The 54978-nt window shown below is 58.4% G+C and carries 64 protein-coding genes, 3 tRNA genes and 3 pseudogenes (2 of these 70 running past the window's edge); 48 read left to right on the top strand and 22 right to left on the bottom strand.

The features are described from left to right. The 7 genes from NHAM_RS12935 to NHAM_RS12905 form a co-directional block, all read left to right on the top strand. Window positions 1-4520, top strand: partial view of a GH36-type glycosyl hydrolase domain-containing protein gene (locus tag NHAM_RS12935; protein ID WP_011510980.1) — the 3' portion only. It extends 4018 nt beyond the left edge of the window; the window shows 4520 of its 8538 coding nt (coding positions 4019-8538); the start codon falls outside the window, past its left edge; it ends in the stop codon at window positions 4518-4520. A gap of 262 nt (window positions 4521-4782) precedes the next feature. Further along, complete coding sequence (locus NHAM_RS12930; protein ID WP_011510979.1) at window positions 4783-4992, top strand: type II toxin-antitoxin system Phd/YefM family antitoxin; 210 nt, start codon at window positions 4783-4785, stop codon at window positions 4990-4992. Window positions 4993-5877: 885 nt separating this feature from the next. Beyond that, window positions 5878-7005, top strand: a complete 1128-nt coding sequence (locus NHAM_RS12925) for a tyrosine-type recombinase/integrase (RefSeq protein WP_011510978.1) — start codon at window positions 5878-5880, stop codon at window positions 7003-7005. Between the two features lie 190 nt (window positions 7006-7195). Beyond that, window positions 7196-7435 (top strand): helix-turn-helix transcriptional regulator, encoded by a 240-nt coding sequence (locus NHAM_RS12920; RefSeq protein WP_011510977.1) that lies wholly within the window; start codon window positions 7196-7198, stop codon window positions 7433-7435. After that, window positions 7432-9702 (top strand): DUF5906 domain-containing protein, encoded by a 2271-nt coding sequence (locus NHAM_RS24045; RefSeq protein ID WP_011510976.1) that lies wholly within the window; start codon window positions 7432-7434, stop codon window positions 9700-9702. The genes NHAM_RS12920 and NHAM_RS24045 overlap by 4 nt, the downstream gene beginning before the upstream one ends. A 739-nt stretch (window positions 9703-10441) precedes the next feature. Next, window positions 10442-10663, top strand: a complete 222-nt coding sequence (locus tag NHAM_RS27600) for a hypothetical protein (RefSeq protein ID WP_198136931.1) — start codon at window positions 10442-10444, stop codon at window positions 10661-10663. Further along, window positions 10617-10916 carry a hypothetical protein gene (locus tag NHAM_RS12905; RefSeq protein ID WP_157043625.1) on the top strand — a complete coding sequence of 100 codons (300 nt, stop codon included), beginning with the start codon at window positions 10617-10619 and terminating at the stop codon, window positions 10914-10916. The genes NHAM_RS27600 and NHAM_RS12905 overlap by 47 nt, the downstream gene beginning before the upstream one ends. 41 nt (window positions 10917-10957) lie before the next feature. Here NHAM_RS12905 and NHAM_RS12900 read toward each other — a convergent pair whose 3' ends face one another. After that, a complete protein-coding gene (locus NHAM_RS12900) occupies window positions 10958-11500 on the bottom strand; it encodes a hypothetical protein (RefSeq protein ID WP_157043624.1) in 543 nt (180 codons plus the stop codon). A gap of 203 nt (window positions 11501-11703) precedes the next feature. Between NHAM_RS12900 and NHAM_RS12895 the strand changes: the two genes are divergently transcribed. The 3 genes from NHAM_RS12895 to NHAM_RS12885 are packed head-to-tail and all read left to right on the top strand — an operon-like array spanning window position 11704 to window position 13027. Further along, complete coding sequence (locus tag NHAM_RS12895; protein WP_245269881.1) at window positions 11704-12453, top strand: hypothetical protein; 750 nt, start codon at window positions 11704-11706, stop codon at window positions 12451-12453. Window positions 12454-12455: 2 nt separating this feature from the next. Beyond that, window positions 12456-12689 carry a hypothetical protein gene (locus tag NHAM_RS12890; RefSeq protein ID WP_011510972.1) on the top strand — a complete coding sequence of 78 codons (234 nt, stop codon included), beginning with the start codon at window positions 12456-12458 and terminating at the stop codon, window positions 12687-12689. 2 nt (window positions 12690-12691) lie between these two features. Continuing rightward, complete coding sequence (locus tag NHAM_RS12885) at window positions 12692-13027, top strand: hypothetical protein (protein ID WP_011510971.1); 336 nt, start codon at window positions 12692-12694, stop codon at window positions 13025-13027. Between the two features lie 30 nt (window positions 13028-13057). On the opposite strand, the gene NHAM_RS12880 is transcribed toward NHAM_RS12885, so the two are convergent. Continuing rightward, window positions 13058-13318 carry a helix-turn-helix domain-containing protein gene (locus NHAM_RS12880; protein WP_011510970.1) on the bottom strand — a complete coding sequence of 87 codons (261 nt, stop codon included), beginning with the start codon at window positions 13316-13318 and terminating at the stop codon, window positions 13058-13060. A gap of 79 nt (window positions 13319-13397) precedes the next feature. On the opposite strand from NHAM_RS12880, the gene NHAM_RS12875 reads away from it, so the two are divergent. The 3 genes from NHAM_RS12875 to NHAM_RS26740 all read left to right on the top strand — a co-directional run bounded on the left by NHAM_RS12875 (window position 13398) and on the right by NHAM_RS26740 (window position 14935). Further along, window positions 13398-13721: a hypothetical protein gene (locus NHAM_RS12875; protein ID WP_011510969.1), complete on the top strand. Its 324-nt coding sequence runs from the start codon at window positions 13398-13400 to the stop codon at window positions 13719-13721. Window positions 13722-13806: 85 nt separating this feature from the next. Then, window positions 13807-14304, top strand: coding sequence for a DUF2786 domain-containing protein (locus NHAM_RS24040; RefSeq protein ID WP_011510968.1), 498 nt, complete (start codon window positions 13807-13809; stop codon window positions 14302-14304). Continuing rightward, a complete protein-coding gene (locus NHAM_RS26740) occupies window positions 14258-14935 on the top strand; it encodes an HNH endonuclease (RefSeq protein ID WP_157043623.1) in 678 nt (225 codons plus the stop codon). Before NHAM_RS24040 ends, NHAM_RS26740 begins: the two co-directional genes overlap by 47 nt. On the opposite strand, the gene NHAM_RS12860 is transcribed toward NHAM_RS26740, so the two are convergent. Beyond that, on the bottom strand, window positions 14932-15375 hold the full coding sequence (locus NHAM_RS12860) for a very short patch repair endonuclease (RefSeq protein WP_011510967.1): 444 nt from the start codon (window positions 15373-15375) through the stop codon (window positions 14932-14934). The genes NHAM_RS26740 and NHAM_RS12860 overlap by 4 nt on opposite strands. A 4-nt stretch (window positions 15376-15379) precedes the next feature. Then, window positions 15380-16021 (bottom strand): DNA cytosine methyltransferase, encoded by a 642-nt coding sequence (locus tag NHAM_RS12855; RefSeq protein ID WP_049769337.1) that lies wholly within the window; start codon window positions 16019-16021, stop codon window positions 15380-15382. A gap of 83 nt (window positions 16022-16104) precedes the next feature. Between NHAM_RS12855 and NHAM_RS12850 the strand changes: the two genes are divergently transcribed. Then, window positions 16105-17184 carry an IS630 family transposase gene (locus NHAM_RS12850; protein WP_081434946.1) on the top strand — a complete coding sequence of 360 codons (1080 nt, stop codon included), beginning with the start codon at window positions 16105-16107 and terminating at the stop codon, window positions 17182-17184. Here the strand turns inward: NHAM_RS12850 and NHAM_RS29285 are convergent. The 5 genes from NHAM_RS29285 to NHAM_RS12825 all read right to left on the bottom strand — a co-directional run bounded on the left by NHAM_RS29285 (window position 17167) and on the right by NHAM_RS12825 (window position 21142). After that, a complete protein-coding gene (locus NHAM_RS29285; protein WP_081435067.1) occupies window positions 17167-17643 on the bottom strand; it encodes a DNA cytosine methyltransferase in 477 nt (158 codons plus the stop codon). The two genes, NHAM_RS12850 and NHAM_RS29285, sit on opposite strands and share 18 nt — an antisense overlap. A 214-nt stretch (window positions 17644-17857) precedes the next feature. Continuing rightward, on the bottom strand, window positions 17858-18805 hold the full coding sequence (locus tag NHAM_RS12840) for an O-methyltransferase (RefSeq protein ID WP_041358107.1): 948 nt from the start codon (window positions 18803-18805) through the stop codon (window positions 17858-17860). Between the two features lie 403 nt (window positions 18806-19208). After that, the gene (locus tag NHAM_RS12835) at window positions 19209-20162 is read right to left on the bottom strand and encodes an ATP-binding protein (protein ID WP_011510964.1); all 954 of its coding nucleotides are present in this window, start codon (window positions 20160-20162) and stop codon (window positions 19209-19211) included. A gap of 329 nt (window positions 20163-20491) precedes the next feature. Next, entirely contained in the window at window positions 20492-20818 is a 327-nt protein-coding gene (locus tag NHAM_RS12830) for a hypothetical protein (protein ID WP_041358106.1), read from the bottom strand. Between the two features lie 249 nt (window positions 20819-21067). After that, window positions 21068-21142 (bottom strand) — tRNA-Thr (locus NHAM_RS12825). A gap of 414 nt (window positions 21143-21556) precedes the next feature. Between NHAM_RS12825 and NHAM_RS26735 the strand changes: the two genes are divergently transcribed. The 3 genes from NHAM_RS26735 (at window position 21557) to NHAM_RS12815 (ending at window position 23028) form a co-directional block, all read left to right on the top strand. After that, window positions 21557-21715: a hypothetical protein gene (locus tag NHAM_RS26735; RefSeq protein WP_157043622.1), complete on the top strand. Its 159-nt coding sequence runs from the start codon at window positions 21557-21559 to the stop codon at window positions 21713-21715. 227 nt (window positions 21716-21942) lie between these two features. Then, the gene (locus tag NHAM_RS12820) at window positions 21943-22389 is read left to right on the top strand and encodes a hypothetical protein (protein WP_011510962.1); all 447 of its coding nucleotides are present in this window, start codon (window positions 21943-21945) and stop codon (window positions 22387-22389) included. Window positions 22390-22455: 66 nt separating this feature from the next. Further along, entirely contained in the window at window positions 22456-23028 is a 573-nt protein-coding gene (locus NHAM_RS12815; RefSeq protein ID WP_011510961.1) for a hypothetical protein, read from the top strand. 68 nt (window positions 23029-23096) lie between these two features. Here the strand turns inward: NHAM_RS12815 and rlmB are convergent, their stop codons facing one another. Continuing rightward, entirely contained in the window at window positions 23097-23948 is an 852-nt protein-coding gene (gene rlmB, locus NHAM_RS12810; protein WP_011510960.1) for a 23S rRNA (guanosine(2251)-2'-O)-methyltransferase RlmB, read from the bottom strand. A 208-nt stretch (window positions 23949-24156) separates the two neighbouring features. Between rlmB and NHAM_RS12805 the strand changes: the two genes are divergently transcribed. Both NHAM_RS12805 and NHAM_RS28905 read left to right on the top strand, forming a co-directional pair. After that, window positions 24157-24242 (top strand) — tRNA-Tyr (locus NHAM_RS12805). A 396-nt stretch (window positions 24243-24638) separates the two neighbouring features. Beyond that, window positions 24639-24773 (top strand): hypothetical protein, encoded by a 135-nt coding sequence (locus tag NHAM_RS28905; protein WP_283805344.1) that lies wholly within the window; start codon window positions 24639-24641, stop codon window positions 24771-24773. A 339-nt stretch (window positions 24774-25112) separates the two neighbouring features. Here the strand turns inward: NHAM_RS28905 and NHAM_RS12795 are convergent, their stop codons facing one another. The 9 genes and pseudogenes from NHAM_RS12795 to NHAM_RS12750 all read right to left on the bottom strand — a co-directional run bounded on the left by NHAM_RS12795 (window position 25113) and on the right by NHAM_RS12750 (window position 34057). After that, window positions 25113-25478: a PRC-barrel domain-containing protein gene (locus NHAM_RS12795; RefSeq protein ID WP_011510959.1), complete on the bottom strand. Its 366-nt coding sequence runs from the start codon at window positions 25476-25478 to the stop codon at window positions 25113-25115. Between the two features lie 238 nt (window positions 25479-25716). Then, a pseudogene (locus NHAM_RS12790) lies at window positions 25717-26525 on the bottom strand (sensor histidine kinase). A gap of 388 nt (window positions 26526-26913) precedes the next feature. After that, a complete protein-coding gene (locus NHAM_RS12785) occupies window positions 26914-27255 on the bottom strand; it encodes a hypothetical protein (RefSeq protein ID WP_041358104.1) in 342 nt (113 codons plus the stop codon). 166 nt (window positions 27256-27421) lie between these two features. After that, window positions 27422-27787 (bottom strand): hypothetical protein, encoded by a 366-nt coding sequence (locus NHAM_RS12780; protein WP_011510957.1) that lies wholly within the window; start codon window positions 27785-27787, stop codon window positions 27422-27424. A gap of 2096 nt (window positions 27788-29883) precedes the next feature. Next, window positions 29884-30994, bottom strand: a pseudogene (locus NHAM_RS12775) (IS5-like element ISNha7 family transposase). A gap of 489 nt (window positions 30995-31483) precedes the next feature. Then, a complete protein-coding gene (locus NHAM_RS12765; protein WP_011510956.1) occupies window positions 31484-32041 on the bottom strand; it encodes a cytochrome P460 family protein in 558 nt (185 codons plus the stop codon). A gap of 176 nt (window positions 32042-32217) precedes the next feature. Then, entirely contained in the window at window positions 32218-32385 is a 168-nt protein-coding gene (locus NHAM_RS29065) for a DUF3551 domain-containing protein (RefSeq protein WP_081434999.1), read from the bottom strand. A 371-nt stretch (window positions 32386-32756) separates the two neighbouring features. Beyond that, window positions 32757-32993, bottom strand: a complete 237-nt coding sequence (locus NHAM_RS12760; protein WP_041358102.1) for a hypothetical protein — start codon at window positions 32991-32993, stop codon at window positions 32757-32759. A gap of 548 nt (window positions 32994-33541) precedes the next feature. Continuing rightward, window positions 33542-34057, bottom strand: a complete 516-nt coding sequence (locus tag NHAM_RS12750) for a site-specific integrase (RefSeq protein ID WP_049769334.1) — start codon at window positions 34055-34057, stop codon at window positions 33542-33544. 1060 nt (window positions 34058-35117) lie between these two features. Between NHAM_RS12750 and NHAM_RS28225 the strand changes: the two genes are divergently transcribed. From NHAM_RS28225 to NHAM_RS12625, 24 genes are all read left to right on the top strand, one after another. Next, window positions 35118-35525 (top strand): hypothetical protein, encoded by a 408-nt coding sequence (locus NHAM_RS28225; protein ID WP_245269879.1) that lies wholly within the window; start codon window positions 35118-35120, stop codon window positions 35523-35525. 328 nt (window positions 35526-35853) lie between these two features. After that, window positions 35854-35927, top strand: a tRNA-Gly gene (locus NHAM_RS12735). A gap of 293 nt (window positions 35928-36220) precedes the next feature. Continuing rightward, window positions 36221-37408, top strand: a complete 1188-nt coding sequence (locus NHAM_RS12730) for a phage portal protein (protein ID WP_011510952.1) — start codon at window positions 36221-36223, stop codon at window positions 37406-37408. Beyond that, the gene (locus tag NHAM_RS12725; RefSeq protein ID WP_011510951.1) at window positions 37405-37731 is read left to right on the top strand and encodes a gene transfer agent family protein; all 327 of its coding nucleotides are present in this window, start codon (window positions 37405-37407) and stop codon (window positions 37729-37731) included. Before NHAM_RS12730 ends, NHAM_RS12725 begins: the two co-directional genes overlap by 4 nt. Continuing rightward, window positions 37728-37910 carry a DUF2158 domain-containing protein gene (locus tag NHAM_RS24930; protein ID WP_081434998.1) on the top strand — a complete coding sequence of 61 codons (183 nt, stop codon included), beginning with the start codon at window positions 37728-37730 and terminating at the stop codon, window positions 37908-37910. The genes NHAM_RS12725 and NHAM_RS24930 overlap by 4 nt, the downstream gene beginning before the upstream one ends. Next, complete coding sequence (locus NHAM_RS12720) at window positions 37907-38404, top strand: HK97 family phage prohead protease (protein ID WP_011510950.1); 498 nt, start codon at window positions 37907-37909, stop codon at window positions 38402-38404. Before NHAM_RS24930 ends, NHAM_RS12720 begins: the two co-directional genes overlap by 4 nt. 1 nt (window position 38405) lies before the next feature. After that, a complete protein-coding gene (locus NHAM_RS12715) occupies window positions 38406-39578 on the top strand; it encodes a phage major capsid protein (protein ID WP_011510949.1) in 1173 nt (390 codons plus the stop codon). Window positions 39579-39640: 62 nt separating this feature from the next. After that, window positions 39641-40027 carry a hypothetical protein gene (locus tag NHAM_RS12710; protein ID WP_011510948.1) on the top strand — a complete coding sequence of 129 codons (387 nt, stop codon included), beginning with the start codon at window positions 39641-39643 and terminating at the stop codon, window positions 40025-40027. Window positions 40028-40040: 13 nt separating this feature from the next. Further along, on the top strand, window positions 40041-40619 hold the full coding sequence (locus NHAM_RS12705; protein ID WP_011510947.1) for a hypothetical protein: 579 nt from the start codon (window positions 40041-40043) through the stop codon (window positions 40617-40619). A 376-nt stretch (window positions 40620-40995) separates the two neighbouring features. Continuing rightward, a complete protein-coding gene (locus tag NHAM_RS12695) occupies window positions 40996-41391 on the top strand; it encodes a hypothetical protein (RefSeq protein WP_041358097.1) in 396 nt (131 codons plus the stop codon). A 12-nt stretch (window positions 41392-41403) separates the two neighbouring features. Then, complete coding sequence (locus tag NHAM_RS12690) at window positions 41404-41622, top strand: YodC family protein (protein WP_041358095.1); 219 nt, start codon at window positions 41404-41406, stop codon at window positions 41620-41622. Beyond that, window positions 41619-41900: a head-tail connector protein gene (locus NHAM_RS12685; protein WP_011510944.1), complete on the top strand. Its 282-nt coding sequence runs from the start codon at window positions 41619-41621 to the stop codon at window positions 41898-41900. The genes NHAM_RS12690 and NHAM_RS12685 overlap by 4 nt, the downstream gene beginning before the upstream one ends. Beyond that, window positions 41900-42313: a DUF3168 domain-containing protein gene (locus NHAM_RS12680; protein ID WP_011510943.1), complete on the top strand. Its 414-nt coding sequence runs from the start codon at window positions 41900-41902 to the stop codon at window positions 42311-42313. The genes NHAM_RS12685 and NHAM_RS12680 overlap by 1 nt, the downstream gene beginning before the upstream one ends. Continuing rightward, complete coding sequence (locus tag NHAM_RS12675) at window positions 42313-42627, top strand: head-tail adaptor protein (protein ID WP_041358092.1); 315 nt, start codon at window positions 42313-42315, stop codon at window positions 42625-42627. The genes NHAM_RS12680 and NHAM_RS12675 overlap by 1 nt, the downstream gene beginning before the upstream one ends. Continuing rightward, complete coding sequence (locus NHAM_RS12670) at window positions 42624-43016, top strand: phage terminase small subunit P27 family (RefSeq protein WP_011510941.1); 393 nt, start codon at window positions 42624-42626, stop codon at window positions 43014-43016. Before NHAM_RS12675 ends, NHAM_RS12670 begins: the two co-directional genes overlap by 4 nt. Then, the gene (locus NHAM_RS12665; protein WP_011510940.1) at window positions 42988-44625 is read left to right on the top strand and encodes a terminase large subunit; all 1638 of its coding nucleotides are present in this window, start codon (window positions 42988-42990) and stop codon (window positions 44623-44625) included. The genes NHAM_RS12670 and NHAM_RS12665 overlap by 29 nt, the downstream gene beginning before the upstream one ends. Beyond that, window positions 44622-45026, top strand: a complete 405-nt coding sequence (locus NHAM_RS12660; RefSeq protein WP_011510939.1) for an HK97-gp10 family putative phage morphogenesis protein — start codon at window positions 44622-44624, stop codon at window positions 45024-45026. Before NHAM_RS12665 ends, NHAM_RS12660 begins: the two co-directional genes overlap by 4 nt. After that, window positions 45023-45364 carry a gene transfer agent family protein gene (locus tag NHAM_RS12655; protein ID WP_011510938.1) on the top strand — a complete coding sequence of 114 codons (342 nt, stop codon included), beginning with the start codon at window positions 45023-45025 and terminating at the stop codon, window positions 45362-45364. The genes NHAM_RS12660 and NHAM_RS12655 overlap by 4 nt, the downstream gene beginning before the upstream one ends. Then, a complete protein-coding gene (locus NHAM_RS12650) occupies window positions 45361-47559 on the top strand; it encodes a hypothetical protein (protein ID WP_011510937.1) in 2199 nt (732 codons plus the stop codon). Before NHAM_RS12655 ends, NHAM_RS12650 begins: the two co-directional genes overlap by 4 nt. Before the next feature lie 919 nt (window positions 47560-48478). Beyond that, window positions 48479-48724: a hypothetical protein gene (locus NHAM_RS12645; RefSeq protein WP_011510936.1), complete on the top strand. Its 246-nt coding sequence runs from the start codon at window positions 48479-48481 to the stop codon at window positions 48722-48724. A 263-nt stretch (window positions 48725-48987) separates the two neighbouring features. Then, window positions 48988-49182: a hypothetical protein gene (locus NHAM_RS12640; RefSeq protein ID WP_041358089.1), complete on the top strand. Its 195-nt coding sequence runs from the start codon at window positions 48988-48990 to the stop codon at window positions 49180-49182. 3 nt (window positions 49183-49185) lie between these two features. Next, complete coding sequence (locus NHAM_RS12635; RefSeq protein ID WP_011510935.1) at window positions 49186-49521, top strand: hypothetical protein; 336 nt, start codon at window positions 49186-49188, stop codon at window positions 49519-49521. Window positions 49522-49719: 198 nt separating this feature from the next. Beyond that, window positions 49720-50025, top strand: coding sequence for a hypothetical protein (locus NHAM_RS26730; RefSeq protein ID WP_011510934.1), 306 nt, complete (start codon window positions 49720-49722; stop codon window positions 50023-50025). Between the two features lie 110 nt (window positions 50026-50135). Then, window positions 50136-50375: a hypothetical protein gene (locus NHAM_RS12625; RefSeq protein ID WP_011510933.1), complete on the top strand. Its 240-nt coding sequence runs from the start codon at window positions 50136-50138 to the stop codon at window positions 50373-50375. Window positions 50376-50379: 4 nt separating this feature from the next. On the opposite strand, the gene NHAM_RS26725 is transcribed toward NHAM_RS12625, so the two are convergent. Beyond that, window positions 50380-50529, bottom strand: coding sequence for a hypothetical protein (locus NHAM_RS26725; RefSeq protein WP_157043620.1), 150 nt, complete (start codon window positions 50527-50529; stop codon window positions 50380-50382). Window positions 50530-51143: 614 nt separating this feature from the next. Here NHAM_RS26725 and NHAM_RS12620 point away from each other — a divergent pair. Beyond that, a complete protein-coding gene (locus NHAM_RS12620; RefSeq protein ID WP_157043619.1) occupies window positions 51144-51341 on the top strand; it encodes a hypothetical protein in 198 nt (65 codons plus the stop codon). Between the two features lie 264 nt (window positions 51342-51605). Beyond that, window positions 51606-51803 carry a hypothetical protein gene (locus NHAM_RS24915; RefSeq protein ID WP_081434996.1) on the top strand — a complete coding sequence of 66 codons (198 nt, stop codon included), beginning with the start codon at window positions 51606-51608 and terminating at the stop codon, window positions 51801-51803. 13 nt (window positions 51804-51816) lie between these two features. Here NHAM_RS24915 and NHAM_RS12610 read toward each other — a convergent pair whose 3' ends face one another. Next, window positions 51817-53118, bottom strand: a complete 1302-nt coding sequence (locus NHAM_RS12610; protein WP_198136929.1) for a tyrosine-type recombinase/integrase — start codon at window positions 53116-53118, stop codon at window positions 51817-51819. A gap of 207 nt (window positions 53119-53325) precedes the next feature. Then, window positions 53326-53511: pseudogene (locus NHAM_RS29280) on the bottom strand (DUF6538 domain-containing protein); the annotation flags it as partial. 351 nt (window positions 53512-53862) lie between these two features. Here NHAM_RS29280 and NHAM_RS12605 point away from each other — a divergent pair. From NHAM_RS12605 to NHAM_RS12595, 3 genes are all read left to right on the top strand, one after another. Further along, window positions 53863-54120, top strand: a complete 258-nt coding sequence (locus NHAM_RS12605) for a hypothetical protein (protein ID WP_041358080.1) — start codon at window positions 53863-53865, stop codon at window positions 54118-54120. A 223-nt stretch (window positions 54121-54343) separates the two neighbouring features. Further along, a complete protein-coding gene (locus NHAM_RS12600) occupies window positions 54344-54577 on the top strand; it encodes a hypothetical protein (protein ID WP_041358079.1) in 234 nt (77 codons plus the stop codon). Between the two features lie 268 nt (window positions 54578-54845). Then, a protein-coding gene (locus tag NHAM_RS12595) for a saccharopine dehydrogenase family protein (RefSeq protein ID WP_011510928.1) crosses the window boundary here: on the top strand, window positions 54846-54978 show its 5' end (the start). The gene runs 1046 nt beyond the window's last position; the window shows 133 of its 1179 coding nt (coding positions 1-133); the start codon lies at window positions 54846-54848; the stop codon falls past the right edge of the window.

Here is a 54978-nt window from a genome sequence, read left to right as displayed (position 1 = left end):
CCTGGTCGGGGTCGATGTTCGAATACCTGATGCCGTCGCTGGTGATGCGCGCGCCCGACGACAGTCTGCTTGGGCAGACCGGCCGTCTGGTGGTGAAACGGCAGCAGGCCTATGGCCGATCCCTGGGGGTTCCCTGGGGCGTTTCAGAATCGGCCTACAGCGCGCGCGACATCGAATTCACCTATCAATATTCCAACTTCGGCGTGCCCGGCCTCGGCCTCAAGCGCGGGCTCTCGGCGGACGCCGTGATCGCTCCCTATGCCACGGCGCTGGCGGCCATGGTCGATCCGGCGGGCGCGCAAGCGAACTACGTCCGGCTTGCGGCGATGGGTGCCCGGGGCCGCTATGGCTTTTACGAGGCTCTCGATTTCACCCGCTCGCGTCTGCCGACGGGTGAGAACGTCGCGATCGTGCGCGCGTTCATGGCGCATCACCAGGGCATGACCATCGTCGCCATCGCCAACACCCTGGAGGATGGCTTGATGCGCGCGAGGTTCCATCGCGAGCCTATGATAAAGGCCAGCGAGCTTCTGTTGCAGGAGCGCATACCCATGGAAGTTGCGATCGTGCATCCCCGTGCTGAGGAGGTGAAGTCACCCCCTCCGGGGACGGTCACCGAGGCCGTGACGGTACGCCGCCTTTCGCCATCGGCGGGCGGCCCGCCGGCCACGCATCTGCTTTCGAACGGGCGCTATGCGGTGATGCTGACCGCGACCGGCGCCGGCTATAGCCGCTGGCAAGACATCGCCGTGACGCGCTGGCGGGAAGACGCGACTCGCGACGACTGGGGATCGTTCCTTTTTCTCAAGGACAGCCGCAGCGGGAAGATCTGGTCGGCCGGTGCACAGCCCGCCGGCGGCAGTGCGGATCATGAGGAAGTCTTCTTCGGCGAGGACCATGCCCAGTTCGTCCATCGCGACGGCAGCCTGACGACCACCACGGACATCCTGGTCTCAGGCGAGGACGATGGCGAGGTCCGCCGCGTCAGCCTGACCAACAATGGACGCCGGCCCCGCGAGATCGAAATCACGTCCTATGCGGAGGTGGTGCTGGCGGCGCCGGCCGCCGACAACGCCCATCCGGCCTTTTCCAAGCTGTTCGTGCAGACCGAGCATCTTCCCGAGTTCGGCGCGCTCCTCGCGACTCGCCGTCCGAGGTCGAACAACGAGCCACGGCTCTGGGCTGCCCATTTCGCTGTCGTGGAAGGCGAGGTCGCCGCCGATCCGCAATATGAGACCGATCGGGCCCGCTTCCTTGGCCGCGGCCGCTCGGTTGCCGACGCTACCGCTATCCTGGACGGCCAGCCGCTTTCGAAAACGGTGGGAACGGTTCTCGATCCGATCTTCTCGCTCAGGCAGCGCGTGATGGTACCCGCCGGCAAGGTTGCGCGGGTCGCCTTCTGGACCGTTGTCGCATCGTCACGAGACGAACTTCTGGGGCTGGTCGACAAGCACCATGACCGCAGCGCATTCGACCGGGCGAAGACCCTGGCGTGGACGCAGGGACAGGTCCAGCTTCGGCATCTCGGCATCGCGACGACAGAGGCGGCGGATTTCCAGCGCCTCGCGGCGCCTATCCTCTACGCCGACTCGCGCTTCCGGGCGCCTTCGGAGGCGATCATGCGCGGAGCGGGCGCCCAGTCCAGCCTGTGGCCCTACGCCATCTCCGGCGACCTGCCGATCGTCGTGCTGCGCATTAACGATGTCGAGGACATGGCTCAGGTCGCCCAGTTGCTCCGCGCGCACGAATACTGGCGCATGAAGCGCCTCGCCGTCGATCTCGTCATCGTCAACGAGCACGCCGCCTCCTACATGCAGGACCTGCAGATCGCGATCGAAACCGCTGTGCGCAGCAGCCAGTCGCGACCGCGCGTCGGCCACATTCCCGCGCAAGGCGCGGTCTTTACGCTCCGTGCCGACCTCATGAACGCCGAGGCCCGATCGCTGCTGCATGCGGCCGCCCGTGTCGTCCTGCACGCACATCGTGGGCCCATTGCTGATCAGCTCGCCCGCATACGACCGCCGTCGGGCGGATCTTTGCCGCCCCGACATCCAAGGGCGGCAATTCCCGCCCGGCAGCCAGTGGCGGTGAAGACGGCCAGTCTCGAATTTTTCAACGGTCTCGGCGGCTTTGACAAAGACGGGCGTGAATACGTAACCGTCCTCGACGGTGCCCGCATCTCGCCCGCGCCCTGGATCAACGTGATCGCCAATTCCGGCTTCGGCTTCCAAATCTCGACGGAGGGAAGCGGCTACACTTGGGCTGAGAACAGCCGCGAGAACCAGTTGACGCAATGGTCGAACGACCCGGTGGCCGACCCCGCCGTCGAGGCGATCTATGTCCGCGACGAGGTCACCGGCGACCTCTGGAGCCCGACAGCGCAACCCATCCGCGATGGCGGACACTATGTCGCGCGCCATGGCTTCGGCTACAGCCGCTTTGAGCACGATGCAAACGGCATCGCGCTCGACCTGTTGCAGTTCGTGCCGCTGTCCGATCCCGTCAAGATCTCCCGTCTGACGCTGCGCAACCACTCGGGTCGGGCCCGGCGGCTGTCGATCACCGCTTATGTGGAATGGGTGCTTGGCACGTCGCGCGGCGCCTCCGCGCCGTTCATCGTGACCGAGATCGATGCGGCCACGGGCGCCATTCTCGCCCGCAATCCCTGGAATGGCGCCTTTCCCGGCCGGATCGCCTTCGCCGATCTTAGCGGGCGGCAGACGGCCTGGACCGCCGACCGTACCGAGTTTGTCGGTCGCAATGGTGCGCTCCAAGCACCGGCCGCGCTGGCCCGAGGCCGGGCGCTGTCCGGTGCGGTGGGTGCCGGCCTCGATCCCTGCGCTGCGCTCGCAACGAGCATCGAACTGGAGGCGGGCGAGACGGTCGAGATTGTGTGGTTGCTCGGACAATGTGGTTCGGTCGAGGGCGCTCGCGCGCTGATCGCCCGAACCCGCGAGGCCGACCTCGATGCAGTGCTGGCGTCGGTGACGGATCATTGGGAAACTCTGCTCGGCGCGGTCCGCGTAAAGACGCCAGACCGGACGATGGACCTCATGCTGAACGGGTGGTTACTCTATCAGACGCTCGCGTGCCGCGTGCTCGCCCGCTCGGCTTTTTACCAGGCGAGTGGCGCCTACGGCTTCCGCGACCAGCTCCAGGACACCATGGCATTGTCCTTCGCCGCGCCGGACGAGACGCGACGCCATCTCCTGCGCGCGGCTGCCCGGCAGTTCGTCGAAGGCGACGTCCAACATTGGTGGCTGCCGTATTCGGGTCAGGGCGTGCGCACGCGTATTTCTGACGACCGAGTCTGGCTCGCCTTCGCTGCCGCGACCTATATCACGGCATCCGGCGATACGGCCGTTCTGGACGAGGTTGTGCCGTTTCTCGAGGGAACGCCTCTTGGTGACGGAGAGCACGATGCCTTTTTTCAGCCGATGATCGCGGACGAGCGGGCGTCGCTGTTCGAGCATTGCGCCCGCGGGCTCGACCAGTGCCTCGACCTCACCGGCGAGCACGGCCTGCCGCTCATCGGTACGGGCGATTGGAACGACGGTATGAACCGGGTCGGTGAGGACGGCAGGGGCGAGAGCGTATGGCTCGGCTGGCTGCTGGTGCGCACTATCGCGCTCTTTGCTCCATTCGCTGACAGTCGCGATCCGGGCCGCGCTGACCGCTGGCGGACGCATGCCGCCTCCGTCCAAGCGGCGATCGAGCGCGAGGCCTGGGATGGCGAATGGTATCGCCGGGCTACGTTCGACGACGGGACGTGGCTCGGCTCGAAGGAGAGCGAGGAATGCCGGATCGACTCCATTGCCCAGTCCTGGGCGGTGCTGTCGGAAATCGCCGATCCCGAGCGCGCCGCCCGGGCAATGGCGGCACTCGACCGGCATCTCATCCGCCGTGACGACGGCCTCGCCCTGCTATTCACGCCACCCTTCGACATAACGCCGCGCGATCCGGGCTACATCAAGGGCTACCCGCCGGGGCTGCGCGAAAATGGCGGGCAATACAGTCACGCTGCCATGTGGGCGATCATGGCGTTCGCGAAGCTGGGGGAGGGCGCATGCGCCGCCGATCTATTTTCGCTGGTTAACCCGATCAACCACGCGAGGACCCTCGGAGAGGTCGAGCGCTACAAAGTCGAGCCTTATGTGGTCGCCGCCGACGTCTACTCCGTGTCCCCTCATACGGGGCGCGGGGGGTGGACCTGGTACACGGGCTCGGCGGCATGGATGTACCGCGCGGGCATCGAGAGCATTCTAGGCATCCGCTGCGAGGGTGCGTTTCTCGTCGTTGCTCCCTGTATTCCCTCCGCCTGGCCGGGTTTCGAAGCCGCGGTAAAAGTAGCCTCAACGCACTATGATATCCGCGTTCGGAACCTGTCCGGCGTCGGCCGCAATGTGGTGGAAGCTGTCCTCGATGGCGCGGCGGTCGGGCGCACCGAGGGTGTTGTGCGCGTTCCCTTGGATGGAAAGAAACATGTCCTCGCGATCCATCTTGGGAGCGGACAGCCCTGATTTTAAGGATGGAGCTGATCTCGCCCGACTAGGAACACCGGAGATAGGCGATCGGCCTCGACAACAAGCCGAGTTGGGTGATCGTGTCGGAGCAGAATATCGACGAATGGCCGAACAGCGGCTTTGTCACCAATTCCCGGTAAGTCCGGTGTGTTCAGCTACGGCTTCATACCGCCGGGGACTGCTTGTGAAAATCAAGGCACGTTTCCTCGAATTGGTGAGACACAGAGAAAGAGCGCCGCAGTCTGCAGCTAAGCCGAAGATGGACGAGGAATGTCATTATGAAGAACTCTCGCTCAACAACGCGAAGGCGGTATTGTCCGCTCCGGTTGATCGCGCTGTTGCGGGCGAGCCGACCATCATCACGCGGCACGGCCGTGAGGAAGCCATCCTCGTCTCCTTCGAGGAATGGGAGAGGATGTCAAAAGCGCCGAGCTTCACGGACTTGCCGCTGGCATTCCCGGCGAGCTAGAGATCATCAGATATGACGGAGTGCCATTCGCAATTGAGGATGTTGGGCAAAGGGGCCGATATGTAAGAAGGCAACGCTGAGAGCCTTACGCGGTGTTTGCCAGGCGCGTTAATGCAGACGCTTTATGATATCGGTGCTGACGGTCTTTTCTTAGCTGCCTGCGGAGTGTCGCTCAAGCTATCGCGCGTCGCTTTTGTGTGCTCGATCTGTCGATAATTCACTCGATCGTTGTCGATAGATTTGGAAACGACGTTCAGAAAAAGATCATGATTTTCTGTTGGAAAATCAGTGGCAAAAATTTTTTACGGATCGCTTTTCGGATTCGAGAGAGATGTCAGAATGAATTGCGTTGAGTGTTCAAAGCGCTATCCTGACTAAAAATAATCGAGTGGGAATGATATGATGTAGTTTGCGACGTATCGCGGACTATCGCCACCTCCATAATATTTACTCTCTTTCTCGATCGCTCGTAAGCAGACCGTTTTAACGGGTGTCCGTGACGGTATGCCTTTGGCGCTCTGAGCTATTTTGGCCAATACCGTCCAGAGCGGGTAGAAATGGCGCGTTGCCTACTTGGTAGCGCTGCCGGTGTAGCGGGGTCGTGAGTCTGCAGCCCGACAGCGGACCGCGCTCGATCCGATCAAGAGCCAAACTTGCTGCTGAGGACGGCTGGCTTGTCCCGAAAAATGGAGAAGAATGGTGCCGGCGGAGAGGATCGAACTCCCGACCTTCGGTTTACAAAATGGGCGAAGCTAGGCTGATGCAGGACGCATCATCGGAGATTATTGGTTCGCGGACAAGGTCTTACACGACATCGTAGGCGACGTGCGGTGATCCTCGGCGATCACCGTGCGGTGCTCAACCCGGTGCTCGGAGAAAGACCTCATGGCCGTCATGAACCTGACCGAGGCTCGCATCCGCGAGCTTCCCCTCAACTCTGGAATTTGGCGCGATGAGCAGGTCAAGGGCCTGATGCTCGTCTGCCACGCCACCACCAAGACCTTTGCGGTACAGGGCGACGTTCGCAGGAACGGACGCCATGTGCGGACCGTGCGAGTCAAGATCGACCGGGCGGATCGGATCGGCCTCCGCGAGGCCCGCAACCGGGCCAAGGCCATCATGTCGCAGATTCAGTCGGGCGTGGACCCGACCGCGGGACCGGAGGAGACCGGCATCACCGTTGCGCAGGCGCTTGAAACGCATCTCGGCGAGAAGCCGTTCCGCGAGGCGACGGTCGAGAGCTACAAATACAATGTCGATCATTATTTGACCCGCATCAGAAACCGGGCCGTGGTCGACCTCTCGCGCTCGGAGGTTCGGGACATCTACGAGCGCCTGCGAACCTTGAAGGGGCAGACCGTCGCCATTTGCGTGATGCGAACCTTGCGGGCGGTCATCAATACGGCGATGCGGTTGGACGAGACGATCACCGGCAATCCGGTGGCGGCGATCCGCCTGCCGACGCCGAAGCGGCGGGAGGTGGATGCAATCGACCTTACGGCTTGGTGGGAGGCGACCGAAACCTTGAGCCCGATCCGGCGCGATCTGCACCGCGCCTTCATGCTTACCGGAGCGCGGCGTTCGTCTCTCTTGCAGGTGCGACGGAATGACGTGGATTTCGAGCGGGGCGTGATCGTTTTCAAGCACATGAAGACCAGCGACCAGGCGATGATGTTTCCGATGGGGACTTATCTCAAGGACATGCTGAAGGCCCGGCTTGAGACGGATGCACCTTTGAACAGCGAATGGCTGTGGCCGTCGCCTACGAGTGCGAGCGGCAAGGTCGAGGAGCCGAAGGAGCCGCGCCGGGATTTGCCGAGCCCGCACGAATACCGGCATCTGGCCCGCACCATGTATATCGCGGCGGGCGTGCCCTACGCCGAGAGCGCCTTGCTGCTCGGACAGAAGCTCCCCGGCGCATCCGGTGGCTATGTCCATGCCGAACACCTCGTCGAGCACCTGCGCCCTCATGCCCAGGCGCTTGAGACGAAGGTCATGGCCGCTCGAAAATGAGTATTGCAACCGAGGCGCTTTTCCGCCTTGGTTGTCGTGCGCGCGACGGGGATGCCTTCTTGAGGCTTCGCGCATCGGCTGGTGACTGGGCCGACCCTATCCAGTGAGCAAGCAAGCGAGAGAGCCGGTCACACTTCCCATCAATCTCGCCGGCGCCTTTGCGCGCCAATGCTTACTGGAGGTGTGTCCCATGACGGACATCACGATCGATCTTGTCGAGAGCACGCTGCGGCGCGTTCTCGATGCCCACAACCGCTCGCCCTGGCACGATACGGAGTCGGCCGCCGCCTATATCGGCTGCGAGCCGGGAACGCTGAAGACCTGGCGCACGCGCGGCGAAGGCCCGCGCTACCATCTCATCAACAACAAGTCGGTTCGATACAACGTTGCGGACCTCGATGCCTTCGTGCGTGGGGAGGACAACCGATGAGTGACGTTCTGGAAAACGAGAACGGGCGCATCGGGGAGATCGATGCGCCCGCAGGTGCTCGGGAGAAGACTGCCGGGTTCGACGCCGACGTTGTTGAGAATGCCGAAATTGGCATTCCCGAAACGCCGTCGTTCCAGGATGCGAGTCTTCTCGATGAGTACGAACAGGCGGGGCACGGCGCCAAGCTGATCCGGCTTCGTGGAAAGGAGCCGGTCGGGCGCTGGAAGGACTTGCCCTCCATCGGTGTTGACGGCGGCAAGCGCTGGATGGCCAAGGGCGGCAACGTCGGCTTCAGGATGTCGAACACGGATTTGGTGATCGACATCGATCCGAGGCGTTTCCCCGATAGCGACGACGTGCTTGCTCGCTTCCTGCGGGACTTCGACCTGCCGGCGCACCCTTTCGTGCTGACGGGTGGCGGCGGATACCACCTCTATTTCAGGAAGCCGGCGGAAGATATCGTGAGATACGAGCACGATAACTATCCCGGCTTCGAGTTCCGAACATCTGGTCATTACGTTGTGTCGGCAGGCTCGGTGCATCCCGATACGGGCCGGCTCTATCGCTTCGACGACGATCCGTTGCGCTGTTCTCTGTCGGAGGCGCCGATGATGCCTGATAGGCTCCTGGACGCGATCAGGAAGCCGAATATTGAGGCTTCGAGCGATGAAGCCGGTGCGCTCGATCCCGAGACCCTGGCCGAATGGCTGGTCGACGTCGATCCGACCGAGTTCAAGGACCAGAGGAAGTGGCAGGACATGATGATGGCCTGCCACCATGCGACCAACGGCACAGGCGTTGACGAGTTCATTGTGTGGAGCACGTCGGACCCGGAGTATTCGGATTATAGCGAAGTCATACGGCAGCGCTGGGACCCGCTCGAAGCTATTCCGGACGGGATCACGGTCAGGACTCTGATCGGCTATCTGCCGCGGGAGAAGCGTCGAGAGGCGGTTGAGCTTATAAACAGAACCAACGCGCTGGACGACTTCCCCGACGACCTTGATGCCGAGCCGGACAAGACGCGCTCAGTGTGGGACGATTGGGTGTTCGTGGCCGATGCCATGCAGTTCGTGCGACGCGAGGACGGGAAGAAGTACCGAACCGACCAGTGGAAGGCGCTCTATGCCGGCCTCAATCCCGATGGCGAGGTTCTGAACGCCATCTGGAAGGGGCGCGTTCCGATGCGCAAGTTCGAGTCGCTGGTCTATCTGCCCGAGACCGGCGAGTTCCCCGATGGCGAGAGTGGGCGGCGCTACAACATCTGGCGCAAGGATGGTGTTGAAGCGAAGGCGGGAGACGTGACGCCTTTCCTGGTCCACTTGGCGTATCTGTTTCCCGACGGGAAGGACCGTGACCACGTTCTCGACTATCTCGCCTTGCTGGTGCAGCGGCCTGCCGACAAGATCCACTTCGCCTTGCTCATTCGTGGTGCTCAGGGGACCGGCAAGAGTTGGATCGGCCGGTTGATGGAGAGGATCGTGGGCAGCCGGAACACCGTTCGTCCGTCGAACGAGGAGGTCGTGTCGCACTGGACGGCGTGGATGGAAGGCGCGCAGCTTGCCGTCATCGAGGAGTTGATGACGCTCGGGCGCAAGGAGGTGGCGAACAGACTCAAGCCTGCGATCACCGATCCGACCATCAGGATCGAGGAGAAGAACTGCTCGCTGTACTCGATTCCGAACTGCCTGAACTTCATCGGCTTCACCAACCATGAGGATGCCCTGCCGATCGAGCATGGCGACAGGCGCTGGCTTGTGGTGTTCTCGCCTGCGAGGCCGAGAGACAGTGCCTACTATCAGGGCCTGTTCGAGTTCCTCGATGGCGATGGCGCTGCATACGTCAAGCACTGGCTGCTCAAGCGGAAGGTCGGCTTGAACCCGCATGGCGTGGCGCCGTTCACGGCCGGCAAGGAGGCGATGCGGCGCCTGTCGATCGGAGACGCCGAGGCGTATCTCCTCGAATTGTTCGAGGAGCGTCAGCCGCCCTTCGACTTCGACCTGGTGCGTGTCGATGAACTTGTCGATGCCGTGCCTTCGGCGCTGCGTGGACGCTCGAACCTTCGGGCTCGGGTGTCGAAGTTCCTCAAGGACGAGATCGGCGCCGTCAGCCATGCCCGTTACACCAAGGCCGACAGGCAGCGTCCTGCCTATCAGCTTTGGTCCGTGCGCAATCATGACATCTGGGACAATATCGGCGCTTCCGGCAGGATCGACGCCTATCTGAGCCACAGGTCGGATGACGTGCTCGATCAGTTCAAGCGGTAGACAGGGGCGACAGCCGGTGGATGGCCGTCGTCGTCCACCAGCTTCGCTAAGAAATTCATGGCCTTAAGCTTAGAGTAGACAGGTAGACAATCGATTTTTCAGATTATGGCAGGATGGATAACGACGGCCCAATGAAGGGCATGGCGACATCGACGCTGGGAGCCTTATGAACTTCGAAACGTCGAGAAAGCTCTGTCTACCTGTCCACCTTCACGCTTGGAAAACACACGCGACACGCAGGCCCCGTGGGCCTCGCGCGCGTGGCGCAGTCAGTCAGCGGTGGTCATGGAAGCCTTCGATGACATCGGCCTTGGCGAAAGCACAGGAAAGGGCATCGAAGCTGCCCAGGACGCTGCCAGGATGCCAGAGCATCTAATCAGCGATTGGAAGGCTTGAGTCCCGAAGGCGAGTCCGATCAAGGGCATGGTCGTCTTCGTCTTCCAAAGCACCGGCCCAGGCACCGGGAACCTCTCCATGATGCCGAGAGGCGAGTGAGTGCCTAGAGGGGCATGAGGCAATCATGCAGGGCGATTGCAGCCGCACGACGGCGGGAGTGAAACCCACTTTCCGTTGCAAGGCGGCCGGCGTCCTGTGGCTGCCACCGGCACGATGGCCGTCCCTTTTGAAACCGAGCCGGCAAGCTCACACCTGGAAAAATATGCGAGGCAATTGCTGGCGTCCCGCACGCTCCGCAAGCCGCATTCTCTTGCGTGAGGAATGCGATGAGCCGAGCGATCGATTGATCGAGGTTTTGCCGAAATTCAGGTGGCCCGAGCGATTGAACGGTTTCCTCGCCGTTGTCGGTGATGGTCCTACCGATACGTCCGGCCCGGTCGGACTCGATCCTCGTGTCATCGCCAGGATGGAGCCGGCAGACCGCAATGCGCTCATCGGCTTGTTGGAGAAATACCTCGATGTCGAACAGCGTGGACAGCAACAGCCGATTATCATCGAAGGCTAGCGCGGCAACCCGGCTGCTTCGCGACCTGATGGCCGCCGAGGATTTGGTCGCACGGCTTGACGCGACCGCTCCTGAGACTTGTCGCCATCATGGCGGGGCACAGGCGATGCTCGCCGGTCTTGGCGGCGCCATCACCTGCATCGGATTCTGGCGGTTGGATTTCGGCGCCACGCCCGAGGGTGTGGTGTTGTGGGAGAGGATGGCCGCTGAGCATCAGGCCGTTCATCGCGGCAATGCAGGCGAAAATTCGTGAACGTTGCCGGTGGATTTTTTACAGGCGAAACGAATGAGCTTCTATTTATCAACTTGCACCACTTTGTAGGGGTTCATGCCTGATAAAAGCCGTTTCTTGATCTCATCAATCTCTGCGATTGCCTTCGCGGGATTGCGGCGAACGCCTTTGCCTATTTCAAAGCCATCCCTGTAGGCAACGCGATGAGCACCTTCCTCTCGCCATTCAATCTTCGGATCGGGCACGAAATCAAATGAATCCGCGCTCTCAAAGGGCGCCGGCGTTACACAGATGTATTGGCCATCCTGTCGAATAATCGAATGTAAAACGTAATTGTCTTGCTGAATCCACCACCCAGTCACCTGCTTCGTCAGGCCTTCTGGATCGTTCTTTTCCATGAACGCAGCGTTCTGGTGGCACTGACGTGCGACCATCCGCATATAAGCCAATTGGTCATCCGGGCCGCGCCTAACAGTGATTATGGGAAGCGCTTGAATCTCAGAGACGGTACGGGCTTCCCAGTCGGTTGGCTCAAAAGACCATTCTTCCAGATCGGCGAGGAATGCTTTTCGCATCGCTTCAAGTTTACGCTTTCCTTCCCCCATGCCTTGTTCCCCATTATCTAATTGGGGAGGCACGATACACCTGTCTCGTATCAATGGTGTCGCTAAATCTTCGATCGCTACATCCTGACACCGTCCGGGCCGATGTTGATCGGCCCGAACCGCGATGGCGGTGACGAAAGGCGGCTGTGCCGCGCCTGTTCGCTCATGGGCCTTCGCGCGATGCGGAGCGAAAGGAGCAGACCATGGCGGTCAAGAAAGCGGCCCTTGCAAGCAACTGGCTGTCCGTGACGGACGTGATCCAGCGGCTCGGCCGGGCCCGAGAAAATCGCGATCAGCACGCACGATTGCTGAATACCCTTGAAGGCCAGGTGACGCAGCGTCGGATCGACGTCGAGCGCAGCCTGGCCGACCTTCCTTCCAACGAGCGATCCAAGGTCGTGACCCGCGCGGTCAACGGCCATCGCGCCGAGCTACGTCGCAAGTCCGCCGACGCACGTCTTGCGTTGGTGCGCGAGGCGGGCCGTCTCCGCGACGAGGTCGCCGCCGTGCGCATGCACTTCGAGTCTCCGATGCAGATGCTGATGCGCGAGAGTCTGGGCAGCGAGCGCCGAAGCCGGCTGATCGGTCAGATCGCGCAGTCCGGCCCGACCGAATTGGCGTCGTTGGCCTCCTACGCAGCCGCAACGAAGGACAAGGAGTTGGGCGCGGCGCTCTGCACCCGCGTCTCGATGCTGCCGGTTCACGATCGACCGTTCTCATCGCATGAACTGGCCGACGCCCTGGTCGGCGAGAGCCACCGCAACGTGACGCAGGCCGTCATGGAGGTGGAGCGCATCGCGGTCGAGACGCTGCACGCCGACTCTACGTTCGAGACCGGCCGGACGAACCTGACCCGCAACCTTCAGTCTGCCTTCATGCGTCGTGACGAGGCGGCGGTCGGCGCCGATCTCTCCGACCTCGACGCACTCACCGCTAACAAAGAGGAGGAATGACCATGCCGAGCTACATCGTCTACGCCAAGGAGGCCAACACCATGCGCGCCGACCGGCGCAATTCCATCATCGTCAACGCGGCAGATGCCGAGACGGCGCGTGCGGAAGCGGAAGCCTTGATCGGCCCGGCTACGGGCGCGCTCGCCGGCTTCGCCGTGGTGGACATCGCCTCGGCCCCCATCTTCGTCGTGCGCGGCCACCAGCCGACGCGCGGCATCACCGGAGAGGTTTTGTGACCATGTCCGTGCAAATCGTAGCTGACGCGGCCGAGGCGAGACGCAGGCTCGCCGGCCGCAACCGGTTGACGCTGTTCAACGCCTATTTCCGTCTGCACATGCCGCGGGAGATGTTCGACGCCTGCGATGCAGGCCCGAGCACCTGGTGGGATATTCCGGCCGACATCGCGCTGCTGCGCGGCTACGGCTCCGAGACGAAGCTGACCACGGCCGGCGTGCTTCTGCTGCTCGGCTATATCCCTGTGCGCGGCAGGACCACGACCACCTATCGCCGTAGCAACATATGGGACGAAGACCTCGACCGGCTCTCCCGCATCGAGCCGATTGTCTATCAGTGAAAGAGTTTCGTACGGCGAAGCCGTTAGCGGTCAGGTACGGCCCTTCGGCGGCGTCAGCAGCGCCGCCGGCGTGGTCTTGAGATTCAGCGCCAGCTTGACGATCAGGTCGAGCGACGGATTGCGCAAACCTCGCTCGACACCGGAAATGTAGGTCCGGTCAATCTCCGCCTCCAGGGCAAGCGCCTCCTGCGACAGGTCGAGGGTCTTTCTCGCTGCCTTCACGTTCTGCGCCAGGACTCTCCGGTAGTCCGCCATGACCGCATGGCGTCGGAATGTGGACTTACCGTCCACGGACTCATCGTCACATTTCTATTCGCAAGCGACGATGTAGACGATAATCTACAGGCGAAAACCAGCCGGTGGATGCCTCTTGGACGCTATCTCGACCGTCGCGAACTGGATTTATGCGGGCATCGCCACTTGGTACGGGGCGGCGGTGGTCGGCGGCGTCCTCATCCTGGTCGCCGAGAGACTCGACCGCAGGCGGGAGCCGTCCGACGCCGACGTGCGGCACGCCGCTTCCCGCTATCGTCAGCACTACGGCGAACATGCCTTCCATGTGATCGGCGACCACATGCTGGCGGCGTCCTTCGCTCCGGACGGTCGGCACAGGCGATTCCTCAAGCGGGTATCGGCCGAGTTGCTGGCCACCGCCGTGACCGACGACGCCCGCGCCCGCGCCATCGAGCCCTGAAGATTTCCCCTCCAGGCCCGGCTCGCGGACGAGGGAAACCGCGACAGCATGGTCTCTGCGGCATCCCGCCGCCGGAGACAGGACCATGACCAAGACGAAGAAGCCAAGCGCGAGGGAACTGCCGCTGGTCAAGCGGCGCATCGCGGCGCTGCTGGAGAAGACCGAGGCGAACGGCTGCACGCCGGGCGAAAATGCCGCCGCTTTCGAGAAGGCGGAGGAATTGGTCGCCAAATACAAGCTCAACCCCGACTCGTTCCGGTGGCCGTCGAGGCCATCGACGCCATTCGGCTCGGCAAGGTCCGGACCGGGCGCATCGAAGCAGCCACCGGCCGCCGTGCCGAGCCGTGGACGCGGCATCGGCAAGCTCGCCGAGCGGCTGATCGTCGAGCACCCGGACTGGACCTACCGGCGGATCGCTCAGGAGGTCAATGGGCGTATCGCGGGTGCGGCTGCCAGTGATAAAAGCGTCAGATGGTATGCGAGCCGATTGCGCAAGCGAGCGAACGAAGCCGGCGCATCCCGATCAACGGAATCAGATGGGCGAAAAGGTCGAAACCGCAAATATCGAGACGATCTCGATTAAATTTGGGAAGCTCGAAGCTGCGCTCGCGGCAGGCTTGTCTCGCGAGCGGTGCTTACGTCTATGGAGCGAGTTCATTCGCGAGCGCGACGGCCATCGTTGTGTCGATTGCCATTCTCGCCATCGGTTGTCTGCGCATCATATTTGTCGCAAGTCTCTTTTGAAGGCGGCAGAGTTTCAGACAGGAAATGGGATCACGCTCTGCTCGTCGTGCCATGGAGAGATGCATCAAGGCTTCAACGGGCGACCGAATTTTGAATTACCCGTGGATGCCCAAAATGGAGAAAAACTCCATCTGATGGAGCGCCTCTACAGCATTCTCACCGACGATGCGGTCGAACGCGGCTTGATGCGAGAAGAATTCTACTTTCTGAGCGATGAGGTGCTTATGTCCTTCAAGCGAATGCAGGGGTATGAATGGGCGGACTTCCCTGGGGCAAGAATCGAGCAGGCATATTTGATATTAGCCGAATGCGAATACGGCATTCGGGAGAGTGCGGCAAAAACGGAGGGCGTCCCGGTACCTGATCGACCTCTGCTGCCTGGGGGCATGTATTTGGTCTATCCCCAGAACGAAGGGCAGCCACGTAAAACAGTTCTCATGCAGACCTACGTGCCCCGTTGGAACGTCTAGCCACGTGTACTGCGAACCATATATTGAGCCCTTTTCTTGAAGGCTTGAGAGAGCTTGGCTCCGAGCTTGTCGACGTTTTTGGTTTCGCACTCCCAAACAGTGAGAACAAGCCAGCCCTGCTTGCGCAATAGTGCAACATTTTTCTTGTCGCGCCGGACGTTCGTTTCGAATTTGTCCTGCCAGTATTCGGTTCGGCTTTTGGGGGTGCTTGCCTTCGCGCAACCCGGGTGCCGATGCCAGAAGCAACCGTGGACGAAGATTGCCGTCCGCCACTTGGGAAAAACAAGATCCGGCGTTCCTGGCAGTTGTTTTCGATGGAGGCGGAATCGTAATCCTAGCGAGTGAGCAACCTTTCTCACCACGATTTCAGGCGTGGTGTTTTTGCCGCCTACGCGAGACATCAGCCAGGATCGTCGTTCTGGCGTCAGTCGGTCTACCAAAGGATCACTCCGCTGCGACTTGAAATCTTCGTCCGGTTTCTATGCGTGTCGCAATCAACGAAAATATGGCCTTGGACATGATGGGTGAGACGCTGTTGCCGATCATTCTGAAACTGTGCCAAACGGTCGGATGGAATCGGAAATCGTCTGGGAAGCCCTGAAGTCGAGCTCCTTCTCTGACCGTTATCACACGCGGTTCGTCGGGGTGAATCGGTCGCACGGATTGAAACGATCCGCGATCGTTGCCGGTGCCTGCACGTAGTGTCGGACACTGGCCATCCCAGCTAAGTCGCGGGTGTCGTCCGATCGCTTCGACGCCGCCTTGCTCCACCTTCTTGAACCGCTTAATCACCTCGGGAGTATGGGAGGTTCGTCTGTGCCCGGTGAACGTCCCGTCTTCGTTTCGGAGACAGGCCGCATACTGACTTGGACGCCCCGGCTGTCTGATTTTCCATTGATCGTATTCGCCGTCGTTATCGAGTTGGATGGCGGTAGCGAGATCGGAAATCGCAGCGCGAACGGTCGTCGCCTTCTGCTTTTTCGTCTCGATGTCGGACTCGGTGACGTTGTCGCAGCGAGCCGGATCATAACCTATGATGAACAAGCGGGGGCGCCGGGTAGCCGCGCCGAATTCGGCAGCATCCAAGACGAGCGGACCTAGTGGATCGCGTCTGACATTTGAATCCGGGATGGGATTCCCATCTGACTGGATGCATGCGAGTCTGGCGCATGCGAACCGGAATTTTCATCACCCTTAAGCCTGCCGACCGCCGCCATCTGAAGGCGCTGGCGCGGAATCGCAACACCCCACACAAGCATGTTTGGCGGGCCGAGATCGTACTGTTGAGCGCGGACGGTTTCGGCACCCATGAGATCATGCGCCGGACCGGCAAGTCGAAGACCTGTGTGTGGCGCTGGCAGGAACGCTTCATGGTGGCGGGTTATGACGGCCTCCTGCACGATAAGACACGCCCCTCGCGCATTCCGCCGCTGGGGTCGGGCATCGCTGAACGCGTCGTGGCGCTCACCCGGACCGAGCCGCCAGCAGAGGCGACCCACTGGACCTCGGCCATGATGGCGAAGGTCGTCGATATCAGCGCGAGTTCCGTTCAACGCATCTGGCGCGCCCATGGGCTGCAGCCGCACCGGGTGAAACAGTTCAAGCTCTCCACTGACCCGCGCTTCGTCGACAAATTGCGCGATGTCGTCGGCCTCTATGTCGATCCGCCCGCCCATGCCGTCGTTCTCTCGGTCGATGAAAAAAGCCAAATCCAGGCGCTCGACCGCACCCAGCCCGGCTTGCCAATAAAGAAGGGTCGCGCCGGGACGATGACCCACGACTACAAGCGTCATGGCACGACGACACTGTTTGCGGCCCTCAACGTCCTCGACGGCACCGTCATTGGCCGCAATATGCAGCGCCATCGGCACCAGGAGTTCATCCGCTTCCTCAACGCCGTCGAAGCGCAGGTGCCGCCGCGAAAGCAAATCCACGCTATCGTCGACAACTATGCAACCCACAAGCACCCGAAAGTGCGCCAGTGGTTGGCCCGGCATCCCCGCTGGGCCTTCCACTTCACGCCCACATCAGCATCCTGGCTCAACGCCGTCGAGGGCTTCTTCGCCAAACTCACAAAACGACGACTGAAACGCGGCATCTTCCGATCGGTCGTCGACCTGCAGGCTGCAATCAATCGCTTCGTAATCGAACATAACGCCGAACCGAAGCCCTTCACATGGACTGCCGATCCCAACAAAATTATCCGAGCCGTCAGACGCGGGCACCAAGTGTTAGATTCCATCCACTAGTACATTATACTTGCCTGGAACGAGGCTTAGCGCATCATCCAGCGTCGGGCGCGCGTCCGCGTACCCTAGCCCTTTTACGTTCTCCATCACGAAGAATGACGGATTCAGTTCGGATACCAACCGAAAAAAGTGCCCAAGAAGGGTTCGCCGCGGATCGTTCACGTTGCGATGCCCGATTGCGCTGAATGCCTGGCAAGGTGGGCCGCCGAAAACCCCGTCGACCTGCCCCCCAGCCTCTTGTCGAATTTCAGCTCCCGTTACCTTCGATAGGTCGGCGAGTTTGAGTCGTGTATGTGGATGATTGACAGAAAACGACGACGTGAGAATAGGATCGACATCGAACGCGACCGTAGGCGCCAGACCGGCCGCTTCAGCCCCTAGCGAAAACCCCCCACACCCGCAGAATAAGTCAACGATTCTGGGTGCCTCTTGCACAAAACAGCCCTTTCCCCCGATCATCACAACCGGGGTCATACCTCATTTGTCAAGAGTCGTCGAACGGGGAAACGATCCCGCCAGACGTATTTTTACATCAGAATCAAGAACAAATCGAGACCGACGCCACGTGTGTCTCAATCCTCTCGGGTGGGCAGGGCAAGGTTACTATTTTTTGCCTCGCGCGGTGACTGCTGCTGCAACCCTGTAACCCACATCGACAAAAGGATCGATCAGACTATGTCGTGATCTGTGCGAAGGCTGGGTAATATCGATAATACCGCTCGAAGGCCCTAATCTGCTCTTCCTCAAGATCAAAGCCGAGTCTTTGAACCGCCTTCCGATCTAGCGAACGTTTCCTGGGTAGCTCTGCCTGTAAGACAGCAACTTCTCGCAAAGTGAGATGAGGCGCGATTATTGGCATCGGAGGGAATCCGGGCCATGTGGCGCTACTGGTGGCTTCTCTCGCTGCCGGCACCGCGCCCTTAGCTGGCAATAGTCCACCAACTGTAACCATAGGAGTGCCATCCTTGTAGATGAGGCGGAAAGCCGGCAGAAAACCACCAGGTCGAGCAGCCGATACTGCAGTCGAAATCAAGAAGTCTTCAAGTAATTTTCCAAGCGTTGAAGGAAGTTGATCTTCTTGACAAGCGTCTTGCGACAAATCATCCGGAACGACAGAGCCAAGCAATGACTTGATACGTTGCGGTCTGTTTTTCGGTGCTTTTGCTATCGGACCGCCTGAGGCATTTATAGTCATCAGGAATATGCTATTTTGCGGGGCTCCCTCAATGACCGCTCGCATGTCATCAACGGTCGACTCCTCCAAGGATCGATCATAGTCGAGCCACATTAGCCAAGGCTTCGATTGGAGCTTCTTGTCCGATAAGAGCTTCGGGATTACGTCATTCGAAAACCCGGATTCAATACGAACTGTCTTAAACGGTCGATTGAAGTTCGCGCGCTTGGCGCCTATCTCATCGCCCTCGATGGAGATCATATCACGAATACGCAACTCGCGATGAGCTAGGGTGAAATCAGTGAACCAGATAGATCCAAATCCGATGTAGATTAGCTCGTCGATCGTCGAGCTCGCCTGAAGTGTCTTAATTCCATCAAAAACCAAACTTCTCTGAATAGACTTGTTTGGTCGAAGGCTGTAGTTCACAACATTGAACGAAGCCATCACTCGTCTCCGACGAGATCTGTATACGCGTGTTCGAACGAATTTATGCCGACGTCTTTATAGCTCATATTCACGTTGCCAAGTCCATCGGCTAGGGATCTCACCCTCTGTAGGGGCATGGAGTAGCTGATATTCGCCATCTTTACTTTTGGCTTCGCTACAATTTGCGGCAGAGCAACAGCCTCTCTCTGCGCCACCTCAAATATAGACTTCGGTTTAGCTTGATTTTCGTAACGCTTAGCGTCGTCGATCGCTTGCTTGCGGATGTTGGTGTAACTGATCCATTGCTTGGATACGTCTCGCATTCGAGGTTTAGCGCGCCTGTAAACGCTAGACGAAACATCTACACTTCGCTTTGTCGTGGTGAGCGGAAGCAATCCAGCGTTCTTCGAGGAAAAAACGATTATGCCCATGAAGCCGGAGTATTGCGGATGCCATTGAGGCCAACCATCTGTGCCCCACCCAGAAATATCGCTTTTATCAGCAGCAAGAACAATTCGTCCGTTGCAGCAACATACCAGCCAAATCTGTTGTCTCCGTCCGAAGTTTCGTCTGGTTCAGAACTTTCAGGTGGAGGAGCAGCCATGCCAGCCAGAAGTTCGACGTTGACTGGGTCGCCATTATCTCCGTCTGAGTACGAAATCCTCATAGGCTCCATACCACCGCCTTGGAGAAGTTCTATCTTCCATCCCTTTATATTTTCGCCATTCACCAGAACGGATAGTCCGCGACGAATATGTAGAGCGTAGTCTCGACCAATGGTGCGTTTGAGGTCTTGAATAAATACAGGGCTGCTAAATGATGCTGCAATGCCTTCATGAAGATCTTCTACAGCAATCTCAACTCCCTTGGCGGGAAGGGCGTCTGCTGTCTCAATGTCGAAATCCCAATCGCGTTTTTGATCGGCAAGCCATGTCGGCACATCGATGGGCACTCTAAACGATTCCGTATTTCCTTCTTTGGAGGTGTACGTACTCCTAATTGCAATCTGCTCGCCGATTTTGAAGACGGCGCGTTTCATGCCTATACCGTAAACTCCGATACTGTAGTTATCAGGCGTGTCCTTATCTTTTCTGCCGAATGTAAAAGCGTACTCGACAGCATCGTCTAACGTTATCCCTCCGCAGTTATCTCTTATAGAAAAACGCTTTGGTGAGGCTTCAATTTCGATTCGATATTTCGAGAGATCGGCCCCGTCTGCGAGGCTCATTGGCCTGCCGCCTTCGAGCTTCCAAGCCCCATCGACGCTGTTGTCGATTAAATCCAGGATGCAATCTTCGAGAGAAATATCACGGGTAATCATCCGTACGAAGAAAGCCTTCGTCGGATTCGCGTCAGCCTTCACAGTTTGCGCCATGCAGCCCCCCCCCGCGCAAAGATGCTTTTATCAAGCAATGATTAGTTGACCTGCCCCCCTGAAACAACCGTCTTGTCAGAGCAATTCGCCTGCGCAACCATGTGGTTTTGACAATTTTGAGCAGCCGCTTCCATATGAGACAATTGTCCCTCCCGTTCGATTCGCAAGAGAGTCCAAGTTGCCGTTCTCGGTCGACGCCGGAGTGTGTCTACTGCGGGTCGGCTGCAACCACGAAAGACCACGTGCCTCCAAAAGCTTTTCTCGAAAAGCCTTTTCCTATTAATCTGAGGACGGTGCCGGCATGCCGCTCTTGTAACGAGGGGTGGTCTTTAGACGAAGAATATATGGCTGTTGTCTTGGCGCAAGTCGGTCATCAACCGCACTTGATGCGAAAGGTCGAGCCCGGCGGTGTGATAGATCGTGCGCTTTCTGCTTCGCCGCGGTTGGACGAGTTTATAACGAACGCTTTGCAGATAGCACAGGACGGTCGTGTTTGGTTTCAGCCAGATCTCGGTCGAATCACGAAAATCACAACGAAGCTGGCATTCGGGCTTTTTTGCCTGAGGTATGGCCAAGGCACATTCTTGCGAGATTTCTCGACCCACTGGCTCGGTGGCCCTGGCGAGGAAATCCCTCAGCACCTTTTGGCTGCCCATTGGATGTGGCCTGGTATCCGTCGGAAGCGTCGGACGATAGTGCAGAAAGGAGTGTTCAGCTTTATGTTTGCCCGAGGATGGATGGCAGATGATGCTCCACTTTATTGTATGATGGACTTTCACGAAACCATATTTGCTGCCGTTTCCTGTCCGGCGCCCGTTGGGCGAAAGGCAGATAAACGCTTGCGCTCAAAGCCGTGGAAATAAGGCGAGAAGGGTAGCAGCGCACCCAGAGCATTCGGAAGGAAATGGTGCCGGCGGAGAGGATCGAACTCCCGACCTTCGGTTTACAAAACCGCTGCACTACCGCTGTGCTACGCCGGCCCCGGCGGACACCGATTTCCGGTGCCTATTCGGTACTTGTTCGGATCGCGTCGACCTTAAGCGCATGATCCGATTCGCCTTCTTGCCTCAAGGCCCTCCGATTACAAAACCGCTGCGGATCTAAACTGCCTCGCGCACTGATGATAAACCACGATCGATGCGGGAGACAGCGGGCCGTCATGCATCGATGCAAACGTTTGGCCTGCATTGAGGCGTCTGTGTATGGCGGCTTGCGGGTTGCCGTCAACGGGGGCTGCGGTAAGCGAGGGCGCGTGCTGCACTCGGCCGCGGCCCGGAGCAGGCGAGTGCGATTCGGGGCCGCGCTTCAAATCGTAAACGACCCCTGAATCCCCACAGGCGTGCCGGAAAAATATTGCCGGGACTCACAGGGTGGAATCGCCTGAAGTTCCGGTCATGGAAACGATGCCGAAACCGGCGACCGACGGCGTGCAACTGGCGCTGTCCATCGCGTTGTTTGCAGCCTTCTCGGTAAATCTGGTTTTGCTAGGCTGCGAGAGCATTTTCCGGTTAGTGGAACCCGGTTCACGTGAAGAAAATGCCCTCAATCAATAATGTGCGCGTATTCTGATCGCAAAACCGGTATCCACTTCTGCGGAATACGCGCCAACTGTAGCAAGGGCCGCGCCCGCGCGCCCCGCGTTAACATTTCGATAGCGGGATCTGTCGCAATTGAACGCCGGCGCAGGCACGCACGTTAGGCTTACCGGCAGTTTCGGCGGCGGCTTTAACCCTTGCGGGCGTCGGTTCGATTAGGGTCTGCCGTAAACCGGACCCCTGTGATGCGTATCGGACTTGCGTTGGCCCTTTTGATCGGGACGTCGTTGACGGCGCTGGCCGACAGCGGTCCGGTGATCGTGATTCCCGGCCGTCCCGGCGTTCCCGTCATCATCAACGGTGTCGATGCCTCCTACGCCATCGTCGAGGGCGACTGGGGCCTTGCCCGACGGAACCACGTGCAGCCGACGGTGTACGGCGGACGCTACGTCGATCCGGAGCCGCATGTCGGTCATTATTATCCGAGCCTCGGTCACGCGCCCGGTTACGGGCGCCTCGAAATCGAGCCTCCGGCAAATCGCAAGCTGCCGCCGCGCGCCGAGAGCTTTCATCAGTCGTGGTCGGCCCGGTCCGACCCGACGCCCGTGCAATCCGACGTACCGCAGACGCCTCCGGCGGTGATCCTCGCGCCCGAGATCGGACCCTCAGGTTTGCCCCGAGGTTTTCGCTGAAGATCCACGACAGTTTCAAAAGCCAACGACCTCAAATCGAGCAAAGAAAACAGCAGGAGAGAGTCAATGCGTCAGATGATTTCAGGATTGGTCGCGGCTGCGGCCATAGTGGCCGCGAGCGCTGCGCCCGCGATGGCGTGCGGTGGGCTGTTCACGAGTGGATGTTCGCCGTGCCAGGCTTACAGCCCGTGCGCGCAAGGTTATTATCAAGGCTATTACGGCGCGGGATACGGCTTTGCCCCCTATGAACGCCTGCCGTCTCCGACACAATACTATTACGTCAATCAGGGGCCGGCCTTCGGCGGTCCGGGCAACTTCGCGCCGGTGCCGACCTATCAGGAAAGCGCCGTCTCCGGATGGAATGCCTATAGCCGTCCTTATTACTACCCCTACGACGGTGGTCGTTACGCCAATGCCATGCATCATTACTATGACGGCGCGCGCGTGACCGGCCCGGTCGTGTACAGCTATCGCTGGCGCCACCCGCGTTCGCATTACGGTGTGTATCGCCATGGCCCTCGTTACGGCCATGCGCCGCGCCACTATGGCCATCGCTTCGCAGCCCCGCGCGTGGTCTACGGATCGCGGCACTATCATCATCATGGCCACCGCCATCACGTGCCGCGCCGCCACCACTGATCTGACACTTATCCGAGAAAACAAGCGCCCGTTCGCAACGCCATGCGAGCGGGCGTTTTCGCGCGCCGTCAGCGCATCAGGCCGAGACGGCTGGCACCGATATAGAGCGCGAGCACTGCGGCATTGGAGACGTTGAGACTCTTGATGTCGCCGGGCATGTCGAGGCGCGCGACCGCGTTGCATGTCTCCCTGGTCAACTGCCGCAGGCCCTTGCCTTCGGCGCCGAGCACCAGCGCCAGCGGTTGCCGCAGTTGAATAGCGGCGAGATCCTCGCCGCCGGCGCTGTCGAGGCCGACGGTCATGAAGCCGCGGTCGTTCAGTTCGGTCAGTGCCCGCGCCAGATTCTGCACCAGCACGAGCGGCACAAGCTCCAGCGCGCCGGAGGCAGACTTTGCCAGCACGCCGGTGGCCTCGGGGCTGTGACGTGCCGTGGTGACGATCGCCTTCACAGCAAAAGCTGCGGCCGATCGCATGATCGCGCCGACATTGTGTGGATCGGTGATCTGGTCCAGCACCAGCACGATGCCTTCCTGCGCCAGCGTGTCGATATCCGGCGAGGGCAGGGGATCGGCTTCGGCGAGCAGCCCCTGATGCACCGCGTCTGGGCCGAGACGCTGGTCGATCGCACTCGGGCGCACGATCTCGGGCGTGAGCCGTGTCTCGATGTTTTCATTGGCGAGCCGCCGTGCCGCGTTTTCGGTCAGCAGCAGCTTCCGGATTCGGCGGCGCGGATTGGCCAGTGCGGCCGTCACCGTGTGCCAACCGTAAAGGATGGCCGGGCCGTCGGCTCCGGTCTCGCGGCCATTCCGCGCCGAACCTCGCCCCGGTGGGCGTTTCCGGTCTCCGGCTTTCCTGGCGTGGCTGTCTCCCCATGGCCGGGACGCGCGCCGGAATCGTGGGTGTGGATCACGATCGCTCATGCGCGCTTGTCTCACGGGCCTGAAACAATGGCAATTTCATCGTTCGATGTGCGGAAACACGCAATCCCCGCCGCTCTCGGTTGACTTTGACGGGGTGCTTCGCTCATAAACGCGCGCAACCGCACGCTCGGCATCCGGGCAGGTGCCTTCAATGTCATCCACGGTCGGCCCGGCCACTTTTCGGTGGGGTGACATCCGACGGCGTTGCGGGGGAGTGTCCCGAGTGGCAAAGGGAGCTGACTGTAAATCAGCCGCCTCATGGCTTCGCAGGTTCGAGTCCTGCCTCCCCCACCATATTGATTTTACTATATAAAATCTGATTTTCATCGCCGTGATCCGGGCGCGATTCCTTCTTCATTTTTGTCCAAGGGTAACAACCTGGGTAACAGGAACCCAAGTTTTTGCTGGGCGCGGCATAAGGTCGCATTTTGCGCGATCGACGCTGTTCTGCACGGCCGGGCAGGGGGGAGCAAACGCGTCGCACAGAGAATCATCGCCGTCTTGCGCCTAGGGACAGGTGCTGCAAATCGGCGGGTGGGTTGGCGTCAATGGCGCGCACGCTGCCTGCCGTTCGCGCTATAATGCCTAAAAGGCAAGAGGACAGGAGGAAGCCATGCATCACACCATGGTCCCCACTGATCGCGTGGAGCACGCCGCTGTTCATAGTTTCTCGGCATAATAGAGCGATTGATGCTCGATAAGGTGAGCGGAACGGTTGCCTACGCGGTGATCAAAACCGGGGAGTGGTTCGGCAGCCGCCATCATTATCCGATCCTGTGGAGCGCTCTCAAATATGACGCAAAGCGCCAGGTCTTTGAAACCTAGTTGACCATGCTTGAACTACGCGCTGGCCCGTCTGAGTTTGACGACGAGACCTTCGACTGGGGTGATCGCGCGCGATCCTATCCGCATCCGCACTATTGGACGGTCTAGCGGTGACGCTGCTTTAGCGCGCCATTCGTCAATAAATACATCGATCGAAGATGGCCATGGATGACGCGACTAATTGTGCGCTTCTGAGATGCGGTACGTCGATGGATGCTCAATCGGCACTGCCAGCGAGCAAACTCGGACAGTGAGTGCCTTTTTGAGCGATATTGCGGCCACGCACAAAACCCGCCGGGCATCCCGGCGGGTAAGTTTCAGTAACTGAAGTTCCAATGCTCAGCCGGGATACATCACCCACTCGTTATCATACTTGTCGAGCACTGCGTATCGGGCATTCCGGTCAAAGATGGTCTCGGTGCCGTGCTTCGGGCGGCCTTTCAGCCGGCTCCCGCTTATGTCGGAACTGTACACACCAAGATCAGCGTCGTATCTCAGCAGGTTCCACGGTACCATGTGATGATCGTCGCCGAAGCCAAGGAAGCCGCCGAAACCGAGTACGGCGTGGGCAATTTCCCCGCTCTTCCTGTCAACCATCACACGTTTGATTGAACCTATCTTCTTTTTCTCGGCGCCGTAGACAGCCTTCCCAGACTTTCTATCGCTGGCGATCAAGTGGTCGGTTCCCCTTTTTTTCATGGACATATATTTTCCTTTCTTTGCAACTAGTTAAGCGACAGGCGCAGGAAACGTTCCGGGGACGCGCGATCTGTCGCACTCTAGGCAGGCAAACTCTCGCCGCTCGGGCCAACTGGCCGCGCTGTTCACTTCGGTGGATGGCGCGGCTCTTACTGTTTCGAGCGACGTCCGAGCTGACCAGCAGGCTGCCCGAATATTACAGCACCGGTATGGAGTGCTCAGGAACCGTCAGCATCATCGACAGTCACGCCTCATATTTGCTTATCACGCCGCCACCCGCTGACGTCAGGGAAGCCAACGGCACGTCGATTGCGTAGACGAAACCTGTCGGCTGATACGTCAACTGCACGTCGCCCTTGAGCTGCTTGCCTAGCGTCTCGATGAGGCGCGTCCCGAAACTGTGGTTTTCCGGAGCGTGAACTACCGGACCGTTCATTTCGGTCCATGTCAGGTGCACGCGCTGCGTCTTTGGATCCAGCGTCCAGGCGACGTCGACGCGCCCAGTCGGCTCCGACAGGGCTCCGAACTTCGTGGCGTTCGTGCAGAGCTCGTTGAGCGTCATGGCTATGGCGATCACGGCGCCCGACGTCATCCGAATGTCCGGTCCTGCAATCGAGAATTTCGGAACGTCCGGATTGTCGAAGGCCTCGGTGGCGCTGCGGACGATATGGCCAAGGTCGGCGCTGTTCCACCTTGCCTGTATAAGGAGATCGTGAGCTCGTCCGAGCGCCTTCCGCCGGCCCGCGATGGCGTGCTGCGCGTGTTCGGTGCCCTGTACGTGGCGAAGGCTCTGGGTGGCGATGGCGCTGACAGTCGCGAGCGTATTCTTGATGCGATGATGAAGCTCTTCCAGGATCAGTTTCTGCAGCTTGTCGGGTGCGTCACGCTCGCGGGCGTCAATGCCAGCCTGAGCCAGCAACCCTTGGCATCGATTTCGGCCTGCGCCAACAGCAATCGAAGGCTGATATTCTCTGCCTCTAGAAAGTCGTGAGACGATGCTGCGCCGTTAGAAGGTTGGCGTTCTTGACGACGATGACTATCGGTCTCAAACATCGCTGGTTTTACCATCATAAGTCGGGTGCAGCACACACCTTTGATACGCTTTTGTGCCCCAATCACGCGCTTGGGATGCATTTAGCGCGAAAACAGCCCGTCGAGCGTGACCGATCATGACCGAGGCCTCGACACACTGCGGACTAGCAAGATGCCGTTAAATTGGTCAGGTTTTGAAACGTCGCGGAAGTGCTGAGCGAGTTCTTTGCAGTGCTTGATGGCCTCCGGGTTGCCTTCGAAGTCGATCCCGACTTTATCTCTCATCGGAACGCCATTCTTCATGTCGAAAAATAATTCTTCGCATCACCATACCTCTAGCTTCAAGAAAAAAGAATCGTCAGCGGCTTGGTCTGTCGATCTGCAGGCTGCCATGCTGGTTCGGCGTAGCTCATCGCTCGAACTCCTTCATGGTGCGCTCAACGAGACGGTTGATGTGCGGGATGTCAGTGTGATCGCCGATCACATCGAGCCCGTTTCTTCCGTTGCCGTAGATCAGAGTGATCATACCCACGCGCCGTTCTTCGACATTAAGCGTGAGTGTGTCCATATTGGTGCGGAACATCGCTTTGATGATCTCGGCGATATTCCGTGATCGGTTGATCGTCTCCTCACCGTCGTTGATGGAGATTAGAAAGCCGTCATTGACCGCGTTATCGACGAGCGCATTTGCGATCTGTTGGTCCAGTGATGTCTTACTCATGGAGGCTTTCTGGTTTTGTGCTTCGATCACGAAATCGATCTCAGCGCTCAGTCCGGGGGCTATCGGCAACTTCGACGCTTTTGCGGTCTTTTTCTTGGCTGTTGCTATCGCCCTGCCGGTCGTCTTCCAAACCGATTCATATCAACCGGCTCGCGAAGCGTCGGCAAACCTTTCGGACGATCCGGTCTCAGCCGCCTCAAGCCATCACGTAGGCGATGAGCACGACAAAGCCGCTGATCGCGAGCGTGGCGTGAATGCCGATCAGCGTGCCCGAGAGCCGCCGCTTGCGAAGGCGTGCTGAAAAGAGCGCAAAGCCGACGACGGCCGCCAGCGCGACCAGCACGGCTGCAATCATGCCGAACGAGCCGGCCCCCTGATCGAGCCCACGAGGCGGCCCACGTAAGGCGAGACCGAGACAGCCGAGACCGCCGATGGCGATCAGTCCGTGCAATGCCGCCAGCCGCCAGGACGGCGCTGCAGCGCCTTCACGCATATACAGAACCGCAAGCACGGAGCCCAGCAGCACGGCAATTCCGAGGATGGTGAAAGCGGTGATCAGCACTGGCTCAACCCTTTTGTAGTCCCGCTCTCGATTGCCTATATGATTCCTGAACGGCGCTTATCGCATGGCCCCCGCTCCATCAAGCCGGGGGCCATTTCGCAATGCCTTTAAGACGTATTACCACGTCGTCCAGGTATCACCCTTCCAATAACCTCGCCCCTCATGTTCGCGGAATGTGACATGCGGCTCCGCGAGCCAACTATCGTCGTGAATGAAGACCCTCGCGTCTGGCGGGTAGCTGTATTGCTCCTGCGTATGCCAGCACACGTTTCCGGTACATACAATCGCACCCGAGGCCGCCAAGGAACTAAGAGCCAGAGCGCCGGTTCCAGCAGCTAGGGTCAAGAGAACTTTGCGCATGGAAGTTATTGGACGCTCCTTCGCTCGATAAATGCCCGGGAGGGCGACGTTTGAACATGGCAACGTGATTGTCGACGTTCTGTGGGTTGATGCGCAGATTGACGGCCCGTTGGACTTTGACGACTTCATGCGTGATCCTCATGGTCTTTATAACCGTGAAGTGAACTTCCAAAGCTTCCGGCACAGCTTCACGGATGCGCTTCGACGTGCCGGGATACCTGGACGAACAACTCCGGATGCTGTTGGGCCACACAAAGACGACGACCACGGGAATATACGGCATCCTGCCGCAAGGCATCCATCCTCTCTCAGAGGAGCGAAATGGTTGAGGCGATCAATTATCCGGCGTGGCATCATTTGCCGACGTTTAGTCTGGCCTTGGCACCAAGCGGACGTCTTTAATCTGATAGGAGACCGAAATGTCATCCGAGTCTTCGGCGCACTTTTCCCATTTTTGTGCTTCCGCGAGCCAGTAGTCATGCCGCTTACCTCGGTCTCCGATTTCTCACGACATACCGCAGCTTCCGCGCGGCACGCAACGTAGTGGTTCATTTTCGCGGTCATTTATGTGTTTCCAAGCCCGGCGGAGCGCAACACACTCTCTCACGCGAATGCCCCCTAGCGGCAGTGAGGGCGACGTGGAGCGCTCAGAAAGCCGCATGTGCGGTTCATTATTCGACTTTTGCGGCGAGGAAGCCGAATCAGGGGCGCGCTCGATACGTTAGTCGCACCGAATGGATGCTTCCGTCGTCCACCGGGCGTTACACTTAGAGCAGTGCCATTTGTTGGTGACGACATAGAGCGAATATTGCGAGCTCACGGGTGCTGTCACGGTATACCCGCAAGCGCAAGTATCAGTTCCCTCGGGGCGCGATCTTCGAACGGGCAATTCACGAGCGACGCGATTTGCCCATTTGCGCTCTGTAGAAAACGCCCCAGCTTACAAATTGCCGGGGCGTAACGCTAGTAACGTTAAGCGGTTTTCTGCGGAGCGAATGGCGCGAACTACGGGACATATCGGCGCGGTGGCGTTCAACCGTACAGGCGATCCGGGAAGCGGTGAATTTAGGGACGCTGTTGTGTTGCGGTCGTTTGGCGAAGTGCCGGACGATTTGAGCAAGCCGTAACGAGCCTGTGTGGCTGCATACATCGTTTAGCTACGCTTTTATCTCCACCGAGAAGGCCGCATCCACACGCGGCTGCGGAGCATATCCGGGGGAGCATCTTCGCGCCTTTAGATGCAGAAAAAGAAAGGAGCGATCCGGTACGACTCCGATAGGTACCGGATCGCTGGGAAGTTTGCGGCGGGGGAGGACTCAAGACCCTGACCGTAAGCCAAACGCTACACCTCTCAAAAGAAATATAAATAATATATCTTTACGACTTTCGTCTCCCCTTGTTCGTCATCCTCAACAACCTCTTGCGCTTCGAGCAGATGTGCCATCGAACGTGGCCGGAAATGTTGGCGCGGTCGCCTTCAGTCGCACTGAGGATCGACCCAGCTATCGTATAATGTTTTGACGCTGTCCTGTTGCGTTTGTTCGGCGTGATGCCGGATGATCTGAGCGCGTTTTAAGACGATCCGTAAAATTTCCGCTTGCGGGTGATATTAAGCATTAGCAGGCTGTTGAAGAAGTTTCCCACGGAGACGGATATGGAATGGAGTCAGCGTGATCTGCGGGCGGCGCCACCATCAGGGTCCTGATCGAGCATCTTGACGGTGCACGACTTGTGTTTCACGCGGCGGCTGCCAGGAGTTTGGGCAAGCGGATCAGGTTGTAGGCCGCCAGCGCCAGGGTGAAGGTGGCGTTGACGCGGTCGCGGCCTCGCAGCTTGATCTTGGCAAGTCCGGCGGAGGCCTTGATCCAGCCGAACACCTCCTCGATGCGCTTGCGACAGCGTTGGCTGACGGCATATCCGGCATGACGGAGAGTCCTCTGGTCGATCGCGGTCTTGCGCGGCTTTCCGGTCTTGCTCAAATGCCCGTCGATGGCGATGTGCGGCGTGACCGAACGCCGTCTTAAGTCCTCGACGAATGCGGTGACGTCATAGGCCTTGTCGGCGCCCAGCGTGATCCGCCGCTCGCTTTGGCCGCGGTGGCAGTCGATCAGCGCCAACGCCTGATCCCGCTCCGCCGTTCCGGTCGCCCGGCTCACGCCACCCAGCACCGCCAGTCCGTTGCGGTTCTCCATCAGGGCATGGCCGATGTAGCAAAGCTTCGCCGGCTGGCCGCCGCCCTTCTTATAGAGCCGTGCCTCGGGATCGGTCGTGCTCTGATGCGTCTCGTTGCAGCGCTTCTCGTTGTGGAAACTGCGCTCGGCGTTGCGTCCCGGTCCATCACTGTCCTGGTCACCGCCGTCCTTGCGCCGGAAGCTCTTGATCGATGCCCACGCCTCGATCAGCGTGCCGTCGACCGAAAAATGCTCGCTTGATAACAGCCGCTTGACCTGGTGCTGCCCCATCAGCGCGTTCAAGAACTTCGCGGCGATCTCACCTTCAAGCAATCGGTCGCGGTTCTTCGAGAAGGTCGAGTGGTCCCCACACCGGGTCGTCCACGCCCAAGCCCACGAACCAGCGCAACAGCAGGTCGAACTCCAGCCGCTCCATCAACTGCCGTTCCGAGCGGATCCCGTAGAATGCCTGCAGCAGCATTGCCCGAAGCAGCTTCTCCGGTGCGATCGAGGGACGGCCGAACGCCGTGTAGAGCTTGTCAAAGTCCCTCGACAGATCATTCAACGCCGCGTTCGCGATCTGTCGGATCGTTCGCAGCGGATGGTCGGAGCGAATCCGAGCCTCCAAGTCCACATAGCTGAACAGCGAGCCTGACCGTTCGTCGCTTCCCCGCATCGCTCCCCCCTCGACGCATCCGCATCAAGAGAATCATGCCCAGAACCGCTGCGCCAGAGACTTCTTCAACAGCCTGCTAGGGCTCGCCATGCTTGAATATTGGCATCGTACGACTCTCGATATTTGTAATTCTCATCGCTTGGGCAATTGCGACTCATCTGTCATCCACATGGGACGCTATGCAGGCCGAGACGCAACCCAACCGACCGACGTTCGTCTCGGCAGAATATACCTGCAACATCAAGGGTAATATTAGCCTGAATACCGGCGAGCGCTTCTATCACGTGCCAGGCCAAGAGCACTATTCCGAGACCGTCATCACACCATCGAAGGCCGAGCGTTGGTTCTGCTCCGAAGAAGCTGCTCGGGCGGCTGGTTGGCGAAGAGCAATGCGGTAGCTGCCTAAAAGGGCCATGTGCGGACACAGACAATTCAGAACGAGCACCGGTTCGGACTGATCAACCTTGTTTGGCTGGCGCTATCGGATACTCACCTCTTTCCGTACTCCGTGAATACGTAGTCGCGGTTCTGCACCGCCGTGTGGCAAGCGAACCCGCACTTCGCGTCGCTTTCCTGCGGCGGGTTGGAGGCTGTGGTAGAGGGCTTAAACGTATCGGCCGCCGGGTCATAGTCGAACGCGCCCCATCCCCATCCGCCGCTATCCGCGAACCTCTTGCTGTCCTTCACCATGAAATCAATGTCATGCTGCGTACCTGGCACGGATGACTGACCGGGGTACGCCTCTTGTTTTTTCGGTGTCCAATGAATTTTCGCCATTTTCGCGCCGTCTGGAAAAGGCTTGCCATTGCCGGGCACGCCTTCCTTATAGGCGCCGATCATTGCCGGATTCCCGACGATCACAGCAATAAGGCCTTCGTTCTCACTGATCGCGATCACAGGCCAGTCCTCGTATCCCCTGAACTCAGAGAAGGCGAGCCCATTCGGTACTTGCAAAGTGTACTTGTCTTGCGCGGAAATCGCGGCACCGGCTACCAAGATAGCGATCGACACCGAAATGCTGAGACTGATCAGCGAGCGTTTTTTCATTATCGCATCTCCCTCATCGGCTTAGGGGCGTGTGACGATCAATAATCCTTTGTTAGAAATCGGTTCGTTGCATTGTCTTCCGAAGCTTAACATCGGCGCAAAGCGAATCAGATACGGGCGCCGGCAGAAATAGAAAACCCCGCCAGTCCAGGCTGGCGGGGACTTTGAAGCCGGTGCTACCACCCAAGGGTAGGATAGTAGTTCGACCCGCTCGGATTTCTATCGCACGTTCCGCCAATTCCTGACGCCGTTGCTCTGCATGCCTCAAAGGTCGAGAACCGGCAATCACCGGAGTAACCCCAACCATCGCCTTGCAAGCAGTAGGCATCAGATTGAGCGATCATCGGATATTGAGCGAACGTCGTCCGAAATTGAGCCAACGTCCGATGTTGAGCTAATGCTGGCGCGCTGGCGCTAACCAGTGTTCCTATTGCCAGAACTGCTGAGAGAACTGTTTTCATGTCGCCTCTCCTTTTCACAGCCTAACGGAATTACGGCCCAACGGAGAAACGGCGCGTCCGTTCCCATCAAATTTTCGGGATAGAAAAACCGCTTGGTGGGTTTTTATTCGCCACGCTTGCGATGTTGCCGGCCTTTTGGTTGCGCCGGCAATCGGGAGTCCAGCATCAAGTGTGATCGGTACCTCTTTGATCAGTCACTCAAGAGGCCTCGCTGCTCGGACTCCAACTGCCGCAACAGTTCACCGAATCGAGAATCAATCTGCCGGACAACCTCGCGCGGAGAAGTCTGAAATCTCGCGCTCGACAAAATACCGTCTACCGTTGCCCATTCTCACTGGACGCGGAAAACCGATGCGCGGATCAGCAAGCCATCGATCAAGCGTACGCAACGTCGGTTGCGGATTGAACCGTTCAAGCACGGCTCTCGCGGAAAGCATCCTGTCATCGTTAAGCTCGGTCATGTCGTCCTCTTTGGTGTCGATGAGCGTCAAGTGACGACACGCCGATCAAGAAAGATACTTAGTGATGTCGTGGGCATTGTCAGGGCTCGCGGAATGCGGGGTTTTCGTTCGGGTCACCATCGCCATACTCCTTGGAAAACCGAGTCATGACTCCTTCGATTGTTTTCGGTGACTTGCCCAACTTCGAAACAAGTTTGCAGATCGCGTCGCCGTGCGACAATCCGGGAACGTCAATCCATCCCGTAGGAGTTTTGCGGTGCGACGTTCGACGCCAACGCCAATACTCAAAGTAAAGATCAAGATCGCGCCGATAGTTGCGGAGCTCTGGCGCGGGCTTCCGGCCTTTGGTGATCTCCCAAGCTTCCGCGACCGTGCGTGCCGTGCTCGTGCTACGGTCGCTTGCCAGTGGTGCGGTGATGGCCTGAGCGAAACGCATGATCTCGGCGTCAATGACCGCTGGCACAGGGAAGCCATTCTCGCGCGCAAGAACGAAACAGCGCCAAGCCGCAGCCGGGTTGCCTGTCTCGCGCCAGATGCCTGCGAGTTCGCAAATTTCAAGTTCGATAGGGCCGGGTAGTTTAGCCATTGGCGCTCTGGACCTTCTGCAATTTGACAACGTACTGCGCCCAAGCGTCGAGCGCCGCACGCTTCTCGTCGTCGTATGTGAATCTGAGATAAACGCCGGTCACGCCGCGAAAGGTGCCACTCTTATGGTTGAGGCATTTTTCGATCACCGGCGGCGCGATCCCGAGCCGTTCCATGCCGCTCGCCATGGTTCTGCGAAGATCATGGAAAACCCACGCCGTGATTGGTTCGTCTTGGTTGGCTTCCGTTATCGCCTCGTCGAGCCGCACCTTGACGCGCGAGAACGATGTCGGTTGCCTCCCGTTGCTCCCGACAAAGACAAGGCCATCGTCGGATTTTATGCGCGGCAGCCCCTTGATGATCTCGAGCGCCATATCCGACAGTGGAACTGTGTGCTGCTCATGGTTCTTGGCGCGCACAGCCGGGATCGTCCAAAGTTTTTTGTTTAGGTCGATTTCCGTCCAGCGTGCGCCATTGATCTCGCCTTCACGCCGGCCGGTCAGGATCATGAGCTTGACGATCGGGCCTCCGCCGCAGCCCGCAGCGCCTGTGCGCCCAGGTCACGGGCTGCGCAAGCCCCACCGCAGGAAAACTGCCAAGGTCAGCTTTCGAGCCTGCCCTTCATGGCGGTACCGCACCGCCCAAGACAAGGCGCCCGATCGACCGGCAATGATCCCGGTTTATGGTTCGCGTGTCGTGTGAAGCCATCCACCTCCGCCAGCCGGCATGGGCACAGCGGGACTCGGTGCGGCCGGCTCGCGGCCAATCAACGATCCCCGTGACCGGTGCTTCGCAATGTCATTGCGCGTATTCGAAAATCGCGAATGCAATGATGAAAGCCAGCAATAGTAACGCGCCGAAAATGAAACTATTTCTACCGCGTCTGATCCTGTTACGTATTCTCTTGAAATCTTGCGAAGAACTGCGCCATTCCCAAAAGTCGTTCATTGTTCACGCCTCCGTCGTCTCAAGGTCGTCGTTTTCGAACCAAGTTCCTTCACGGCATCCTGCCGTCATCGGCGTTCCTCAAGGCATTTCGCCAACGTGCTGGCGCTGGTGTACTCCACACCGGCCCCCCGCCATTGACAAGTTCCTATTTGATTTGACTAGACTTTTTGGCCTCAGCCATTACCCGGCGCGCCGCGCCAGCCGGCCAATTTAACCTAAACCCTCAATGTTAATTCATACGCCTAACCGCGTCTAGCTGGACAGGCCGTAGCTGCCGGTCATAGGTAGCCGCTGTCATGACCAGTGGTTCCGTGCCGGACATTTCAGAGCAGGGTTTAGTTGCCGCGTTCCCTCACTCCAGCATTTCCCGGAGATACGATGATCCGACTGCTTATTGCCTCGGCGATGCTCTGCATTGTCGTTACACCTTCGTCTGCCAAATCTTCTTCTAAAAAAATGCAGGCAGCCACGGGCTGCGATGTGATGCGTCCCTGCTATGGCAATGGGAGGCCGCTGTTTGACCCGGCGGAGCCTGCCGGGGCGCGTTCACGTCATTCCGCTGCCAGACATCGGACAGGTCATAAATCGCACCGGCGAATCCCAGTAGGGCTTGCACGGGTCATGGCCGAAGGGGCGGGAAGGGCGGCCGGTGTGGTTCGCTCGGCCTCCGGCGCCACGGCGCATGTTGCCAGCCGCGCCACCGGTGCGTTCCAGTGCCTTGTTTCGGCCCTTGACCGGCAGGGTTATCCGATCCGCTTCATGGGTGGGTGGCGCGCGCATGGCAGCGTTCGGGCCTCACTCCATCCGGCAGGACTCGCGCTTGATATCAACCAGCACGGACGCAACATCACGCGCCCGCGGATGCCGGGCAACGAGATTGCACTGGCGAACTCCTGCGGGTTGATTTCCGGCGCGCAGTGGGCAAACGCCGACAGTGGACATTTCCAGCTTGGCGGCTGGAGCGGACGAGCACGGCATAACGCCAGGCGTCACGATTATCATCGTGAGCACTATGCCAACGCCCGATGATGCTCATCCGCGGATGCATTATGTCGCATTTGCCCGTTGTCGCAGCGAAAAGGCGCGGCGAGTTTTGCCCGCCGCGCCCCGATGTTATCTCGCTGGCCCCGGGCGCTGAGCCGCCCATCGACAGGCTCGAAAAAAGCCTAGCGGGCGATCCCAGCGAGGTGACAGCGCTCGGTATAAGGCACTGAACCACCTCCTTTCGTCGTTAATGGAAAGCCGATCATAGGCACGAAATTGCAGCATGTTAAGGGGCTGCCGTCCTTTTTGGGACGGCCGTCCCGCAGCGGGACGGTTGAGAGCGCCGTCGCGACGTGATAGGTGATCGGCGAGCGCGGGTGTAGCTCAATGGTAGAGCAGCAGCCTTCCAAGCTGAATACGAGGGTTCGATTCCCTCCACCCGCTCCAGAGAGATTTTTCAAGCAAAATCAATAAGTTATAAGAACGACTGGTGCGACTTTTGTAGCATGATTGTGGGCATGGTTTTGTAGCATTCGCCTTGATTTCGCCGTAGTTTTCCGTAATATTATTACTATTCAAGGTATCTGAACAGAATATCGTTTCGTTACCTTATTTCGAATTGCGCGGTGATCTCCGAGAGACTGTGAGACGGCCCGCAGCGCCCGATAGGGCGGCGACCATTCCGAGTGACTGCGAATGGTCCGGCGAAAAGCTGGACCCTCTTGCGACTCGAAATCGGAATGTCATTCGTTACTCGCTTCAAATCCTTCCTAGGCCTCGAAACCAAGTCGGGCGTATCGAACCCCGATCCGTGGCTCTTTGAGCAGTTCAGCGGCGGCGCATCCGCTGCCGGGATCGTGGTCACGCCCCGCACCGCCATGGAATGCGCGCCCGTCCGGTGCGGCGTTCAGGCCATCAGCGAGACCATCGGGCAGCTACCCCTGATCGTTTACCAGCGCGGCGCGAACGGCTCCAAAGAGCGCGCCCCAAATCACCCGGCCTATGCGCTCCTGCACGATGCTGCGGACCCTTCGACGCCCGCCGCCCTGTTTCGCGAGTGGATCACTCGTGATGCGCTGCTGCGGCCTTACGGTGGTTTTGCGTTCATCAATCGTGGGGCCGACGGCAAGCTGCTGGAACTGAATTACATCGATCCGGAAGTTTCTCCGGTGACGGTGGAGCGGTCCACCGGTGAACCAATCTATACGGTGCAAGAGGGGACCAATAAGCGGGAGATCGCCCGCGAAAATATCCTGCACATTCCCAGCCCATCTATGTCGGGCCGTGGTCTCGCCTATGACGCCCGCAACGCCATCGGCCTTGCGCTGGTTCTGGAGCGCTACGCGAACAAGCTGTTCGCGAACGGCGTCCGTCCCGGTAGCCTATTGCTCGCCAAAGATGCCAAGACGCCCGACGCGGTCAAAAACATCAAGGCGCTTTTCAACGCGCAATTCTCCGGCGACGGCACCGGCAGCAACGCTGTCCTTCCCGGCGACCTGACTTATCAACAGCTTACATTGAGCAGTGTGGATGCTCAGTTCCTCGAAATGAGGAAGTTCGCGATTGAGGAAATCGCGCGCCACCTTCGCGTCCCGCCGCACATTCTTTACGAAATGGGCCGTGCGACGTGGGGCAATTCGGAAGAAATGTCCCAGCACTTCCTCGACTTCACAATGATGCGCTGGATCACGGCATGGGAAGGCGAGCTTCGCTTGAAGCTGTTTGCCAACGATCCGTCGCACTTCGCTGAATTCCAGACTGACAACTTTGTTCGCGCGAACTATGCGGCGCGCATGGAAGGCCTGTCGAAGGCCATCGCCGCTCGCGTCCTTAATCCGAACGAGGCGAGGGCGATTCTGAACCTTCCGCCCTATGCCGGCGGCGACGAATTCATCAACCCGAACGTCCAGACGGCAAACCTCACATGAGCGCCGCGCATACCGCGTTCTTTGGTGACGCTGAATATACGTTCCGGCTCACACCCGCATTGATCGTTGAACTAGAGCAGAAGTGCGGGCCGATAGGCCTAATCTGCCATCGCGTATTCAACCGGCAATTCGCACAGAGCGATATCTCCGAAACTATTCGTCTCGGATTGATCGGCGGAGGGACCGATCCAAAGCGCGCCGCGTCTTTGATCGCGGCTTATGTCGCGGACCGTCCCTTCGCTGAAACCTGGCCCATCGCGGCCAAGACGTTGGAGCGCGCGTGGTTTGGCGCACCGACTCATGAGGAGGCGAAAACCACATGACGAAACGCAAAATCTTAAACCTTGGTCATCTGGTCAAGCTGAAATCCGGTGGAACGGAAATGGTCATTGAACGCGGTGGCTTGGTTGGCGGCCGCCTCGTCTTTGTTTGCGTGTGGATGGCTGACGGCATGACCCGGCGCGGCACTTTCTACGCTGAAACCTTGGAGCATGTCTTGTGATCAACCGTCTCGAAATCAAAGCAACCCTGAGCGTCAGTGATGCTGGCGAGATCGTCGGTAATGCATGGCCGTTCGGAGAGCCGGACAGAGTTGGCGACGTCATCGTCAAAGGCGCATTCAACGTCGCGGTTGCCAACATGCCCATGCTGTTCGGTCACAACCCGGATGACCTGATCGGGACGTGGGACGAAATCACCGAGACTGCGGACGGCCTTGTTACCAAGGGCAAGCTGCACATGGAGCAACCGCGCGCCCGTGCCGTCCACGGCATGATCAAGGGCGGCTTGGTCTCCGGTCTGTCGATTGGCTTCAAGACCAAGGCGTCCACTCCGCAAGGGCGCAATCGTGTCATCAGCGCCTTGGACCTTTACGAAATCAGCGTCGTGAAAAATCCGATGCATCCCCGCGCCAGAATCACCTCCGCGAAATCCATGAACGTGGCTGTCGCAATTGCGGAGGCCATCAACCGCGCGACAGCCGCGCTTCACACCTAAAATGGAAAGACCCCAAGTGAATTTGAATACCCTCGAATTGAAAGACGCCGGCGAGACCGATCCGGTTGAACTGGTTACAAAGTCGCTGAGCGAATTTCAGACCGCGTTTGATGCGCGCCTGAAAGATATCGAGACCAAGACCGCAAATGACAACAAGCTCGCGGATCGGCTCGACAAGATCGAAGCCAAGATGAACCGGCCCGGCGTCGGTTTGAAGGGCGATAACGATAACGACGCCAAGCTCGAAACCAAGGCACTTGCGGCATACTTGCGCCATGGCGACCGCACTGATCCGCTGGAACTGAAAACCCTTACGGTCTCCGGCGATACACAGGGCGGCTATCTCGCTCCGGCAGAATTTTCGACCGAGTTCATTCGCGACCTCGTGCAGTTCTCGCCCATTCGCGCGCTCGCTATCGTTCGCGATACGCTTGCGCCGTCCGTTTCGTATCCCCGCCGCACCGGTATCACCAATGCCAAGTGGAAGGGTGAAACTCAATCGCAGGAAGGTTCGGAACCGGCTTTCGGCCAGACCGAAATCACCGTGCGTGAGGTGAACACCTACGTCGATATCAGCAACCAGCTTTTGGCGGATAGCGCCGGTAGTGCTCAGGCGGAAGTGCAGCTAGCACTTTCGGAAGACTTCGGAGCGAAGGAAGGACTGGCTTTCGTGTCCGGCGTTGGCCCGCTGGCACCGGAAGGCATCATGAGCAACGCCGACGTTGCGGCGACCACGACCGGCAACGCAGCCACGCTTGGCACCAATCCGGCTGATCTGCTCATTGACCACATGTATTCGCTGCCCGCTGCTTATCGCGGTCGGGGAACGTGGCTCATGAATGCCCGCACCCTTGCGGCCATTCGCAAGCTGAAGGATGGCACGACGGGCGTTTATCTCTGGCAACCCAGCTATGTCAGCGGCCAGCCCGAAACTATCCTTGGCCGTCCGGTCATTGAGATTCCCGATATGGCCGACATTGGCGCGGGCGCTGAGCCGATTCTGTTCGGTGACATCGCCACCGCGTTCCGTATCGTTGATCGTCTGGCGCTGAGCCTTCTGGTCAACCCCTACATTCGCGCCACCGATGGCATGACCCGCATTCACGCAACGCGCCGGACCGGCTCGGCTGTCGTGCAGCCCGCCGCGATCAAAAAGATTCGTTGCGCGGTCTAACCGAAAACCCGGAGCGGCTAAGGCCGCTCCCATTTCATCAAACTTGAAAGGTAGATCAGCCCGTGCGCGATTTTGTTAGCAATATCGGCGTCGTTTTGGCGCTTTCCCCGGCCGTTCAGGCCGCGACCATCAAGGGCAATGCGATTGATTTGCTCGGCTTCGAAAGTGCGGCGCTTGTCGTCAATACCGGCGCTGTCGCTGGTTCGGGCGACTACACCGCGAAGATGCAGGAATCGGACACCACGACGGACGGCGATTTTGCCGACGTTGCAGCGGGTGATCTATCGGGCGCGCTCCCCGCGACCCTGACTGCGGATGCCAGCTTCAAGCAGGGTTACGCCGGCCACAAGCGTTTCATTCGCGTCGTGGTCACCAAGAACAGCGGCACGTCGGTTGCTGTTGGCGCTGTCGTCGTTCGCGGCAACGCCAGCCAGCGCCCGGTCGCGTAAAGGGGATCGGACCATGCGGCTCGCAGACGAAACCAAGATCAACGTGGGAAGCAAGACGTTTACCTTGCGCCCAACGTTGCGGGCCGCTGTCCGCCTTCACAAGGACTATGATGGCTTACAGAACCTTTATGCTGCACTTGGTAGTGGCAGCGTTAGTGCTTGTCTTGATCTGATCAGCGCCGCTTGCGCCGATCCCCGGCTGGTTATCTTGCTGGCCTATGAGATCGACAAGCACGCCCTTGAGAATAGCGTCTGGTCCATTCGCGACCAGCTACAGGCATTCGTCCTTAAGCTGTCCGGCCATGATGATGCAGACGGTGAATCGGCATCAACCGGCAAGCCGATTCCATACGAAGAGTATTTCGCACGACTGTTCGAAATAGCGACCGGTTGGCTTGGTTGGGAACCGAACGCGGCATGGGACGCAAGCCCAGCCGAAATTCTCGCCGCTCAAAAAGGCCGCGTTGAACTTCTGCGGGCAGTCTTTGGCGGCGACGATAAGCAGGTGAATGAAGGCGTCACGCCAGAATTGCGCGCTCGTCTTAATGCCCTTGGCGACAGCACCATTCATACAATGGCACAGGTGCCGTAGTGCCGATCAAAGCCCCGCGTGTTTGCTCCTGCGGTAAGATCGTTCCTGCGAACGTGGTCTGCCTATGCGTGCAGCGCCGGAAAGCAGAGTCAGATAAACGCCGTCCGGCAGCATCGCAGCGCGGCTATGACCACGAATGGCAAAAGGCTGCATCTGCTTATCTGGCTGAGCCTGCGAACCAATACTGTGAATGCGGTGCACCCGCCACGCTTGTCCGGCACATCGTCAGTATCAGGCAACGTCCCGACCTTCGCATGGTCCGCACCAATTGGAAGCCCGGTTGCCGACGCTGCAACGCGCGGGACACGACCACGCAAAGTAAGGAAATAGGTTAGTGCCACGTCATACTCACAAGGTCACCTTTGAAGGCGCAACAATGAGTGTTGTCGATTGGTCGCGATTAACTGGCATCAGCGCAGACCTTATCGCGAAGCGTCTGAAAGCTGGCTGGTCAGTGGAGCTGGCTTTAACAGCGCCATTGGATACGCGCGGTCGAAAGCGCAAGCCCAAGGTAAAGCAGCCGAAGGACCGTCTGGCATTGCCGTTGCCTGCACTGGTCGACTACCAGCGCGATATGCACACCGCCCATCGTCGCCTCTCGCAGTCTGTTCGCGCCTTCATCCGTGAAATGGAACAGCAGATGGCAGACCTTCGTCACGGTCTCGACCAGCTAATGGCCGCTCAGCAGGCAGACATATACCGGGGGAGGGTCGAGAACTTCGAAGAAAGCCGCCCTGACCGTATGTCCCCCAGCGCTCCCGACAGTCTTTAATTGGTATTTTTCATGCTGACACTTGCCGAAACAAAATTCGCGTTACCGATCGGAACAAGCGTCCGTTTGGGATCTGGCGGCCCTGAAATGCTCATTGTCGATTACGATCTGGCGAAGGGAAGTTACCTTTGCGAATGGAAGCGATCGAACGGCGGCATTGAGCAGTCCAATTTCCCTCCGATCGTTCTCGACATTATTCGCGCTCGCACTTGGTTGGATCACATTCGATGACGGTCACCCTTTCCGACGCCAAAGCCCATTTGAATATTACTTTCGACACCGACGATGCGCTGATCCAATCCACCTTGGACGCTGCAAAAGAATGGATCGAGGCTTATACGGGTGGAGAGTTGACCGATAACACGCCCGCGCCGGTCAATCAGGCGGTGCTGATGCTGACTGGGCACCTCTACCAGAATCGCGAGGCAACCGTCGTCGGGATCACGGCGCAACCATTGCCGTTCGGTTTTCTTGAGCTTCTGGAACCATACCGCGCGTGGAGCTTCTGATGGCTGAACCGTCGCTCGCCTTACAGAAAGTTATCGCCGGTCGCTTGCTCGGCAATGCTGAGATCATGGAAACCATTGGACCGGACGGAATTCTCGATACCATCGGACGGCCGGAACGTGAACGCTGCATCCTGATCGGACAATCGCAAGCGGTTTATAGCGGTGTGATTGCGACCGTTCATGCCACGCTGCACGTCTGGATTAAGGAGCCGGGTTTGCGACTTGCAAAGGAAGTCGTCGGTGCGGTTGTAGATGCTGTCAGCTTCGATGCCCAAATCGAGGGCCAGTATATCGATGCTGACGATTTTACGATTGCCGATATCAGCGTGAACGACACCCGGTTTATTCCCGATCCCGACCAATGGAGCCATGGCGTTGTGAACGTTCAGGCGATCATGCGGGAGGTTGCTTGATGCGCGCCGGCAACCTTGATCGCGTGATTGTCATTGAAGCGCCGACCGTGACCTTTGACGAATACCGCACACCGGTCACGTCATGGGAGCCGGTTGTCACCCTTCGCGCCCAGCTTATCACGCGGTCCATTGATGACCGACAAGGACAACACGCCGTCAGCGATAGCACCGCGACCTTTCGGACTTACTTCTATCCCGGCATTACCCTTGAGCACCGTGCCGTTTTCGAGGGCCAAGCCTTCAAGATCACGGCCATTCGAGAGCTGGGACGCCGCGCTGGTCTGGACCTGACATGCGAGCGGGTAGGGCCATGAAGGGGCGCAAACCTGCCAACATCGTCGCGGGCAAAATGACCAGCGTCCCAGCGCCGCCCGCATGGTTGTCTCGACTTGGCAAAGCTGAGTTTCGAAAGATCGTCACAATTCTAATCGAACGCAATCACCTGACCAATGCTGATCTTGGCACCGTCGCGGCCTATGCCGACGCGCTTTCACAGCTTGCCGATTCCACGCGACAGGTAAACCGCGACGGCATGGTTGTGGCGACACCGAACGGTCTTCGGAAGCATCCCGCCATTTCGATTCAAATCAATGCACGAAACCAAGTTCGCCAGCTTGCCGCCGAGCTAGGGCTAACACCTGTTTCGCGTTCCCGTCCCTCAATCCGTGATGACAATGAAGACGACACATCCTTTATGGATTGATGATGACTCGGAAATTCCTGATCCGCTTGGTCACGGCGAAAAGGCGGTGCAATTCCTTCGGAATCTGAAACACCCCAAGAGCCGGTTGCCCGGTCATGCGTTTCAGCTTGATCGGTGGATGGAACGTGTGATCCGCCGCATTTACGGCCCACGCCATCCTGACGGCACACGGATTGTCAAAACCGTCTTCGCGATGATCCCGCGCGGCAATCGGAAGACCAGCCTAGGCGCGGCGTTGACCCTGTTGCACTCAATTGGCCCTGAGAAGACACCGGGCGGGCAGGTAGTTTGTGCCGCTGCGGACCAGAAGCAAGCCCGCATTGCATTCGAGGAAGCGGTCGGCATCATCCGGTCGCACAAAACGATCAATCGCGTTGTGGACATTATCGACCATCGCAACCGTTTCCGGGATCAACGATCCGGTTCACTGGTTGAGGCAATCAGCGCCGACGCAAAGACGCAGCATGGTCGAACACCGTCCTTCACGTTGATGGACGAAATCCACGCTTGGCCGAAGCGCGACCTTTGGGAAGCGTTGAAGACCGGCCTCGTTAAGACGGCAGGATCACTCAATGTCATCATTACCACGGCAGGGCGCGGGCAAGAGAACATCGCTTTTGAACAATACAGCTACGCCCGTAAGGTTGCTTTGGGCGAGATTGACGACCCGGCAACGCTTCCGGTCATCTTTGAAGCGCCAGCGGATTGCGATTGGCAGGATGAAACAATCTGGCATCGCGTCAATCCCGGCCTGAAACATGGCTACCCGGATTTGGACGGCTTGCGCCAGCTAGCACGGGAAGGGCGGGAGCGTCCCGGTGACCGCGACAGCTTCAAGCAACTCAATTTGAATATCTGGTCGGATTCGTCGTCATCGCCGTTCGTCGGAATGGATATCTATGATGAAGGAGCGGACCCGATCAATCTTGATGCCCTTGCGGGGCAACCGTGCTGGTTGGGCGTTGATCTTTCTTCGAATACGGATTTGACCGTCATTGTCGCCGCGTGGCGTGACGGCACGGGCGGCTACATCGTGCATCCGTGGTTTTACTGTCCCCGCATGAATCTCCAGGAGCGGACAGACATCACGGGCGCAGCTTATATCCAGTGGGAGCGCGACGGCTTCATTACCGCAACGCAAGGCGAGGTAATCGACTTCCGGGCCGTTGAAGTTGGTATCCGTGATCTATGCGACCGGTTCAACGTGCAGGAAATCTGTTTCGATCCTGCGCTTGCTCGGAACGTCGTCAATAACCTTTTAGACGACGGTCTTCCCGCTGTGACCATGCGGCAAGGTCCAATCACGATGATGGACCCTATGATCGAATTGGAGCGGGCAATCGTCGCGCGTCAGGTTCAGCATGGCGGGCATCCTGCTTTGCGCTTCTGCTTCTCCAATGTGGAAGTGGAACGGAACGCGAAGGGGCAGGCAATTCGTTTCGTCAAGCCCAAACGCTGGTTGTCGCTTGATGGCGTGGTCGCGACCACGATGGCGGTGGCACGCGCGTTCCATGGTGACGACGGTCGCTCGGTCTATGACGATCCCAACTTTAAGGTAGAGGATTGGCTTCTGGATTCAAACTTTGACGTCTCGGAGTGGGTGCCGTGAGCGACGATAATAAAACCTTGCAAGCTTACCTCGAAAGCCTGCCCGACAAACTGACAGAAGAACTAGCCGGCGTGATCCGAGAGCAGGCGGAACTGCTATCGGCCGCGCAAAAGCAGGCGCTTCAGTCGTTTGAAAAAACTGAGCCAACCGGAGACCTCGCAGCCTCTTGCGTTGTCGTTCGCGGCGCGTCCGACCTTGAAATGTTGGTTCAAGCCGGTGGCGAATTGACGACCAAGGAAGTCCGCGAGGGGAGCGGCGTGGAATATGACTACGCCCTTGGGTTTGAATTTGGCACGTCGCATCAACCAGCCCGCCCGTTCTTTTGGCCGACGTATCAAGCACACAAAGACGGTATCCAGCAAGCAATCGATGAAGCCGCGAACGAGGTTCTGCAAAAATGACCGACGAATGCGCCCGCACCGTGACGTGGGACGAAACCACCCACAATCTGTCCCTCAACCGTCCTTGGGTCCGCAACGTCCTTAGCTACCGAGGCATACCCGGCGAAAACGGATCGTCTCTCACATCGGTCATGAACCGGTTTGAGACCGGCACGTATTCGATTGAAGACGTGGAACGGGTGCTGGAATTGGGCTTAATCGGCGCCGGTATGCCTGAACGGGACGCGGACGCGCTCCTGAATCAGTATGTCCGGACCAAGCCGCTTGCAGACAACGCGGGGATCGCGGCCGGGCTTGTCGTCGCGCTGTTTCTCGGTGCGAATAAGGAAACAGCATGACCACACCCGCACTAAACATTCCGATCCGGGTAACCGGACAGGAAGAATTCAAAAAGCGGATGAACGAAACATCCAGCCTAACCAGACACGTCGCGCAAGTCGCGACGACACAAATTATTAGGATGAATGCCGGCTGGCTGGCCCAGCAAGGGGCCATCGGCGCTGCAACGGTAGCCGCCGGCCGGTTCCTTTCGCTCGCCAACCGGCTGCTGCTGTCCTATGCCGCGATCAAAAGCGTTTTCATGTTGATGGGCTACGCAACCGACCTCGCGAAAGCCAAGATCAAAGAATTCAATGAGGTTGCCGACAAGGCCAATGCGTCTGGATTCAGCACCGAGTTTTTCCAGCGCATCACAAAGAGTAGCGGTGAGGCCCGCGACAAGGTCGATGAACTTTCAGAGTCGCTGGTCAACTTCAATAAGGCGAGCGCTCCGAAACTTGGCGGCAGCGAACTGCAAAACCGTATCGACGAGTTGAAAAAGGCGGGCAACCTGTCCGGCAACACCGGGCTTGCAGCGTTCGTATCCGCCAACGATGCAGAGGCTCGATTGCGGGCCATCGTTTCGCTGATCAACCAAGCGATGCAGGCGGGCGAACGCCTTGCCGCTCTGGATCTTGCTCAGCGAGCCTTTGGGCCGCAAATCACCGCCGCGTTGCGGGCCGATAGCGGCTATCTGGACGACATGCTCAAGCGCGCCGACGCGCTGAGCAAAACCAAGATCGTCTCGCAGGAAGACCTGGGCCGCGCGATTGAGCTAAAGCAACGGCTGGAAGATGCTCAGAAGGTTCTTTCGGAGAAATTCAAGCCGATACAGGACGACCTCGCCAAGCTCGGATTTAACTACCGTGAAAATTGGGCAGACATCACGGAAAGCCTTGCGGCTGCGGTAGGATATGCCACGCAACTCTATAGCGCCCTAAAGCAAGTCCCGGACTTGCTCGCCGATAAGATCGGCGGCGCGTCGATCTGGACCTCATTGACAAACGCGACTGGCGCGATGGGTTTAAACTCAACGCCAGAGTCGATGGGTTTGATTGAGGACCATGGGCAGATGGCAGCGAACGCCAAGCTGCGGGCCGCTCTGCAAAACCACGCCAACGTCACCAAGGGAATGCGGGAAGCGACCGACGTTCAGTCCGCTGTCCGTGGTGACACGTCCAAGAATCCCGTTCCCGACAAGACGGCGGAAAAGAATCAGTTCGACAAGGCATCCGAAGCAATCGAACAGCACACCGCGAAAATGCGCGTCGATGCTGAGGCGGTTGGCCTTGGCGCGTCGGCTCTTGAGCAATTGCGAGCCGCTGCCAAGCTGCTCACGGCCGCGCAACAGGCGGGCTTGCCGGTCAATGATGCCTTGATTGCCAAGATCGATCGATTGGCAAAGTCGGCAGGCGAGGCGGGCGAAAAACTCGCTGAGGCCAAGGTGAACAGTGAGATCCAGTTCGGGAGCCGGACGGCGCTTCTATCGCCGGAAGATGCAGCCATCGCGCGCCAGCTTGCAGGCATTTACGGCAACGATGTTCCGGCCGCGCTCGCCAGTTCGCAGGCGGCAGCGCTGCGCTTTAACGGCGCTTTGCAACAGGTTTCGACCTCGATTCAGGGCGGGCTTGTCACAGGACTCGCGGACATCTTCGACGGCACGAAATCGGTATCGCAGGGCTTTGCCGATATGGGGCGGCTTGTTATCCGCGCCATTGAGGAAATGGTCATCAAAATGCGGATCGTCGCGCCGATCATGAAAGGCCTTCAAGGTGCGTTGGGCCTTGGGTTCGCGGACGGCGGACTAGTGACCGCTCCGCTTGCAAAGGCGAATGGCGGCTACATCACAGGGCCAGGAACCGCACGGTCAGATTCAATCCCGGCGCGACTGAGCAATGGCGAGTTTGTTGTTAACGCTGGAGCGACCGCGAAGCACCGGGCAGTGCTTGAAGCCATCAACGGCGACCGCATTCCAAGGTTTGCCGACGGTGGGATCGTCGGCAACACGCCGTCAATGCCCATGATCGGCGGCAGCACCATCGTTGCGCCGACCATCGCCGTCAGCGTGCAGGGATCGCCCGGCATGTCGCAGGCGGACCATCAGAAGATGGGCGAGAACATCGGCAAGGCCGCGATGGACCATGTTCGCGAGTTGATGACGAAGGAAATCTACAACCAGCGCCGGCCGGGCGGACTCTTGCAGGCGAGACGCTAAGGCGTTCAAAAAAAGAGAAAACCCCCGGGAGGAGTAAATCCCGGGGGCTTCCCTGATGAGAGACACACGCGGAGAAGACGTTTGCCTGCTTGTATAATAGCAAGTTCTCACAACTCTGACGCTGCTTTTTTGAACTTTTTTTCACCGCAACGATGAGACAGTTCAACACCTACTATTAGTAGTAGTGCTTGTTAGACAGCGCTTCGTGCTGTCGCTTTCAGAATCGTCTCGTTAATTCAATCTTCAAATCAACTTCCTCAGTCACCATTCCAAAGGAAACTTTCTCCCTCCAAGGATAAGCACCTAGACCACAAGTCTAAGTGCCTATCCCGAAGAGAGAGAATTTCGAGGGGTTCATTCCACCGAAGGTTAATCTGGAGCGTAGGATTCGTGATGACAAATCCAGCGAGGCGGCGTCCCTAGACCTCGCCATAAACTCCGCATCTCGATTGCAAGCAATCACGCGGTTATCCGGCCGGAGCCGGACGCCCAACCGTCTGCCAGATATCCATCAACAGAGCGGTTGGAGAAGGATGCCGTGAGGCAGAGCCTTCATCTTTTTGGCGCGTTCGACGATCCCGCGACCGTCTGGTGCAACCTTACCAAAGCGTCCTACCTTCTCCGTAGGGGAGCGATTTTGATCCGATATCCCGTTCGCCTGCGGCTGGCTCGTAGTAGGCGTCCTGTCCCGCCTGACCGTCTCACTTCGGAGCCGCTATACTGTCGCCCCAAGGAAGGGAAACAGGTTCTCATCAGCTGCCATTATAGCAGTTTTGTATGACTCTGACTGACTATTTTAGGGCACTGATGCAGTTTCATTTCTATTGCAAAGGGAATTAGACAGGGTTTTTCGATCCGCCGGATCATGCGAAGCTGAGGTTCGGATGCATAAGTTCCCGCGCAAGAGGAGAAGTTCATCATGTCGAGATTAGCAATCGCGTTTGTGATGGCACTGGCCGCGACCGCAGCCCACGCCCAAGATACCAAGTCCGGGCAGTCGCCTAAGCCGACTGTCGGCAACGAGCACGGGACACAGCCGTTCCTATTCGATGGACGCTTGCCGGGTGATGGCGTCCGGAAGAAGAAGGAGCGTCTCCACGACAAGAATCCCAACTCTGGCACAATCATCATGCGCCCGGAAACAAACGAGCCTAAACGGGATTAGGTGAAAAATATTTTCGACCGCTTTAGATCGGCTTTAGAAGCCCGCTGATGAGTCCGAGCCTTTTCAGGCGGGTAGGTGGCGGCACACTCGAATAAGCGCGCCACGATTCAACGCTGCGGAATCTACGCGGCAAATTTCGCATTCGCAGGCGTCTTAACAAAGATAAGTCAGCACTGACTTGTTTTGGATTTTTGCCCCCCTTGCGCAGTGATTCCGATTCTGCGAGTCAGAATCGTCACCAACTAACTAGCAGGGGCTAATCAATGGATGAGACCACCTATCTTCCGGATACCGAATACCACGCGCTTGTGAGGACGCTTTTGAGATTCGCGCCCCTCCTGAACATTGAGCCGTCGGCTTGGACCGGCACCATCACCGAGGATGAAATCAAGCTCGCCTTGGGTGAGCAATTTGACATCTGGCCCGAGAGCATTCGCGAAATGGCCGAGGAGGATTAAGCAATGAGCAGCTGGACGATTGTCGCTCGTTGTGCTGATAAGCCACCCGAAAGGGGCCTCGTCGCGGTCGATCTTACGATCGACGGCGGCGATCCGCTTACATTGCGTTTGTTCGAAGCTGAGGGGTTAGAATCGGCATTGGGCAATGCGCTTACGGGAATTAATGCTGAGTCCGGCCGAATTTCATGCGTGAACGTAGGCGTCCAAATCGTTATCGCGGTCGATAAGACCGCGATAGCTTCCCTTGTGTATTCCAAGGCGGAGTTGATGCGCAGCCAGTTGAAAGAGCTTCTGGCTGGTAGGGGCACCGAGTTTTCCGATTCAGGTGCCGTTGAATAGACCATCGGCCCGTCTCACTGAAATGAGGACTACACATTTCGTGATCGTCTGCTGTCAGTGATCCGTGACCTCACCGCTATATCGCATCCCGTGACCGACGCAACGCACCACTGCGCATCGCGCCGCGTCGCAACGACCCTCCCGGTTGTCTCCTGCCCGGAGGGGTTTCTTTTCCCGAGGGAGACAGGGAGATAACCATTGCCGAGAGAGACCAAAACGGAGCGCACCCGCCTCCATACTTCCACGCTTCTAACAGACTTAGAACGTCGCCTCCTCGATGTTATCTATGAAGACGGTCGGGAAGACTTGGCTGATGCTGTTCACCTTCTTTGTGAACTGGCCCGCGCCGATTCCGCCGCACTGCGATCGGAGCGCAGTAGGATAATTTCCATTCTCAACGACGACGATGATCTTGTAGAGTGTGCAGAGAAAATGAAAGAGCTTCACGTATCGATCAATCAAGCCATCGCCGAACGACAACTTATCGACGGCGCATTACAGTAACAGGCGGGCAGCAAGATTGAGGCTTGATACTCGGCAAAGATGGCGCGGGCAACCGCGCTTTTTTGTTGCTCAGAATCATCCCTCGCGCTGTAATGGAGCGGGGGTGCTTCATGAAAAGAATTGTTGCTATCGGTCTCACTATGTCTGGAGTGCTGCTTGCCGGCTGCGCTGGTCACTCCCCCTATGAAGGTCCGCTGGTCGACATGGCCGGCGTCGACCAGGCTAAATACAACAACGATCTGAGCGAGTGCCGGCACAAGAAGCAGCAAGCCTCGTTCGTTGGCGCCGGGACCATGATCTCCGACTGTATGGCGGAGCGCGGCTACAACGTCATCGAGAAGCGAGGGTAGAATCCTAGCGCACCGCAGCGACGATGCAGGCGAACACGATCACTAGCGCGGCGACCCATCCGGCCCGTTGAATGACCTTCCGGTCACGCCACGGCAGACGATTGAAGTTGCGCTCGTTCGTCAGTTCGTAATTCTCTTGCGAGCGCCAGCCCATCAAAGCCGCCCTCAGAAACGCTAGCGACAGGTTGCTTTGTCAGTGCGCGATTAGTCAAGGGCACTGTCGTATTTGACCCTCAGTATCCTATTTTGAAGACCGATTTCTTTTTGGATTTCAGTTGCGCGGCTCTGGTTGTGGTCGGCTGGGCTGCCCATATAGAAACGATCGCCAGACGATTATAATGATAATCGGCGCTGGCGACAGAGAGACGCTCCCGTGCTCCCGCCCCACAAAGGGAGCCAGCTATGAACGCCGTCATCTATCCAATTCATCTTCGAAGAAGGTCTGAGCGCAAATGGGCAAATCGCGTCGCTCGTGAATTGCCTATCCGAAGATCGCGTCCCGAGGGAACTGATACGTGCGCTTGCGGGTATACCGTGACAGCACCCGTGAACTCGCAATATTCGCTCCATGTTGTCACCAACAAATGGCACTGCTCTAAGTGCAATGCCCGGTGGGCAACCGAAGCGTCGATTCGATGCGACTAACGGATTGAGTCTCCCGGATTCGGCTTTCCTCGCCGCAAAAGTCGAATAATGAACGGCGTTCGACGCGACCGGCTTATCCGCAGAGAGCGGCGGGCAGAGACCTCCGGGCTTGGAGACTCCGAAATGACCGCGAAAATGAATCACTACATTGCGTGCCGCGCGGAAGCTGCGGTATGTCACGAGAAAGCCGAGACTAATATTAACCGGCGTGACTACTGGCTCGCGGAAGCACAAAAATGGGAAAAGCGCGCCGAAGACTCGGATGACATTTCGGTCTCCTATCAGATTAAAGACGTTCGCTTGGGGCCAAGGCCAGACTAAACATCGGCAAATGACACCGCTCAATCATTTCGACGCGCTGTTTCAAAGTGCCTTCCGGCATGATGCATCACGGCTCAAGCTATCGCCGGATAACCCGCGCTTCGAATAGCCGGCGGGCAGATGATTCCGCCGCCGTCGCTAATAAAATATCTAGCGCGCCAGAAAATTGCGGCGCATACTTCCCGCTATCACCGCCCAGTCCAGTGGCCGTTATCGGTGATGAGAACGCCGGTTGCGCTCCCGCCCGTCAAATGGAGCAGCGCCATGCAGCAGCATCATTCCAACCACGAGAAAACCTATCAAGAGCGGCTGATCGAGGAAGCCCAGTGCTTTAAAGACGAAGCTGCAAAAATCCCGCACGGCACGGCTCGCGATCTCCTTTTGCAGCGGGCCTTCCGGGCAGAAGCCGCTTCGCATTTGGACCGGTGGCTCTCGTCCCCCGGATTACAGCCACCGAAATGAGCGGCGGTGTTCCTTAAAGGTCAAACGTGATGCGCTCAACGGCGCTAGCCATTGCTTCCACTGACACGTCATGCACGTATACCGCACCGGCTGAGCCATCAACGTGGCCGGTCAAGTAGTCGCGTGTCGCCTTGTCCACACCGCCGCGCGACAGTTGCGTTTTGAACGTATGCCGTAGCGAATGCCACACCTTGCGATCGCCAATGCCTAGCTTTGGCAGGTAGTCCCGATTGAACTTCCGGGGAATGAACCGAGGGAAATACTGGTTCAACGAGGCGGTGCCGTATTCCGTCGCCGCTTGCTTAGCCTTCATGCCGTCGCCATACCACTTCGGAAACAGATGCGTCTCGCCAGCCGCTTTTAACGCGCTGATGCGCTTATTTAGGCCGTGACGGATTAGCTCGCTATGGACCGGGACAATGCGCTTCGATCCTGCATTCTTGGTCTTTTCCTCAATGTCAAAGATAAGAACGCCGCGTTCATGCCGGATGCTGCTTAACTTGATTTGCGCCAGTTCACTGGCGCGCATCCCGCCATAGAGCGAAATCAGCATCGCCCATTCGAACTCGCCCAGCTTCTTTTGAAACATTGCGGGCGGGAAGATCAGCTTGAGATCGTCACCGGTGAAGGGCAGGCGGCTTGGTTCCGCGCTCTGGACGAAATCGACCCTGATTTTTGCGGCCGGATTGTCCGGAATGAGATCATTCTTAACGCACCATTCCAGCAACGAGTGAATGCGCGAGAGGATCTTGTTATTGATCGTCCGTGCGACCAGCGGCTCATATGGTTCTTTGCGCTTCTTGTTCGCGACGATGGCTTCGGGCAGCGTCTTGCCGGGAAACCGCTTCCGGTAATGAATCGGCGTTTCCAGTAGCGCCCGCTTGAAGCCTTGAACGTCCTGTCGCGTGATCCGGTAGAGCGGTTTGGGCTTCCCTAGGTGTTCCTCAAACATGCGGATAGCGACCTCGCACTCTTGCGTGGTCGCGGGCGTGGCCTTCCGTTCGGCGCTGTAGCGCTTGAAAATCTCGCTGAGGGACTGGTTGCTTTCGCCGTCCAGCATTCGCGCCGCCAGCGGATCGGTTTCCGGTGGCTTGATAGGTGCCAAGGCGGAATGCTGGGGCGGGGCATCGTCTCTGCCGTGATCCCGCTCGCTCTGGCGCTGGAATACTTCAAGCTGGACGCCAGCCATGGTCCGCGCCAGCGCGCGCCATTTCTCGGTGCCACGCTCAACGTCGGTATGTCCGTTCTCCCGCATTGAATCGATAATCCAGCCGACCGCAGCGGCCATTTCGTCATTCGTCGCCTTGCCGCTCACCACCTTGCGAAGGGTATCCTCATACCCCGGACGGAAGGCTGACATATCGGCCGGGGGCGTGTCGGTCGCGTAGGCGGCGCGCTCCGATTCATCCAGCCCCAGTTCCGTCCCGTAGTGCAGCGCCGCAATCTGGCGATCCGTGAGCGGCTTGCCCGGTCGGGCTTGGACCTTGGGCCGGTAGGTGGCCTTAAGCTGGGTGCGGGCCGCGCCTAGTTGGGACTGAATTTCCGCCACCGCGCCGGGGAGCCGTCGAAGGGCCTCACGACGATCCGCGCCCAGCGGATCGGACATTTCCCACTTGTCCTCAAAGAAAGTCCGCAGGGGCTTGGGGATGACGATCCGGGCGTAATAGCGGCCTTCGCGTTCCAAAAGGTGAGGGATTCGTTGTGGCATTCGGTGCTTCTGCTACAAATATTTTTGGGAGTAGTTTTGTAGCATAAGACTGTGAAAGTTATGCCTGAAAAATAAGGACTTCTTGAATTTTAGAGATAAAAAAATGGGAAAAACAGAGTCCCTCCACCCGCTCCATGGCCGCTTTTTAAGTAACCTCAATAACTTATACAGACAACCGGTGACGATTTTGTAGCGTTCGACTCAATTTCGCCACATGCTCGCACCATACGTAACATAATTACTATTAAATGCCACGAAACAGAATATTGTTTCGACATTTTAGTGCCCGCACATCGGCACCACAAAACCAAACAGAGAAGAACCAGCCCAGTCAGGCAGCAATTCCGCTGCATGAAGGTCTTTCTGTTTTGTCAATTGTTTCGCGCTTCAAATCGTTTCTCGGCTCGAAACCAAGGTCGGGTGTTTCAAAGCCCCGAAGGCGAAACCCCATCGTCTGAAGCTTCGGACACCACTTTCGGCCAGACCGAGATCACGATGCGTAAGGTGAATACCTGCGTCGATATCAGCAACCAGCTTTTGGCGGATATGCTAACCATTACCGCGGCGTTGGTGTTGAAACCGAAGGTGATGCCGAGCGCGCGCTCATAAGCGGCTTGTCATGGACGCTAAACTGAGACAAAGCGATTTGGTTCGCCCATCGCCTCACCTTTGGAGTGCCGCGACGTTTGCCATTTATCGCAGAAGCGCTAATTCGAAAGAAGGACTGCTTCGCTTATTTTTCAGACCGCGATGAGCAGGAAGTGGTGATCGATCCAGATCGGACGCTCACGTTTGAGATGACGAAATTGAGACGGAAACGGAAGGCGCGACGATGAGCAACAAGGACGAAATCACTGGCACCGTCAAATACCGTGGTAAAAGGCGGATATACGCTGCGGACTTTGAGGCCGACACGCGTGACGATTTGGTCCTTCTGTTCCCAACGAACTTCACGGCTGCGATGCCAGCGATCAAGAAAATGCCGAATATGTCTTACGAAGAGACGGCGCTATATCAGCTTAAAAAACTTGTCGATGATGAGATCGAGTCGGTCAGATCGAGATAAAGAGAGCGCGGACCCTCGCACCAGCGAGGACGGCGAAGCGCCGTCCGTCGCTATGCTTCTTTACGCTTGCTTTATGCGACTGTCCGGATTTCTGGAGCGGCACGGACGTGATTCATGCAGTTCAGCGAGCTTACCTTGACGGGTGTTCACGGCGATATGCTGTGGTCTGACGCTGGCCATAAGCGATAGCTAGTGCGTTTTCTTCACGCGAACCGGTATCCACTTCGCTCGAAAACGCTATAAGCAGGACGCTTTCGGGGGATCGGTCATGGCGTCGTCGGCGGAATTCGATATCGTTGTCTACGGTGCAAGCGGGTTCACCGGCCGGCTTGTCGCAGAATATTTTGCCGCCGAATATCGCGGCAGCGATCTGAAGTGGGCCATCGCCGGCCGCAGCCTCG

Origin of the sequence: Nitrobacter hamburgensis X14 (assembly GCF_000013885.1) — a bacterium.
GTDB lineage: Bacteria > Pseudomonadota > Alphaproteobacteria > Rhizobiales > Xanthobacteraceae > Nitrobacter > Nitrobacter hamburgensis.
This window is presented reverse-complemented; position numbering and strand designations above follow the sequence as displayed.

Excerpts from the sequence above, each read along its gene's own strand:
- NHAM_RS24930 (WP_081434998.1), top strand. The coding sequence starts at position 37,728 with ATGACGAAACGCAAAATCTTAAACCTTGGTCATCTGGTCAAGCTGAAA.
- NHAM_RS26735 (WP_157043622.1), top strand. The coding sequence starts at position 21,557 with ATGGAAACGATGCCGAAACCGGCGACCGACGGCGTGCAACTGGCGCTG.
- NHAM_RS24045 (WP_011510976.1), top strand. The coding sequence starts at position 7,432 with ATGAGTGACGTTCTGGAAAACGAGAACGGGCGCATCGGGGAGATCGAT.
- NHAM_RS12675 (WP_041358092.1), top strand. The coding sequence starts at position 42,313 with ATGCGCGCCGGCAACCTTGATCGCGTGATTGTCATTGAAGCGCCGACC.
- rlmB (WP_011510960.1), bottom strand. The coding sequence starts at position 23,948 with ATGAGCGATCGTGATCCACACCCACGATTCCGGCGCGCGTCCCGGCCA.
- NHAM_RS12670 (WP_011510941.1), top strand. The coding sequence starts at position 42,624 with ATGAAGGGGCGCAAACCTGCCAACATCGTCGCGGGCAAAATGACCAGC.
- NHAM_RS26725 (WP_157043620.1), bottom strand. The coding sequence starts at position 50,529 with ATGGGCTGGCGCTCGCAAGAGAATTACGAACTGACGAACGAGCGCAAC.
- NHAM_RS12640 (WP_041358089.1), top strand. The coding sequence starts at position 48,988 with ATGGATGAGACCACCTATCTTCCGGATACCGAATACCACGCGCTTGTG.
- NHAM_RS12665 (WP_011510940.1), top strand. The coding sequence starts at position 42,988 with ATGAAGACGACACATCCTTTATGGATTGATGATGACTCGGAAATTCCT.
- NHAM_RS12690 (WP_041358095.1), top strand. The coding sequence starts at position 41,404 with ATGCTGACACTTGCCGAAACAAAATTCGCGTTACCGATCGGAACAAGC.
- NHAM_RS28905 (WP_283805344.1), top strand. The coding sequence starts at position 24,639 with ATGCTCGATAAGGTGAGCGGAACGGTTGCCTACGCGGTGATCAAAACC.
- NHAM_RS12900 (WP_157043624.1), bottom strand. The coding sequence starts at position 11,500 with ATGGGGGAAGGAAAGCGTAAACTTGAAGCGATGCGAAAAGCATTCCTC.
- NHAM_RS12905 (WP_157043625.1), top strand. The coding sequence starts at position 10,617 with ATGTCGAACAGCGTGGACAGCAACAGCCGATTATCATCGAAGGCTAGC.
- NHAM_RS28225 (WP_245269879.1), top strand. The coding sequence starts at position 35,118 with ATGGCCGAAGGGGCGGGAAGGGCGGCCGGTGTGGTTCGCTCGGCCTCC.
- NHAM_RS12895 (WP_245269881.1), top strand. The coding sequence starts at position 11,704 with ATGGCGGTCAAGAAAGCGGCCCTTGCAAGCAACTGGCTGTCCGTGACG.
- NHAM_RS26740 (WP_157043623.1), top strand. The coding sequence starts at position 14,258 with ATGGGCGAAAAGGTCGAAACCGCAAATATCGAGACGATCTCGATTAAA.
- NHAM_RS12625 (WP_011510933.1), top strand. The coding sequence starts at position 50,136 with ATGAAAAGAATTGTTGCTATCGGTCTCACTATGTCTGGAGTGCTGCTT.
- NHAM_RS29065 (WP_081434999.1), bottom strand. The coding sequence starts at position 32,385 with ATGATCGCTCAATCTGATGCCTACTGCTTGCAAGGCGATGGTTGGGGT.
- NHAM_RS12830 (WP_041358106.1), bottom strand. The coding sequence starts at position 20,818 with ATGGGCAGCCAAAAGGTGCTGAGGGATTTCCTCGCCAGGGCCACCGAG.
- NHAM_RS12655 (WP_011510938.1), top strand. The coding sequence starts at position 45,023 with ATGACCGACGAATGCGCCCGCACCGTGACGTGGGACGAAACCACCCAC.
- NHAM_RS12920 (WP_011510977.1), top strand. The coding sequence starts at position 7,196 with ATGACGGACATCACGATCGATCTTGTCGAGAGCACGCTGCGGCGCGTT.
- NHAM_RS12605 (WP_041358080.1), top strand. The coding sequence starts at position 53,863 with ATGAAGGTCTTTCTGTTTTGTCAATTGTTTCGCGCTTCAAATCGTTTC.
- NHAM_RS12730 (WP_011510952.1), top strand. The coding sequence starts at position 36,221 with ATGTCATTCGTTACTCGCTTCAAATCCTTCCTAGGCCTCGAAACCAAG.
- NHAM_RS12645 (WP_011510936.1), top strand. The coding sequence starts at position 48,479 with ATGTCGAGATTAGCAATCGCGTTTGTGATGGCACTGGCCGCGACCGCA.
- NHAM_RS12765 (WP_011510956.1), bottom strand. The coding sequence starts at position 32,041 with ATGAAAAAACGCTCGCTGATCAGTCTCAGCATTTCGGTGTCGATCGCT.
- NHAM_RS12685 (WP_011510944.1), top strand. The coding sequence starts at position 41,619 with ATGACGGTCACCCTTTCCGACGCCAAAGCCCATTTGAATATTACTTTC.
- NHAM_RS24915 (WP_081434996.1), top strand. The coding sequence starts at position 51,606 with ATGCAGCAGCATCATTCCAACCACGAGAAAACCTATCAAGAGCGGCTG.
- NHAM_RS12635 (WP_011510935.1), top strand. The coding sequence starts at position 49,186 with ATGAGCAGCTGGACGATTGTCGCTCGTTGTGCTGATAAGCCACCCGAA.
- NHAM_RS12795 (WP_011510959.1), bottom strand. The coding sequence starts at position 25,478 with ATGTCCATGAAAAAAAGGGGAACCGACCACTTGATCGCCAGCGATAGA.
- NHAM_RS12650 (WP_011510937.1), top strand. The coding sequence starts at position 45,361 with ATGACCACACCCGCACTAAACATTCCGATCCGGGTAACCGGACAGGAA.
- NHAM_RS12750 (WP_049769334.1), bottom strand. The coding sequence starts at position 34,057 with ATGATCCTGACCGGCCGGCGTGAAGGCGAGATCAATGGCGCACGCTGG.
- NHAM_RS12725 (WP_011510951.1), top strand. The coding sequence starts at position 37,405 with ATGAGCGCCGCGCATACCGCGTTCTTTGGTGACGCTGAATATACGTTC.
- NHAM_RS12840 (WP_041358107.1), bottom strand. The coding sequence starts at position 18,805 with ATGGCTTCGTTCAATGTTGTGAACTACAGCCTTCGACCAAACAAGTCT.
- NHAM_RS12695 (WP_041358097.1), top strand. The coding sequence starts at position 40,996 with ATGAGTGTTGTCGATTGGTCGCGATTAACTGGCATCAGCGCAGACCTT.
- NHAM_RS12850 (WP_081434946.1), top strand. The coding sequence starts at position 16,105 with ATGCGAACCGGAATTTTCATCACCCTTAAGCCTGCCGACCGCCGCCAT.
- NHAM_RS29285 (WP_081435067.1), bottom strand. The coding sequence starts at position 17,643 with ATGATCGGGGGAAAGGGCTGTTTTGTGCAAGAGGCACCCAGAATCGTT.
- NHAM_RS12835 (WP_011510964.1), bottom strand. The coding sequence starts at position 20,162 with ATGGCGCAAACTGTGAAGGCTGACGCGAATCCGACGAAGGCTTTCTTC.
- NHAM_RS12890 (WP_011510972.1), top strand. The coding sequence starts at position 12,456 with ATGCCGAGCTACATCGTCTACGCCAAGGAGGCCAACACCATGCGCGCC.
- NHAM_RS12925 (WP_011510978.1), top strand. The coding sequence starts at position 5,878 with ATGGCCGTCATGAACCTGACCGAGGCTCGCATCCGCGAGCTTCCCCTC.
- NHAM_RS12820 (WP_011510962.1), top strand. The coding sequence starts at position 21,943 with ATGCGTATCGGACTTGCGTTGGCCCTTTTGATCGGGACGTCGTTGACG.
- NHAM_RS12930 (WP_011510979.1), top strand. The coding sequence starts at position 4,783 with ATGGACGAGGAATGTCATTATGAAGAACTCTCGCTCAACAACGCGAAG.
- NHAM_RS12715 (WP_011510949.1), top strand. The coding sequence starts at position 38,406 with ATGGAAAGACCCCAAGTGAATTTGAATACCCTCGAATTGAAAGACGCC.
- NHAM_RS12815 (WP_011510961.1), top strand. The coding sequence starts at position 22,456 with ATGCGTCAGATGATTTCAGGATTGGTCGCGGCTGCGGCCATAGTGGCC.
- NHAM_RS12620 (WP_157043619.1), top strand. The coding sequence starts at position 51,144 with ATGACCGCGAAAATGAATCACTACATTGCGTGCCGCGCGGAAGCTGCG.
- NHAM_RS24040 (WP_011510968.1), top strand. The coding sequence starts at position 13,807 with ATGACCAAGACGAAGAAGCCAAGCGCGAGGGAACTGCCGCTGGTCAAG.
- NHAM_RS12680 (WP_011510943.1), top strand. The coding sequence starts at position 41,900 with ATGGCTGAACCGTCGCTCGCCTTACAGAAAGTTATCGCCGGTCGCTTG.
- NHAM_RS12705 (WP_011510947.1), top strand. The coding sequence starts at position 40,041 with ATGCGGCTCGCAGACGAAACCAAGATCAACGTGGGAAGCAAGACGTTT.
- NHAM_RS12885 (WP_011510971.1), top strand. The coding sequence starts at position 12,692 with ATGTCCGTGCAAATCGTAGCTGACGCGGCCGAGGCGAGACGCAGGCTC.
- NHAM_RS12600 (WP_041358079.1), top strand. The coding sequence starts at position 54,344 with ATGAGCAACAAGGACGAAATCACTGGCACCGTCAAATACCGTGGTAAA.